The organism is Enterovibrio calviensis DSM 14347, assembly GCF_000621165.1.
Taxonomy (GTDB): Bacteria; Pseudomonadota; Gammaproteobacteria; order Enterobacterales; family Vibrionaceae; genus Enterovibrio; species Enterovibrio calviensis.
Genome location: NZ_JHZA01000021.1, coordinates 1 through 57,671, shown reverse-complemented (window position 1 = coordinate 57,671; position 57,671 = coordinate 1). Strand labels below are relative to the sequence as shown.

The window sequence follows — 57,671 nt, the reverse complement described above, 5'->3', positions numbered from 1 at the left end:
AGCGCAGAAGGGCCAAAACGAATGGATTGTGCGAGCGGCTTTGGCGCTGCCACCATGGTCACAGCTACTTTTGGTTTTGTCGCGGTATCACGCATTATTGCGAAGTTAACGGCTAACGCGTCAGCTAAGTCATAGCAGTAAGTATGATTCCAGCGAAACTATGCTGACTCGAAATCAAAAAAAAGGCCACAACGTGGCCTTTTTTGATCTGAATGGTAATGCAGAACTATGCTTCAGCTTTAGACGGTGCTTCTGATGTTTCTTCAGATTCGCTTTTAACAGCAATAGGCAGCACTTGTTTAACGTAGTCGCCAGGCGCTACCGTCAAAACAGGGAAGTTGTCAGATCCAGCTTTGTAAGGCTCAACCTTCTCTTTCGGGCTGTATGCTTCCAGCCACTTATCCCAATGTGACCACCAAGAACCTGTGTTGTGCTGAGCAGAGTCAAACCACTCATCGGCAGATTCGCTCAGTTCATCATTAACCCAGTAACCATACTTACCTTTCGCAGGGTGGTTCACAATACCAGCGATGTGGCCTGATTCACCAAGCACGAAGGTTTTATTGCCACTGACGTTGAGCGCACCACGGTAGGTGCCTTGCCATAGAGCAATATGGTCTTCTTTAGCAGAGATAAAGTAGGTAGGGATTTTGATTTTGTTCAAATCAATCCACACGCCACCCACTTTAACGCCTTTATCTTCAACCAAACGGTTCTTCAGATATAGCTCGCGTAGCATGAAGTTGTGCGTTGCCGCGGCAACGTTCGTGCTATCACTGTTCCAGTAAAGGAGGTCAAAATCGACAGGGCTGTTGCCCTTGAGGTAATTGTCGACATAGTAATTCCAGTACAGGCTGTTTTCGCGAAGTAAACTGAATGTCACGCTCAATGAGCGTCCGTCCATGTATCCGCGAGCATTGTTTTGTAGTTCAATTGCGCTAACTAGATTTTCGTTAACGTAAGCGCCTACTTCGCCCGGCTGTGCGAAATCAAGCAGGGTAGTAAAGAAAGACGCAGATTTAATACGTGCTTTCATTCGCTTAGCAGCATAGTAGGCAATGGTTGAAGCCAGCACTGTGCCGCCAATACAATAACCTGCAGCATTAATTTGTGATTGACCGGTAATGTCTTCGATGGCGCTAACGGCTTTCACCACGCCTTCAGTGACATAATCACCAAACTCGACATCACGCTGCTCAATGCCAGGATTACGCCAAGACATCATGAATACCGTGTGGCCTTGCTCGACAAGCCAGCGCATCATGGAATTCTTCTCACGAAGATCCAAAATGTAGTATTTGTTGATAAACGGCGGAACGATCAACAGTGGTGTCGCATTGACTTTTTCTGTTGTAGGACGGTACTGGATCAGTTCAAAAAGTTCATTTTTATAAACAACATCGCCAGGTGTGTTTGCCACATCCTCACCAATGCGGAACGCATTGTTGTTGGTCATTCTAACTTTGAGAATGTCTGAGCTAGATTCTAAGTCTTCTTGTAATTGTTGAAGACCTTTCACTAAGTTCTCACCATTTTGTTCCAAGGTGAGTTTTAGTAGCTCTGGGTTTGTTCCCACAAAGTTGCTAGGTGACATGGCATTGATTGCTTGGCGAGAAAAGAACGTCAAACGTTCTTTGGCTTTTTCGTCCAAGCCTTCAACGGCGTTGATGGTTTCTAAATATGTGCGGCCAAAAAGTAGGTAAGATTGTTTGATGAAGTTATAAAACATCTCATCTTGCCAGCTTTCATCTTGGAATCGTTTGTCGTCTTTTTCTGGAGCGACAACATTGGCTTTGTTAGCGGCAAGCGCCACGTTTTGCCAGATTTCCATTTGTTTTTCCCACCACTGCATTTGAATTTGCAGCATCGCGGCAGGTTGGCTTGAAGCGCCCTCAAGAAGCTTAGCGGTATCTTCCATACTCTGCTCTTGCATCGCTTTATTTAAGGGGGTGTTTGTGGCTGCCTTGCCTTGCTCGAGATCCTTCCACCATTGCTGGTTGCTATCTTGGAGTTTTTCAAGGTAGTCCGAGAAGAAGTTCTGATACATGTGTAAACCCTCTTGATCGGAAACAACCCGCCTTCAAGAGAAGAAGGCGGGTTGGTGACCTTATTTAAGCTGGAGTAACGGCTTTTACATTTTCAGCAGTTAGTTGCTCAAGGTCATCTTTGAACTCTTTAGCAAGAGATTGCAGCTTGTTGCTGTCGTCCATCATTTGCTGAGACAGTTTCGTCAGTGCAGCAACTTGCTGGCCGCCAAATGCAGTTAGAGAAGTTACATCAGTAACGCCGCTTGCTGCTTTAACTTGAGCTAGGCCCATTTCGCTGTAAGTTTTTACTGCGCTAAGTTGAAGCTCAGTGAGTGTTTCAACGTTTTTAGCAACCAGTTTGTTGAACTTAACGTAAGGTGCCATTGTTTTTTCAGTTTGCTCTGAGAATGCTTTAAACATATCTGTGTACATGGTGTTTCTCCTGAGTATATTAATTAGATCCAAGGGGGTAACTTAATCGACTTAGCTATTGGCACGCTTCACGACAACTGCCGTTCCCATGCCGCCACCGATACAGAGTGAAGCCACACCGTATGTGCCTTCGCGTTTTTCTAACTCGTGAATCAATGAAACCAAAATACGGTTACCTGATGCACCTAGCGGGTGACCCAACGCAATTGCGCCACCATTAACATTTGCCTTTTCCAAAATGGCATCAGGGCTGATGTTGTGTGTGTCAGCCAGTTGGTGAACCACACCTAGAGCCTGAGCGGCAAAGGCTTCGTTGAGTTCAAACAGATCCATATCGGAAATCGATAGCTCTGCTTTTTTCAGAGCTTCGGTTACAGCACCCACTGGGCCTAAGCCCATAATTTTTGGATCTAACCCAACTTGCGCGTAGCTGGTAATTTCTGCCAATGGCGTTAGACCATGACGTTTGACCGCAGCTTCAGAAGCGACGATAACGGCACTAGCACCATCGTTCAGACCTGACGCGTTACCTGCAGTAACAGAACCTTCACGGTTAAATGCTGGGCGCAACTTGCCCAGACCTTCTTGAGTGCAGTCTGCTTTAGGGTATTCATCAGTATCAAAAGAAACAGTTTGGCGACGTTGCTTCACTTCAACAGGAACGATTTCATCTTTGAATCGACCCGCTTCAATCGCAGCGACGGCTTTCTGTTGGCTTTGTTGAGCGTAAGCGTCTTGCTGCTCGCGGCTTAAACCGACAAGTTCAGCAACGTTTTCAGCGGTTACGCCCATGTGGAATCGGTTGTAAACATCGGTAAGACCATCGTTGATCAAAAGGTCTTTCAAACCGATATCACCCATTTTTTGGCCGCCGCGCAGAGAGCCTGATGCAGCGAATGGGATTTGAGACATGTTTTCAACACCAGCAGCAACAACAACATCTGCATCACCGCAGCGGATGTGAGCAACCGCGTCCATTACCGCTTTCATGCCACTGCCACATACCATGTTGATAGCATACGCAGGTACGGTTTCAGGTAAGCCTGCAAAGATAGCTGCTTGACGACCGATGCCCATGCCTTGGCCTGCACTAACAACATTACCAAGGATGACTTCATTGACGGCATCAGGTGCAACATTGCCAGCTTCTAGCGCGCCTTTGATAGCGACGGCTGCTAGTTGACCTGCGGCAGTATCTTTTAGTGAACCTGTGAATGCGCCAATCGCCGTGCGTTTGGCGGCAACGATATACACTTTTTCCATGTTAACTCTTTCCTTTTTTTTACACGTAGCTCGTCTTGATGAACAAGACTTAGTGCATGTACAAGCCGCCGTTGACGGACAGTGTTTCCCCAGTGATATACGCACCTGCATCACTTGCAAGATACGCGACTGCTTCCGCGATTTCTTCTGGGCGAGCCAGACGCTTCATCGGAATCTCACTTTTGATAGATTCCAGCACTTCTTCGCGCATCGCTTCTACCATTGGGGTTGCTGTGTAACCAGGAGCGACAACGTTTGCCGTTACGCCATAACGCGCACCTTCCATTGCTAACGCTTTGGTGAAACCAATCATGCCTGCTTTGGCAGCAGAGTAGTTGGTTTGACCAAATTGACCTTTCAGTCCGTTAACCGAGGAGATGTTGACGACGCGACAACCGCCTTTTTCGCACATGGCAGCAAAAAGAGGTTGAGTAACATTGAACAGGCTGTTCAGGTTAGTGTCGATAACTGACTGCCAGTTTTCCGCAGCCATTTTCTTGAAAAGACCATCACGAGTGATACCCGCGTTGTTTACAACAACATCGATAGTCCCTTCTTCTGACAAAAGGGTAGGAAGACGTTCTGCGCATTCGGCAGTGTTTGTAACGTCTAATTCGAAAAGGCGCACTTGATCAGAAGAGAATTTTTTCTCGTCAAACCATTGCTCGGCACATTGTAGATTTCCCGTGAAGTAAGTGGCAATCACACGATAACCCTCACCTACTAGTTTCTCTGTGATCGCTGAGCCGATACCACCTTTTGAACCGGTGATTAGCGCGAGTTTCTTCATTGGTGACTCCATTCTTAACAACAAGCAATTTAAATATGACCCCTGTAACTGCATTTGGAAGTCCAAAAATACAGGCACCGTTAATTTTTTAGTATTAGCGCGTAAGGGTTGAGGCTAGGGAAACTCAACTAGTCTCGGTAGAACATTAATTTATTATTATGATGGTTTTATGACCACTGGGTTCAAAGATATACAATCTTTTGAGTAAGGCAAAACGAATAGGGGGAGAATTACAAAAACAAGATCTGGATCCACAATAAAGCACCAAAAGTTAACGTTATGTTAATTTTTGGTTTGTGGTTTGATCTTGATTAAATTAAATTTGAAAAATACACTATTTTTTGGTTCGAGCGCATTGGTATTTAGCTGTTCAATTAATCGACGCTACTGTTTAAAACAAAAGCAATTCAAGTTAAGAAAGAAAGCCACTAATGCGCAAGTTAAATATCGGAATTATCGACTGAAGTCTCAGCTTTAATAAGTGTATTGTACGGTAAGGTGGTCATGTAACGTGGTGAAATGAATAAGAAATTAAGGAGTCAGAAAGGCTCTAAATGTGCTTTATTTGGTCAATAATTGCTCTAATTCCGTTATTTCGAGAGGGGCTGAGATGATCAAGTAAATACATTTCTTCGAAGTATTTTTCGAAATTAAATGCCATTAACTCTTCCTGTGTTTTTCCCTCTGAAGCGGCCAATATTAACGCTAACAATCCTTTAACAATGCGCGCATCTGAATCTGCTGCAAACTGGTAAGAGTTGTTGTCATTTTTCCAAATTAACCACACATTACTCTCGCAGCCAGAGACCGGAATACTTTTCGATTTAAGGCTCTCTTCCAGACTAGGAAGACGTTTACCTAGTTGAATAATGAGACGATATTTGTCTTCCCAGCTACGGCAGCTTTTCATGCTATCAATAATATCTGCTGTGGTAATTTCAGTGCCAAAAGGGTGTGCTGGAAAAGTAGTCATAATCTTTGTTCTTTCTCAAAGTAAGTCACAGGCTTTTTGAATGGCTGCAATGCAGCGCTCAATGTCATCGGCGGTATTATACAAAGCGATCGAGATGCGCACACAGCCATTTAGGCGGAGTGCATCCATCAGCGGATGCGCACAGTGTTGCCCTGAGCGCACAGCGATGCCTTGTTGATCAAGTAAGGTCGCAATATCGGAGTGGTGTACGCCTTCAACGTGAAATGCCACAACACTAGCGCCTTGTTGCAATCCAATGAGTGACAGATCATCGATGTCTCTGATGCCATTGATCAACTGTGACTGAAGCGAGGCTATATGCTGTTCTGCGCCTTTACGGTCAAGTTTGTTAACCCAATTGATCGCTTCGGCGAGCGCAAGAGCGCCAGCAACGTTTGGCGTACCTGCTTCAAACTTCGCTGATGACGTGACATAGGTGGTTCCGTCGAATGACACATTTTCGACCATTTTTCCGCCCCCATGCCAAGGAGGCATGGCTTCAAGCAGGGCGGGTTTGCCATATAGCGCGCCAATGCCCGCAGGAGCAAAGAGCTTGTGGCCTGAAAAGACGTAGAAATCCGCATCCAACTCGTTGATGCAAACTTGTTCATGCACCACTGCCTGCGAGCCATCAACCACCACAATAGCACCGTTAGCATGGGCTTTTTCAATGATGTTCTCGATGGGGTTACGCGTGCCGGTAACGTTGCTGACATGTGCAATGGCGATGATCTTTGTCTTTTGATTAAGCAGTGTGTCAAATGCAGATAGGTCGAGTTGGCAGGTTTCGGGGTCGACTGGCCATTTTACTACTTTTGCTCCGGTCTGCTCCGCGACCATTTGCCAAGGAACAATATTGGCGTGATGTTCCATTTCGCTGACAAGAATCTCGTCACCTTCTTGAAGCGTTTGTCTGGCATAGCTTTGGGCAATGAGGTTGAGTGCTTCCGTTGCTCCGCGTGTCCAAACGATGCCCTTCACTGATGCACCAATAAAATCTGCAACGGTTTGTCTTGCCGCTTCAAAACGTTGTGTTGCTGAAGCCGTTAACGAATGCGAGCCGCGATGAACATTTGCATTTGCGCCTGAATAATAATCATTGATGCATTGGATGACGGACAACGGTTTCTGCGAAGTGGCTGCACTGTCGAGATACACCAATGGTTGTCCATGGATGCGCTGGTCTAGCGAAGGGAAATCGCGGCGAATGGCATCAACATCAAAAGGTTGGGTCATCATTATTTAGGCGTCATGTTGTTGAGTTTGTTATCGGGTAGGAATGATCGCTTTTCTGTCACATGAACTCAAGTGAAAGTGCGTGCGCAGCAGTCCGGAACAGTCTGCGCTCGACGCAGATCTTTAGCGCAGAGACGCGCTATTGAAAGGCAGTTAGTGAACGTTTGATAACAAATGGGCAAAAAAAAGCACCGAGTGAAATGCTCAGTGCGACGATAATCTAGTTGATAGATAAAGGTAAAAATACGGCAAGATGTTATTACCGAGACTCGGCTGAGGCCGAAATATGCAAACACAACATCGCAACCATAGTATTGAACGAACGTAGGGAGCGTTAATCCTAGGGCGCGGCTGCACTATAGGTTTTATGGGGTGACAGAACAATGGACATTTTGTAATGTAGTGCATTAGAAAAACTTATCAATTTAGGGCGAGAAATGGCCAGACGTTTACCACCTTTAAACGCATTGCGTGTGTTTGAAGCAGCTGCGAGGCACTTAAGCTTCACGCGTGCTGCTGAAGAGTTGTTTGTCACGCAAGCTGCTGTTAGTCATCAGATAAAATCATTGGAAGAGTTTCTCGGCCTAAAACTTTTCAGGCGTCGTAATCGCTCTTTATTGTTGACTGAAGAAGGGCAAAGCTACTTTCTCGACATTAAAGATATTTTTGTGTCTCTGGCTGATGCGACTGATCGCGTTTTGGAGCGAGGAGCCAAAGGGGCGCTGACCATCAGCTTGCCGCCGAGCTTTGCGATTCAATGGTTAGTGCCGCGCTTATCGGATTTTAACCAAGCGCACCCTGAAATTGATGTGCGTATCAAAGCGGTCGACATGGAAGATGGTTCTCTCACTGATGATGTGGATGTCGCCATCTATTATGGACGGGGAAATTGGCCAGGATTACGTTGCGATGAACTTTACCCTGAGTTTCTTCTGCCTGTGTGCAGCCCAGCCGTCATTCATAGCGATAAACCGCTCAACACGCTCGCCGATCTTAAGCATCACACCTTGCTTCACGATCGTTCTAGGCGAGATTGGACGACGTATGCCAAACACTATCAGATTACTGATATTAATCTTAACTATGGTCCTATTTTTAGTCACTCGGCGATGGTGCTTCAAGCCGCGGCCCTTGGGCAGGGGATTGCACTAAGTAACAATGTGCTGGCTCAGCCTGAACTTGAGTCAGGGCGATTGGTGTGTCCGTTCGAGCATTTCTTAATGAGTAAAAACGCCTTTTATTTGGTGAGTCAGCAAAAGGATGCCGATTCGGGGCGCATTACCGCGTTTCGTGATTGGGTGCTCGCTAAAGCCGCCGCAGAACAGGAGCAAATTTCGGCATGAATAATGTAATCATTGATGGCCCTGAACAGGCTGAACTGACCTTTATCTTTGCACATGGCGCGGGTGCCGATATGCACCATGAATTTATGGAAGCGGTGGCTAAGCAAGTCGCTAATCAGGGCATTCGGGTCGTGAGGTTTAATTTTCCATATATGATCAAACGCGCTGAAGATGGGAAACGACGACCACCAGATCGCGCGCCGAAATTACTTGAAGCATTCACGGAAGTGGTTGAACGTTTTGGGCGTGGAAAAACGATCATCGGTGGAAAGTCTATGGGCGGGCGCATGGCAAGCCACTTAGAAACGCTCGATGTTCAAGGCATCGTGTGTCTAGGCTTTCCGTTTCATCCTCCCGGCAAACCTGAAAAAGACAAAGGTGAGCACTTGGCGTCAATGACAAAGCCAACGCTTATTTTGCAAGGGGAGCGCGATACGTTCGGCAACCGCAGTGAACTTGAGAGTTATCCGTTCTCTGATGCCGTTAGATTGACCTTTGTGCCTGATGGCGACCACAGTTTTAAGCCACGAAAAGCATCCGGTTACACAGAGGTGGGTAATCGCCAGCTTGCTGCAGAACACATTGTTAGCTTTGTGCGAGAGGTGTGCCAATGAAGGGGAATCAGCTTGCGGCTTTGGGCTGTGTGTTGGCTGGTGTCGCAGTGGCATTGGGGGCATTTGCGGCCCATGGGTTAAAGTCGCATGTCACACCTTATGCACTCTCCATTATCGAAAAGGGCGTCCAATATCAGTTTTGGCATTCACTGGCGCTCATTGCTATTGGACTTTGGCTTTATGTCGCACCTCAGCGTTCGCTGCAAATAGCGGGAGGGTTTATCGCAATTGGGATCCTTTGTTTTAGTGGCAGTTTGTATGGTCTAGCACTGACGGATTGGCGTTGGCTCTGGCCTGTTACGCCGATCGGTGGGTTGAGTTTTCTCATGGGCTGGGGAGTGGCAGCGTGGTCATTGTGGCGAAGTGCGAGTTAGGTGCGCTGAATCACGTTTTCTGAGGTATAATTGCGCGTTATTTTTACCACGGCATCTAAAGGCATCGTGTGAATCAGATTTTATTGTATTGCCGTCAAGGCTTTGAAAAAGAATGTGCGGGTGAGATTCAAGACAAAGCAACCGCTGTAGAAGTCTACGGTTTCCCTCGCGTTATCAAAAACGCTGGGTATGTATTGTTTGAATGCTACCAGCAAGGCGATGCAGAGAAACTGCTTCAAACGCTTCCTCTTAAATCGCTCATTTTTGCGCGTCAGATGGTTGCCGTTATTGAACAGCTATCCGATCTTGACCCAGGCGATCGTATTTCGCCTATTCTTGCACTCGGTGGTGAATTACCGAAGTGTGGTGATTTGCGTGTTGAAACGCCAGACACGAATGAAGGTAAAGATCTTCTTAAATTCTGTCGCAAGTTCACAGTGCCGCTTCGCCAAGCATTGCGCAAACGCGGCGTGTTGCTAGCCAAAGAAAACCCAAAACAACCTGTCTTGCACGTGTACTTCACGGCGCCAGGTTGCTGTTATGTAGGGTATTCGCTGAGCAACAATAACTCGCCACACTATATGGGTATTCACCGTCTGAAATTCCCATCAGAAGCCCCAAGTCGTTCAACACTGAAGTTGGAAGAAGCATTTCATGCGTTTATTCCGCGCGATGAGTGGGACGAACGAATTGCACCGGGAATGCGTGCAGTCGACCTTGGCGCGTGTCCGGGTGGCTGGACCTATCAGCTAGTGAAACGATCTATGTTTGTTCACGCGGTTGATAACGGCGCGATGGCTGAAAGCCTGATGGAAACGGGTCAAGTTAAGTACCACGCGGCTGACGGCTTTAAGTTTGAGCCACCACGTAAGAACATAACGTGGTTGGTCTGTGACATGATTGAGAAGCCTTACCGTGTCGCGCAGCTAATGGGTGAATGGATCATCGAACGCTGGGCGGTTGAGGCGATGTTCAATCTTAAATTGCCGATGAACCGTCGATACGAACAAGTGAAAGAAGATATCGATAACTTGAAAAAGTTCTTGATTGAAAACGGTGTGAAGTTTGAAATCCAAGCGAAGCACTTGTATCACGATCGTGAAGAAGTAACGGTACACCTTCGTCGTCTGAACTAAGGTTTCTAACGATTGTGGTCATGAGAAAACGGCAGCCCAAGGGCTGCCGTTTTTTATTGTCTGATGCTACTGCTACTGCTACTGCTACTGCTACTGCTACTGCTACTGCTGCTGCGAGCTGTCTAGGTGCAATTTGCTTGTTATGCGCTTGGCGTATAACGAATATCTTGAAGGTTGAAACCTAAAGCAATATCGGTTTTTAGCGTGGCGACTTGCTTGCAATGTTGGGCGAGTTCTTGGTTGCCTTCGAGCTTTTTCTGCCATTTGGGCTCGATATCATCAGCTGCAAAAATTTGCTCTAAGGTGTTGTAACGCTGCAACAAGGTTGCGGCCGTTTTAGGGCCAATCCCCGGTACACCCGACACGCCACTGGAGCTGATCCCTACTAGTCCCCAATAATCGACCAATTGAATCGGTAAGACCGTGAACTCTTTTTCAATGAAGGGGCTGTCTAGCCAACGCTGCTGGAAGTAATCGCGAATGCGCAGTGTCGGCTGAAGAAGCTGACAATAGCCTTTATCCGTGGAAACGATGGTGACTTGTCCGTTCTTGCTGGCGACTTTCACTGCCAGTGTTGCAATCATGTCATCAGCTTCATCGCCGGATGACAGCAGTGAATCGATACCCATGTCCCAAAACGCATCTTGAATGATGTTGAGCCCATCATGCAGGGGCTCAGGCATAGGCTTGCGGCCTTGCTTATATTCAGGGATTAATTCCGCGCGCCAACCTCTGTCTTGTTCTGTGTGATCAAAAACCGCCACCATATGAGTAGGTTCTGAAGAGCGAATGATTTTGTTCAGTGCTCGGCAACACACTTGCGCTGTTGAGGCGATATCATCAGGGTTTGGCTGGGCTGCGTGAACTCGACGAATAAGGTTCATGGCATCAATGATGACGAGATGGATAGACATGAGGTGTCCGCTAAATGAAAAATGGCCCAATAGGGCCATTCTAATTACTTGAGAGATAAATGAAAGGCTAACCGTTAGCGACCTCCATTCCCTTGAACGATTTCGTAGCAGGGCACATAGGCTGTTCCTGGTAACTTCATGCGTTGTTGTTCAACAAATCCTCGAAGCAGCTTATCCATCTTTTTCATCAAAATCGCATCGCCATTGATTTTGAATGGGCCATGGCGCTCAATCTCGCGGATCCCTTCTTCTTTCACGTTACCGGCGACAATGCCAGAGAAGGCTTGTCGAAGGGCGGACGCGAGAAGTTCAGGTCGTTGATTCAAGTGTAAGTCGAGGTTCGCCATGTTTTCGTGGTTAGGCTCGAATGGCAGTTGGAACTCAGGTGCAATTTTTAGTGACCAGTTGAACGAGTAAGCGTCTCCCGTTGACTGTCTATGCTCTTTGACCGCAGGCATACCCTGCTTGATGATGCGTGCAGCTTTCGCTGGGTCACCGACCACGATTTGATAATACTTGGTGGCCTCTTCGCCAATGACATCGCGAATAAATTCATCGATTACTCGGAAATAATCAGCGCTTTCTTTAGGGCCCGTCAGTACAACGGGCATTGGCTGACTGGCATTGTCTGGGTGCATCAGAATACCGAGTAAGTAGAGCAACTCTTCTGCCGTCCCTGCGCCACCGGGGAAAATTACGATGGCATGCCCCACACGCACAAACGCTTCGAGTCGTTTTTCAATATCCGGCATGATCACCAGTTCGTTAACGATAGGGTTGGGTGGCTCGGCGGCAATAATAGAAGGTTCGGTTAGCCCTAAGAAGCGGCTGCCAGTAACACGTTGTTTGGCGTGACCGATGGCTGCGCCTTTCATTGGGCCTTCCATGGCACCCGGTCCACAGCCGGTACAGATGTTAAGCTCGCGCAGCCCTAGTTCATGGCCGACTTCACGGGTGTATTGGTATTCAATGGAGTTGATAGAGTGACCGCCCCAACACACCACCAGATTCGGATCTTTACCCGGCACGAGGGCTTTCGCGTTACGCAAAATGTCGAAAATCAAATTGGTGATGTGGTTTGAATTCGTCAGATTGAAAATTTTGGCATGTTCGAGCTGTACGTTGACGTGGATGATGTCACGCAGCACCGAAAACATGTGTTCTTGAATGCCTCGAATGATTTTTCCATCCACAAACGCGTGGTCGGGTGGGTTGACCAATTCTAGCTTCACTCCGCGCTCACGTCGCATGACGCGAATGTTGAATGCTTTGTATTGCTCAAGAAGTTCTTTGGAACTGTCGGTATGGCTGCCGGAGTTAAGTACGGCGAGCGAGCAGTTACGATACAGGCGATATAAATCGCTCTGCGCGGTGTCTTTGAGTCTGTCGACCTCAAGCTGGGAAAGTAGATCCATTGCCCCGACTGGGCTGATATGAGTGATCATAGTCACCTCCTGTGCGAAGAAAACACACTGCCTAAAGAGAAAGGCTTTTTATAAGCATCATTTCATTCAATGAGTTATTGTTTTCAATGCTATAAAAATCAGTGTGTTAATTAACCATACACGCAGATATTTAGTTTAGCCAGTTTGGTGCAATAAAAGGGTGTGGCACAGTGAAGGGAGATTAGAGAGAACGAAGCAGGGTACTTTGAGCGGGTGGCGATGTTACTGAGTGAAACGAAGAAATAAGGAGACAGTTCAGGTGTTACATTAGGCCCATACTAGTTTGTTGCGACCATTGTGCTTGGCGTTGTAAAGCGCATTGTCTGCACGCTCGAGCACTTGGACTGTATTGTCGTTGTCTTTGAACATGCTTGCGCCGATAGAGACGGTTACAGATAGGCGTGTGTCTTTGAACTTGAAAGGGAGTCTTGCGATGGTTTCACGAACCTTGTTCAGCAATGACTTTCGTGTCTCTTCGTCGGCATCAGGTAACAATATGACAAATTCTTCACCGCCAAATCGTGCGATAAAATCGGTATCACGCAAGCATTGATGAATGGTTCTTGCGACGACTTTCAATACCTTGTCTCCGACGAGGTGACCGTATTGGTCGTTGACGCTTTTGAAGTGGTCAATGTCAATCATGGCGAGGCAGAACGGCGTTTCGTAGCGCATCCAGCAACGATATTCGTGTTCTAAGCGATCATCCAGTGCTGCGCGGTTATATACCTTGGTGAGCGGGTCGAGCAGGAGTTTGCGCTCTTGGTCACCTAAACGGCGGCGGTAGTCCATCGTTTGGCTGTAAAGCGCTTCAAGCTTTTGTTCGTTGTGCTGTAATTGTTCTAGCAGCTGTTGCTCGCGTTCTTCAAGCTCTTTGTTACGCGACACTAGTGAGGCTAGGTTCACCGATACTTGAGATAGGTTAGGACGCAGGTCTTCCAGCGACTCGGCGTCTCGAAGATGAGTTTGGATAGCTTCTATGGAAACTTCGAGCTCTTCGTTTATCGCGCTTCGTTGGGTCGAAATGGTTTGAGAGTTATCGATTGAGCGTCCGTTATGGCGCTGAACCACCGACAAATCTTCATTAAGCTGCGACAAAAAAGCCTGAGAGGCTTTGCGCTCGTGACGCGTACCGTCAAGTATGAGCTGAACCGACTCTAAGGTCAGTTCCAGTAAGGTTTGCGCTTCAGGTGCGAGCAGAAGTCGACTTCGAATGCTTAGTAAACGATCGCCTGCTTCTCCATCAAAATCCAGCTCAGTGATCAGGTGTTGCAATTCGCTGCACAATTGATTGATGCGATCGATATTGAGCAATTCTTTTGCAGATAACCCATTCGAAGGTAGCGCCAGAAGTTTGAGCGCGCGCTCATAAAGTTGAAGAAGCGCGACAATTTTATTGTTGTTGCCATGCTCTTGGGCATTGGGATTCATCAGCAGGTTGCGCAGGTCTCGTTTGAGCTGCGCAGGGAGCCCTGGTAAGCACTTTAGCGTTTCAGCACTTTGCTCAAACTGACATTCCAATGTGCCTTTGGCTTTCTCCATCGCTTGATTATGTCTGTTGACCATTCGCTCTACCAATGCAAGTTGAGGGATCAATCTGCTGACGTCGTCCTGACTGTCTAGCTCTCGTCGTATCTTTGATAACCGCTCATTGAGCAGCGGGTCTTCATGCGCCTGAGATGCGGCAATAAGGCGCGAAATCAGCCTTTTTAAGATCGTCGCTTCACGCCGCGATTTAAGAGCTAAATCACGGAATACCAGCTGAGAGTGCTGCAACTTTTCTTTCAGTGTGATGACGTCTTCATCTGACGAGAAGTTGGACATAAACTACGACTATATCTCCAAACCCCCGCCACATGCGCGTTTGCATCGACTTTGGGGCTGATAAATGAAAAACGCATGCGCGCGACCACTAGCTATAACGGTTTATTGCTTGTCTTATCAATAAATTGACGTCAGTTTTTATCAGATTCGTGAACCGTCTGCCAGTTAATCTCACCGTTTGCCGAAGTTTTGACCTTAAGCAACCCAGTACTTATGCCATCAAGACACGCTTGACGAACATTATTGTCGGCGAAACAAGCGGCAGGGGTCGAATCAATGGCGCTGATTTGGACCCATTGGCTGGTCAGCTCATTTTTACAGGCCTGGCGGGCCGCGCTGGTTGCCATCAGTAGAATGTCGATAAGTTCTTTGTCGTTGATGGAGGTAAATGCGCGAGGCAGAAAAGGGTAGTCTGCCATACCAACGCGAAGTCGATTATCCACGTCTTTAAGTCCAGCTTCTTGGACAAAATTATCAACTAATTGCTGAATTTTCGATGCGAGACGCTCTGGTGCATTGAGGGTTTCAGCATTGGGTTCAATGTAAATGAACATGGCATCAGAGAAGTGGTAAAGACGTGCGGGTTTGATGATGTGTGATTTTAAGAAATCACCCATCTGACGTTCTAATTCTAACCCTTGATGGTAGCCATGTTGGAGGTAGACAACCTTTAAGAAAGGGACTTCAAACATCGCAAAGCTGAGTTTATCGCTAAGGGGTTCATGGATCATTTCGCCCAGATACCATTGTTCGAAATGCGCGCTGGTTTTTGCCAGTGAGTTCGACAACCTATCATTGAGCATTCGCAAGTTGCGCAGACCGCTTCGAGGGTGGGTATAAAGTTCTTTTTGCAGATCTTGAAGTTGATTGAGTCGCACAGATGCAGCGCGATTTCTCAGCACTAAAACTAACAACAGGATACTTAAGCTTCCCAGTAGGAATAGGTTTATTTTCTTTTGTTCAACAATGGTTTGTGTATTCTCGGTATGCTGTTTTTGCATGTCGTCGAATTGAAGTTGTCGCTCGATAACGCGTTGGCTTTGCTTAAAGGATTCCGTTTCCTGATTACGGCGTTGGGTTTCATCACGTTGACTGATTTCGTCGTATCGGCGCTGGAAATACAAGGCATTTGGGTAGTCAGGCTTTTGTTCATAAGCGCGTGATAGCTGAGCTAGGCTGTCACGCTTGAGCGTATAGTTGTTGATGGCTGTCGCATGGTTTAAGGCCTGCTTTAATGCATCAATGGCGACATCCGTCTGCTGAGTTAATAATGCCTGCTCCCCTTTAACGATGAGGGCATGCGCCAGTACTTCCATGGCGTTGGCATTCTTAGCAAGTTTGATGGCGTCGTTGACATATTCCTTTGCTTGCGGATACCTGAGTAATTTGAGGTAAGTATTTGCTATCGCAACGTTAATGTCCGCGATTTGAACGTCGCGAGCCAACATTTTTTCTAGTTCTAGGGCGTTAAAGTAGTGAACGAGTGCAAAATTGTAGCGCCCTTGCTGGTGGTATAAACCTGCAAGTAGCGTTTGTGTTTCGGAGAGGCCGCATCTCAAATCATACTGTTCATAGAATTCAGCCGCTTGGTTGGCATGTTGAAGTGCTTTATCAAATGCCCCTTTTTGCTGATACAGCTTGGTCAATGCGATGTTGGCTTGGGCAATCTGCGCTGAAAAATCATTCTCACTGGCTTGCCAGTATGCACTGAGTAACTCGGATAAGGCACGCTCGTGAGATTGAATGCGGAGGAAGTAGTTCCCTAGCGCAATTTGGTATCGTACTTTGAGTTTTAAATCGGCATCTGCACCTAGTGCTTTTTGCGCTAATTCAAATTGAGCAAGGGTCTTTTGTTCATTTTCTTTTCCCTGCTCCTGTTCGGTCACAATAATGGCGTTCAGTAGCCTTGCTTCAAACGTTAGACGTTGAATACGGCTTGAATGCATGTCTGTGAATTCAGGGATTTTCGCAATCAGTGTCTGAAGCAGACTTTCCGCGGCTTTCGGGTCGTTGTTGAGCATCAGCAATAGCGACGTTTCGGCCAGAGTGACTTCAAGAAGCGCGCGTTTGAGGTGATGAGCCGTTGCCATCTCTTTCGCTAAAGCCAAAAACTTCCATGCTTCTTCGCGTTGCAGCAGAGTGCCATGCGCTTTGGCTGCGATTAAATAGGCATGCACAGTATTTAGGGGCGTGCGAATAGAGCGATCAGCTTCATTATTGCTATGTGGTCGGTTGGTCGTTTCCGCTAGTCGGCGCTGCATTAAGTAGCGTTCAGTGACTTGCAACGCTTGCCCTGGGGCTGTGTGCAGTAAGGCTTCTGCTTCCGTTAATATCGGCGTTGAATTAATGGTCGCGCTGGCAAAGTTGCTGATCAGCAGGGAAAGAAAAAGCAGTGCGGTTGTCAAAAATCGCATGATTAGCAGAGTCTATGATTGTGAAGAAAAAAGGCTCAGAACCCTGAGCCTGTTTCGAAATTATTGACGAGCGAGTCGGTTATTTTCGCTTGGTGTTTTACCCATGTTAGTACGATATGGGTTGATGTCCAAACCACCGCGGCGCGTGTAGCGTGCGTAAACCGTCAACAATTCAGGCTGACAGTACTTCATCAGATCCGTGAAAATACGTTCAACGCATTGCTCGTGGAACTCATTGTGGCGACGGAAAGACACCACATAACGTAGTAGTTTTTCACGGTTAATCTTAGGGCCTTTATAGGCAATGCGCACCGATCCCCAATCAGGTTGGTTAGTGATAAGGCAGTTGGACTTCAACAAATCACTATTAAGTGTTTCGCTCACCACAGGGCCTTCAGCCGCGCCTTCTAATATGCTTGGATCAAACGCATAGTCGGTGATTTCGATATCTTGGTCATCAATGTTTTCGCCACCGAACGCAATCACTGGTGTGTTGCTGAACTCTTCAAGGGGCAAGATAGTTACATCGACATCCTCGCCAGCGCAGGCTGACAAGTCTTTCGCCAAGGTATCGACCACTTCCTGCCAGCTATCAAAACGTGTTTGATTGAAGCTGTTGAGGTAGAGTTTGAACGACTTGGATTCGATCAAGTTCGGGCTGGTGGCGGGTAGGCGAACTTCACCAATAGCCACTTGTGGCAACCCTTTGCCATTGAGCCATGACAATTCGTAAAGTGTCCAAATGTCGTAACCGGTAAAAGGCAGTGAGTCCCCTAAATCTAGGTCATCACGATTAAGGCTACGCGGTACAGGTTGCAGCAGCTCAGGAGCATAGTGCTCTTGATAGTCCGTTTTCTGACCTAGCGACAGGCCAGCAAGTTCTTTTGCATCTTGATATTTGCTCATACGGTTTTGCCACGGATCGATTAGAATGCGCAAAGTTTACTGAATCTTGAGGAATCTTGCTAATGAATCACTCTGTCACTCATGCGCTTTGGTCGTTCAGCGAGCGTTTTGTCGATGCTTGGAATACACAACATGGTTCAAAACCTCAAAGCGACGCCTATTTCGGCCTAGCCTCTCCATGCGTGTTGCAAGAAACCGATGACACGGTGATTTGGCAGCCAGTGATGCGAGACGAGCCTGCTGACTTCAGCAATGTTGAAGACGGTATTGGTATTAGTCTACATGAAGACATCAAGGCGTTTTATGCGGGTCTTTACTGTGGCGATATGACCGCATCATTCAATGGTCACTCTCTAGAACTTATTCAGGTATGGAGTGATGAGGATTTACCCCGCCTGCAAGAGAATATGCTGGGTCATTTGCTCATGCAAAAGCGATTAAAGCAGAACCCAACCGTTTTCATCGCCTCAACGGATGATGAATTCGATGTGGTGTCGATTTGTAGCGTGACAGGTGAAGTCATTAAAGAGCGTATCGGGACGAAAGAGCGCAATGTACTCGCTCCCAACGTCGTGACGTTTCTCGGTATGTTGACGCCGGAGGCCTAGTTGTATGTATGTGGTTGAACTGACCTTTGAGTGCTTTGATGACACGACGATCTCTGCCGTGGATCGCTCAGTTAATGGGTTGATGGATGCCTTACGCTATAACGGACAGGTGTTAGGTCGAGAGTTTCCAATGGTCATGGGGGAGGGGGTGTTTCATGTGCGTGCCGTGTGCCCAGAAAAAGATAGCCTAAATCCTAAATACCATAGTCCTCAGGTCGCGTTGAAAATACGCCAATTGTCTGATGCGTGTTTGTTATCGCCGAAGTTAAAAGTGCTGGGGCGTGATATTAACTCGGAAGAAAGTGCCCAAGTTGAAGATCGCTCATGGCAAGTGATGTACACCACGTATGTGCATACCTGCTCGCCGTTACGCTGCGGTGAAACGTTATTGCCAATTCCGTTGTATCGCTTTCCTGCCACCTTCAATGGTGACCACAAAGCGGAAATTAAATGGCAAACCGAATGGCAAGCGTGCGACGAGATCCAAATGGCAGGCTCGTTCAAAGCAGAACATGCAGCTTTGGCTGAAATTCAGGATGTGGACAGCCTTCTGTTTCGAAAAGGCTGGGACATTCGTGGCCGGATTGAGTACATCACCAAAGTCCCCACTTACTATTACCAATACCGTGTAGGCGGGAATGATGCTGAATCTGAACTGGCGAGAAAATGCCCCAAATGTGGCGGTGATTGGTCGTTAGAAACCCCGCTTCATGACGTATTCCATTTTAAATGCGATAGCTGTCGTATCGTGTCTAACTTGTCGTGGGACTTTCAGTAACTAGTTTTTGTTGCTTGTAATTAGGCGTTGCTCTAAGGCTTCAAGCCTTGCGGTTAACGCCTTGACTTGGCCTTCCAACGCTTCAATTTTCTCCTCAGCGCTTTTTTCACTGGTGACCACCTCGATCTTCGGCACCTTGCCACTTTTTTTCCAGCGTTGTAGTGCACTGATGATCAATGGCATTGGCACCGGCTGGCTTAGCCTGCTTTTAACGAGTGCGATACTCGGATCTTTGCCCTCTCGTAGAAGAGATTGAATGGCTTGCTCTAAAATTGGGGTAAAGTCAGTGCTCATGGTGCTATCCCTTATTCATCATCATGTTGCGGCATGAACAATGTTATCCGCTAATGGGTACCGATGAATACAGGAAGTTTATGCCTTGCGCAACAGAGTATCTAGGATATCGATTTGCTCGACCCAATCTGCATCTTGTGATTTTGCCTCTTCTAAAAATTGACGTTGGCTCGTCGTCCAAAATGTTGCCGTCAATAAATTCTCTTCGTCCGACAAACTATGTTCCTCAATAAACGAACGAATATCCGCGGCGTCTGATGGTAGACCTAATTGCTGAAACAGGTGTTCAAGATCGTGCGTGAATACTTCCATTGGCGATGCTCTTTTGGATGATTTTAGAAAGTATAGAAGCTGGATGAGTAAGCTGTCCCAACCGCTTGTGAGAGATCTCTTACAAGCAAGTAGGAATATCCTGTTTTTTGCAGGGTGATATTCTCTCTAACGTTTTTAAATATCAATATTTTCAGTTGGTTATGTTTTCCTGATTAGTGTTTAACGTAAAGTGAGAGATCGATCATTCATTCATGGCTTGTGCATAAATGTGGTTCGCGTAATCTTTGCGGTGTCGGAAGGATACTGACATACGGAACAGGAACTAACACCACGGACTTGGTTAGCTCAGGATGAGCAGGTAGCGCACGGATTGTGTTACTAGCAAGGAATGCGGCATTAGGGACACGGATGGAACGTAGCAGTAAATAGGATATTTACTGGTCAGGAAGACACTTAGGACAACCCAGGATGGGGGCTTAAGGAACCACTTCAGGATGAAGTAAAGGACACCCTCAGGACGAGGACGAGAATCGAGACAGGATGACTCGACGGGTCAAGGTAAGACCGAAGGACACCTCCAGGACGGAGAGATAAGGATAAAGCTGAAGGATTCAGCCACTGATCATGGAATGATGCAGGGAGCACATTCGTAGCAGGATAGCTGCAAGTAAGACCTCAGGGCGCGACGAAAGTCGCGCCCGTTCTTTTTTCTGCGTTTAAAAATATTGCCGTTTAAACACAGTGTGAAAAATAGGCGTGATCGGGAGACAATATCCTGTATCGCCCGCACTCACCTCAATACGCCCTCATTCCTCTTGAATCGGATATGCTGGCATATACACATCTTGTAAGCGCATTCCTCGCATCGTCGCATAGCCTTGATAGCAATCGATGCCATTCACAGAAAACTCAAAGTAATAGCGCGTTTGGATATTGAGCGGGCCCTTTGGCCAGCCAAAACTGTGGCTACCACGAGCAATGGAGATCAATTGCACTTCCATTTGCTGACAGCGGCGCTGAATGAACTGTTTCGCCAACTCACTTTGACGTCGTTGCTGCCAGAATATGCTGGCAGCAATAGCAATCACAATTATCCAGAATAAATCCGTGATCATGATGAAGCCTTAATGCGTTCTTGTAACTGCTGAACTGCGCGCATCAATGCGTCTGATGCGCTGCCGTGTAGTAAGGACAACACGTGCGGGCGAAGAGCGGGGATCATCACCAGATCGGCAACCATTTGTTGGAAGAAGGCATGATCGTCTTGATCGGCGACGGCAATAAGAAATGTGTCCAAAAGACGCTCATCAGTGAGTGATTGCCAACATCGCCCAGCTATGGCTATCAACATTTCGCGGTGCCTAAGAGCCGGTATCGCGAGTAGTTTTTCAAGCAGTACATGTTGTGTTTCTGGCGATGCGCCAGCTAAAGCACGAACGTGAGCGGCGAGTAAAAACAGATCGGCCTCTTCGGCGTGCAGCATTTCATTAATATGTTCTTCGATTCGCGATGCCAGTGCATCTGGGATCTCGCAGTGTTCCAAGCAACCTAACAATGCGTACTTGGGCGTGGTTGGCATGTTACCAACCGCTTTGCGAATTCTCGTGGCGTTGTTATGGCGATCCATTCTTGCGCACAGATCAGCAAGACCTTGCAGACCAACACCTTGCCATTTATCCCAACCGAGTTCGCCGGACGTGTAGTGCTGCGCATGGTCGTAATATTGGCTGGCAGGCTGCTGCAATCTATCCGTCAAGAAAGCATGGAACATGGCTTTCTTGTCATCTTGCGGCTTAAACGTGTATGGATTAGCGGCCAGTTTTTCTTGTTCTTCTTCTGTTGGATTTTTGTCGAGACGTGATCCCATGGCTGAAGCAACGTATTGAATGAAATCACCAAGCGCCGCTTGTTTAAGTAGCCCTCGCTCATCGAGTGGCATCTTCAAAAACCAAACCCAAGGGGGTTGATTAGGTTGCCAGAAGGCGATGCCCATTTGCGCGTTTTGCTGTGCTGGATAGGGGTATGCCACGCGGTTTTCTTCGATGGCGACAAAGTCCTTATTACTGATTTCAGTGACACGTCGGCTTAAATCAAAAGCGACAAATTCACAATTCGCCTGAGTAAAAATGGCGTTGAGAGAAAGCGTATTTTCCATGATAACTTCTAAATTTGCTTGCCATCGTTGGCGGAGAGCGAGAGGCGAACAGTATACCAATCATCCCTAATGAACGCGGGCTTGAAAGGTAACAGGCCTTTTCACTGCGTGTTATGAATGATGATATGCTAGCGTCATATCGAAATTTCAACCCATGCGGCGAAAGAAGAGAATGATTCTATGAGCAAACACCAAGAAGTTGAGGCGCTACTCGCACAGTTGCAGCAAGCGCTCGAGCACCATGGGCATTGGCAAGAAACGTCTCCGTCAACTGAAGCTTTGGGGAGCAAAGAACCTTTTGCTATTGATACCCTGACATGTGCGGAATGGTTGCAATGGATCTTTATCCCGAAAATGTGGTTCCTAACGGCGCATATGCACCCACTTCCGATTTCGTTTTCCATTTCTCCCTATGTAGAAGAGGCGCTTCAAGGTGCTCAGGGACACGCTGACATTACGCGTGTATCTCAAGACATTGACGCCCTTTTTCAAACTCCTTCTCAGTGATACCGAAGTAAGATGCAAATTGAATTAGAAGTACTTTATCGCGATGAATGGCTGATTGCCGTCAACAAACCCTCTGGCATGCTTGTGCATCGCTCTTGGTTGGACAAAGGGGAAACCCGTTTTGTCATGCAAACGCTACGTGATCAAATAGGGCAGCACGTCTATCCGTTGCATCGCTTAGATAGACCGACATCTGGCGTTTTGTTGTTTGCCTTGTCTTCAGAGATGGCATCACAAATGATGCCTAAATTTGCAGGGCGAGACATTCAAAAGACGTATCACGCGATTGTTAGAGGTTGGATTCAGGAAGGGGCAACGCTCGATTATCCTTTGAAGGAAGAGCTAGATAAGATCGCCGATAAAAAAGCCACAAAAGAACCCGAAGCGAAAGAAGCGATCACAGAATATGAACCGCTAGCGCATGCTGAGTTAGCGATCCCGATGGGACGTTACCAGAGCTGCAGATACACGCTGGTGGAAATGAAACCGCATACCGGACGAAAGCACCAGTTGCGTCGCCATATGCACCACTTGAGCCATCACATTGTGGGGGATGTAAACCATGGTGATGGTCGGCATAACCGATTATTCCGAGATGAGTTTGAGTGTCATCAGCTTCTTCTTCATGCATCAAGCACGCAGTTTTCTCACCCAGTAACAGAAGAATTGATAACCATTGAAGCTAAGGTGGATTCGGTTTGGCGTCGAGTGCTGGATGGGCTTGGATTAAGCGAGAAACTTTAAAGTAGGCAGCCGTATCGGTTTAATACTGGGTTAACACACCTAAACAAAAAACCGCCCTGTATAAGGCGGTTTTTTTATCAAAGTTCGGCGCTAACGCTTTAAGCTATAGCTTTTCGAGATCCGATTCGATCTCGGCGATCTTGCTGGCAACGACCTTTTCTAGATGGCGAAGGTCACGCAAGATTTTCTTCTTAGTATCTTGCTCGCCTTGTTCTTTTCTCACGATCTTGTCGAGCTCATCGACGACCAGAGAAAGGCTGCGATTGATCTCAGTGACTTCGCGGAAGCGACCACTGCCACTGTCGACGACAACGTTTTTGCGTTGGCGCGGATATTTGAACTTCACGCTCTTAGCAAACAACTCGCCTTTCGCTTTGTGAAAGTAAATCTTCAGTGTGTCAGAGTTCGCCTCTTGACGCAGGGTATAGCGCTCTATGTTCTCTGGTTTTTCGATACCGATATTCTGTAGATTCTGATACATAACTGCCTCTTTGCATACACACTGAATATGAGTTTATCTGTTCATTACGTACACTTTAGCAGCACCTTTTATTCACACCCAATAGCATGACTGATCAATGTCTGAGACTTGTGGTGGAGATCGCCTAAAATGCTGAATATGGGAGAAAACCCAGTTTCTTTCACCGTCAACTCGCATCATTAATCGCATCAAACAATGCTTCTCGCAATGCTTGCTGCGCGTCTTCCTTCAGGCACTGTCTCTCGCCATCGGTGACAATAAAGAAGTCTTCTGCGCGTTCGCCTATGGTCGTGATTTTGGCCGCTTGTAGCGAGACTTTTTGACGAGCAAGTACAGCGCCCACACGCGCCAGAAGCCCTGGTGTATCTAAGGCGACGAGTTCTAGTAAGGTGCGTCGGCCTGTTCGCGTTGGTAAAAACGTGACTTGGGTTTTTACATTGAAAGCCATGAGTTTTCGTGGCGCACGACGGACAGGAATCGTAATCGCGCCATCTTGCATTAAGGCAAGAGTTACGCCTTCACGGATCTTCTCATGGCGATCGACAGAAATGGCATCGTTGTTGGCATCAAGCACCATGAAGGTGTCTAGCGCAAAGCCATCTTTGCTCGTCATGATCTGGGCGTCTTGAACGCTGAGGTTTTTCTTGTCTAAGGACGCAACCACGCGGGCAAACAGGCTGGCCTTGTCTTGGCTATAAACGAAGATTTCCGTTCCGCCACGGGTGGCATTCTTACTCACCAGCACCAAAGGTTCGTCAGTGTGATGATTCAATATGTGCTCACTATGCCACGCAATTTGTTTGTGTGTGTGGCGTAAGAAATAATCGGCTTTGAATCGCTGCCAAAGCAGTTCAATGTCACGCGGGGTATGACCGTGCTTGCGTAGTAACGCAGAGGCAAGATGTTGATTGTGGCGAATACGTTCACGCATATCCGGTGGGTTTTCAAGTCCACGACGCAGTGCTTTCTGCGTTGAGTAATATAGCTCTGCAAGCAGTGTACGTTTCCAGCTATTCCACAATTCGGGGTTGGTGGCATTGATGTCTGCGACAGTGAGACAGATAAGGTAATCGAGTCGTTCTTCGTCTCGTACCTTCTGTGCAAATTCGGTAATAACTTCTGGGTCGTAGATGTCGCGGCGTTGCGCGGTGACGGACATGAGCAGGTGGTTACCCACTAACCAGCTGACCAAATTGGCTTCTGGGCGAGAAAAGTCGTGCTCAATGCAAAAGGCATAGGCTTCTTCAGCGCCAATCACTGAATGGTCGCCGCCGCGTCCTTTGCCGATGTCATGGAACATGGCGGCAAGAAGAAGCAACTCAGGTTTGGCGAGACGCGGGTAAACGTCGCAACAAATGGGGTGCTTGTCGCGATTCTCTTCTTGAGAATAACTGTTGATGTGTTTTAACAGGCGCACCGTGTGCTCATCAACAGTATATGCATGGAAGAGGTCAAACTGCATTTGGCCAACAATTTGGCTCCACTGCGGCAAGTAGGCAGACAGCACACCGTGTTTGTGCATAAGAGAAAAGGCTTTGTGTAACGCGTTAGGGTGGCGCGTTAGCTCGATGAATTTCTCTTTGGCTTCTGGGATATCACACAAGAAGCGATTTAGACGACGACGGGCTGTGCGTAATTGACGAAGGGTAGGTGCGGAAATGGACTCAATCGATTTGTCATTGGCAATGTGCAAGAACATATCAATGATGGTATCAGGGCGCGCTTGAAAGAGGGCGGGCTTACGCGCTTCAATTTGACGTCCACGTCTTTGAAAGTCATCACTGAGTTTTTCGATTTTCTTGCTGCTAGGTTCATCTTGGATCGCGATTTCGAACAAACGGATCAGCATTTTGTTCAGTTCAGACACCCTGCCCAGCGTGCGATAGAAGTCTTTCATCATGAGCTCAATGCCACGATTGCCTTCACCTTTGTAGCTCAGTGTTTCTGCTACCGATGGTTGATGTGAGAAGGTAAGGCGGTTGTCATAGCGTCGCAACTCAAGATGTAGGGCAAATCGAATGCGCCACAGCATGGTCTGGCATTCATCCAGCTCTCGAAATTCAGCGTCTGTTAGGAAGCCATACTTGCTCATCTCACGCAGGCTTGTCGCACCAAAGTGTCGGCGAGCAATCCAACTGAGCGTGTGGATGTCGCGAAGCCCACCAGGGCTTGATTTGATGTCTGGTTCTAGGTTGTAAGCGGTGTCGTGATAACGCGCATGACGCTCTTTTTGTTCTTTGACTTTTGCATCGAAAAACTTTGCGCTAGGCCAAAACTGCTCAGAGTGGATTTGTGTTTTGAGCTCATGATAAATGCGTTCACCGCCGCACAACAGTCGAGCTTCTTGTAGGTTTGTGGCAACGGTGAGGTCGTCTAACCCTACGTCGATACACTCTTTCAGTGTTCGTACCGCATGCCCCACTTCGAGCTTAAGATCCCAAAGCAAGGTGACAAACTCACTGATACGAACTTGATAATCTTTATCGAGCCCGCCTTCACTGAGTATTAATAGATCGATATCAGAAAGGGGGTGCAGCTCTCGGCGACCGTATCCACCGACTGCGACCAGTGCAAGGTTAGGATGTTGATGAAAATTGAAGTGCTTCCATAGCCGAGCGAGTAGGTCGTCAAAATAATCTGAGCGTTGGTAGACCAGATCATTGACCGACACGTTATTCAAAAAAGCGGTTTTTTGATTATCACCAAAAAGCACGAGCTGGTTTTTAAGCTCTGCAAGGTTGATTTGCTCATCGGTAAGCTCGGTTGGGGCGCACAAAACGTCGTTCATTTTCTTCCTTGAATCTTGCCAATATAAAAAAGTCGGCACGAAGGCCGACGTTTTTAAAGCTTATGCGTTATTTAATATGCGAGGCAGTTTTTCGTCGCTTCGCAAAGTCAGTATTTCGCATCCGGTGTCGGTGACCAAAATGGTGTGTTCCCACTGTGCCGATTTTTTCTTATCAGCGGTGTAAACCGTCCAGCCATCGTTGTCATCCAATTCCGTGTTGAATTTACCGGCGTTAATCATTGGCTCGATGGTGAAACACATACCCGCTTTGATTTGTGTGCGATCACTGTTTTTGTAGTGAACCACTTGTGGTTCTTCATGAAATTCAGCGCCAATGCCATGGCCACAGTAATCTTTAACGATTGAGTAACGCTTAGGACGATTTTTGATGAATTTCTGGATTTCAGTGCCCAAATCACCAATACGTGCACCGGGTTTTACTTTTTTCAGCGCTTGGTAAAGGCTTTCTTGCGCAACATGACAAAGTGCTTTGTCTTCTGCTGACACTTCACCCACAAGGAACATTTTCGATGTGTCACCGTGGTAACCATCTTTGATTACTGTGATATCGATATTGATGATGTCGCCATCTTTCAACACATCGCTTTCGCTTGGAATGCCGTGACAAACAACGTGGTTGATAGAGGTACAAATTGACTTAGGAAAGCCGTGATAATTGAGCGGTGCAGGGATCGCGCTTTGCGTCTCAGTGATGTACTTATGGCAAATGTCATCCAACTCTTTTGTGGAAACGCCGGCTTGTACATGTGGCTCGATCATCTCTAGCACGTCAGCAGCAAGGCGACCAGCCTCGCGCATTCTTTCGATTTCTTCAGCTGATTTTATCGTGGCGCTCATTGCTTTCTCTCAGTTGGCTCCCTTCGAAAACAGGAGGGAGGAATGGAATGCTATCGCTACATATTATCAATCGCATCGCCTTGTGGAAACCTTACTCTCCAGCAGAGATGCTTTTTTATGCTGGATTATGGGGTGCTTTTCATGGTATAAAGCGCGCCGAAATACGCCATCTTGGTTAATCTGAATTTCAGGTTCTATGCTGGTGGTTTCACTAAATACAATTTAACTAACTCACACACATATCGACACATGCTCCGGGGTGCCCTTTACGGGTCGGTGGTATGGGATATGTGGAGGCCTAACCCCGAGAGGAATTATAATGGCTACTGTTTCAATGCGCGACATGCTTAAAGCTGGTGTTCACTTTGGTCACCAAACCCGTTACTGGAACCCTAAGATGAAGCCATTCATCTTTGGTGCACGTAACAAGGTTCATATCATTAACCTAGAAAAAACTGTACCAATGTTCAACAAAGTACTTGGCGAACTGACTAAAGTTGGTGAGCGTAAAGGTAAAGTACTTTTCGTTGGTACTAAGCGTGCCGCTAGCGAATCTGTTAAAGCAGCAGCTGAAAGCTGTGATCAGTACTACGTGAACAACCGTTGGTTGGGCGGTATGCTGACTAACTGGAAAACTGTTCGCCAGTCAATCAAACGTCTTAAAGAGCTTGAAGTTCAGTCTACTGACGGTACTTTCGAGAAGCTGACTAAGAAAGAAGCTCTGATGCGCACCCGTGAGATGGAAAAACTTGAAAAATCTCTGGGCGGTATCAAGAACATGGCTGGTCTTCCAGACGCTCTGTTCGTAATCGATGCTGATCACGAGCACATTGCTATTAAAGAAGCAAACAACCTGGGTATCCCAGTGTACGCGGTAGTTGATACCAACTCTGACCCAGATGGCGTTGATTTCGTTATCCCAGGTAACGACGATGCAATCCGCGCAGTTCAACTGTACCTGAACGCTGCAGCTCAGTCTTACACTGAAGGCCGTAGCCAGGACATCGTAGCTCAAGCTGAAGACGAGCTAGTTGAAGTCGCTGAGTAATACAATTGCTCCTTGTGAGCGTTCTTAGCCATCAGGCTGTCATGAACGGCACTGTAAGCTAAGTAGGTTAGCAGGGGCCCATATTAGGCCCCTGATTTTTACCCAAAAGTTTCGAATCGAGGAATGAACAATGGCAACTGTTACCGCTGCCCTGGTTAAAGAACTGCGTGAGCGTACTGGCGCAGGTATGATGGAATGTAAAAAGGCGCTTGTAGAAGCAAACGCTGACATCGAACTAGCAATCGAAAACATGCGCAAAAGTGGCGCTGCGAAAGCTGCTAAGAAAGCAGGTAACATCGCAGCCGAAGGCGCTATCATCATCAAAGATGCTGACGGCGTTGCAGTACTGGTAGAAGTTAACTGCCAAACTGACTTCGTTGCTAAAGATGGCAACTTCACTGTATTCGCAAACGAAGTTGCTGATGCAGCTCTAGCGTCTAAAGCGACTGTTGAAGAATTGCAAGCGCAATTCGAAGAAGCACGTATCGCTCTAGTGACTAAGATCGGTGAGAACATCTCTATTCGTCGCGTTCAATACGTTCAAGGCGCATCTATTGCTTCTTACCGTCACGGCGAGCGCATTGGTGTTGTTGTTGCTGGTGAAGGCGACGCAGAAGTTCTTAAGCACGTAGCTATGCACGTTGCTGCTTCTAAGCCAGAGTTCGTTACTCCAGAAGACGTACCAGCTGACGTTGTTGCTAAAGAGCAACAAATCCAAGTTGAAATCGCGATGAACGAGGGTAAGCCTCAAGAAATCGCTGAGAAAATGGTTGTTGGCCGCATGAAGAAATTCACCGGCGAAGTTTCTCTAACTGGTCAACCATTCATCATGGAACCTAAGAAATCTGTTGGCGAATTCTTGAAAGAGAAAGGCGCGTCAGTTTCTAGCTTTGTTCGCCTAGAAGTAGGTGAAGGTATCGAAAAAGCTTCTGGCATGAGCTTCGCTGAAGAAGTTGCTGCTGCTCAGAAAGGTTAATCCTTTCCAGAGAACCCAAAAGACCGCAGAATCCTGCGGTCTTTTTACAATCCCATCCGTATAAGTAAGTGCCTAAAGGTCGTGAGCATGACTACAAACCCAAAACCAGCTTATCAACGAATTTTGCTTAAATTGAGCGGCGAAGCGCTGCAAGGAAAAGAGGGCTTCGGTATTGACCCAGCCGTTCTAGACCGCATGGCGCAAGAAATTAAAGAACTTGTTGAGCTTGGCGTGCAAGTTGGCTTGGTTATCGGTGGTGGTAACCTATTCCGTGGTGCAGGTCTTGCCGAAGCGGGTATGAACAGGGTTGTGGGCGACCACATGGGTATGCTAGCAACCGTAATGAACGGTCTGGCGATGCGTGATGCATTGCACCGTGCCTATGTGAACGCGCGGGTAATGTCTGCGATTCCACTCAATGGTGTGTGTGACAGCTACAACTGGGCTGAAGCTATTAGCCAGCTTCGTAATGGCCGCGTTGTCATTTTCTCTGCAGGTACTGGTAACCCATTCTTCACGACTGACTCTGCGGCGTGTTTGCGCGGTATTGAAATCGAGTCAGACATCGTGATTAAAGCCACCAAAGTTGATGGTGTATTTACCGATGACCCAGCGAAAAACCCTGATGCTGAGCTTTACAGCCACCTCACTTACCAAGACGTGCTAGAAAAAGAATTGAAAGTGATGGACTTAGCTGCCTTCACTTTGGCACGTGATCACAAGATGCCGATGCGTGTATTTAACATGAATAAGCCAGGTGCTTTGCGCCGAGTTGTGATGGGTGAGCAAGAAGGCACACTAATTAATAACGGTTAATCTAATTTAGTGGCATAATCCGCGAATTAGAAAAAAGAATTTTCAAGGATACTCTCGTGATCAATGAAATTAACGCAGATGCGAAAGAACGCATGCAGAAAAGCGTTGAAGCGCTGAAGAATACTCTGTCTAAAATCCGTACTGGCCGTGCACACCCTGCATTGCTAGATGGCCTGTCTGTAGAATACTACGGTGCGCCGACTCCCCTGAAGCAATTGGCTTCTATCGTTGCTGAAGACTCACGCACACTGGCTATTACAGTTTTCGATCGTTCAATATCGCAAGCGGTAGAGAAAGCGATCATGAGCTCAAGCTTGGGTCTGAACCCTATGTCTGCGGGTGCAGTCATTCGTGTTCCATTGCCACCATTGACTGAAGAGCGTCGTCGTGACCTCGTTAAGATCGTTCGTGGTGAAGCAGAAGGCGGTCGTGTTGCTGTACGTAACATTCGTCGTGATGCAAACAGCGATTTGAAAGGTCTTCTGAAAGAGAAAGACATTTCTGAAGATGACGAGCGTCGTGGTCAAGACGATATCCAAAAGCTGACTGATGCAGCAGTAAAAGATATTGACGCGATTCTTGAAGCGAAAGAAAAAGAGTTGATGGAAGTCTAATTCCGGCTACACTCTGATTCCATTGCCAAAGCGCTGTGCTAGCAGTACAGCGCTTTTTATTTGCGAAGGATAATGATGAGCTCCCAATCCTCCTGTCTAGAGATAGACCCTAGCCTGCTTCCCAAACACATTGCCGTCATTATGGACGGAAATGGCCGTTGGGCAAAAGCACGCGGTAAAGCCCGAATGTTTGGGCACAAAGCCGGTGTTGATGCTGTTCGAAAAACGGTTTCTACTGCTAACCGCCTCGGCATACAAGTACTCACCCTGTTTGCGTTCAGCAGTGAGAACTGGCGCCGTCCGGAAGAAGAAGTCAGCCTATTGATGGAGCTTTTTGTCACGGTTTTAGGACGTGAAGTAAAACGCCTTCATAAAAATGGTGTTCGGCTCAAGGTAATCGGCGATAAGTCGCGATTTAGTCAGTCATTACAAGATAAGATTGCGTCGGCAGAAGCGCTGACTGCGAACAACCGTGGACTCACTTTAAACGTGGCCGCTAATTACGGCGGACAATGGGATATATTACAAGCAGTTCAAAAATTGGCGGGTCAAGTTGAACGTGGAGAAATTCCACCGCAACAGTTGACCGAAGCCGATATTCAAGCACATCTAACAACAGCGTTTATGCCTGATGTTGATTTGATGATTCGAACCAGTGGAGAGTGCCGCATCAGCAACTTTATGTTGTGGCAGGCAGCTTATGCAGAGCTGTATTTTACTGAACAGTTTTGGCCCGACTTCGATGAGACCAGTCTTACCGAAGCCATCGCTTGGTTTATCAACCGTGAGCGCCGTTTTGGCTGCACCGGTGAACAAATTAAGGCCATGTTACAAGTAGAAAAATAGAGGGTTTCGTTTGCTGAAACAACGTGTCTTAACGGCTTCTGTGTTAGCGCCATTAGTTATCGCAGGTATCTTCTTTTTGCCGTTCCAACTTTTTATTATTGCCGTGGCTGGTGTTACCCTGCTTGGTCACTGGGAATGGACAAAATTTGTCGTAACGTCTTCTCGTCTGGGGGCTTTTTTCGTGCCCGCAGCGGTACTTCTTAGCTCGGCGTTTTTACTGCCACTGTCAGAATTAGGGATGAATTTATCCACATTCAATGCAGGCGCGATTGCGTTAATCGGTGCACTGTGGTGGTTAGTGGCAACGGGTATGGTTTTGAAGTACCCCAAAGCAACAGGGTGGTGGGCTAACAGTGCTCCGTTGCAACAAGTCTTCGGCGTATTAACATTGGTTCCATTTCTATGGAGTGTTCTGTTACTTCGTGCTTATCACTATGAACTTGACCCTTTTCTCGGCGCTAAATTGGTATTGACGGTTTGTCTGCTGGTTTGGGCTGCTGACACAGGGGCGTACTTTTCAGGTAAGCGCTTCGGTAAACGCAAAATGGCACCTTCTGTTAGCCCAAATAAGACGGTTGAAGGTCTTATTGGTGGTTTGATTGCATCGGTTGCTGTCACTCTTGCTGCGGCGAATTACTTTTCGATTCCGTTTTCTTCACTCCCGATGCTTGGCGTTGTTGCTTTGGTGACATCATTTGCCTCCGTACTGGGCGACCTTGCTGAAAGCATGTTTAAGCGAGTAGCTGGTGTGAAAGACAGTGGCAGTATTCTTCCTGGTCATGGCGGAATACTGGATAGAATCGACAGCCTAACTGCTGCCTTTCCTGTTTTCACCGTATTGTATTTCTGGTTGGCATAAATCATTCACCGGCATTTTGCCGGTGAGTTGTCTTTTGACCAGACGAAACAATGATTAGAGTTTTCTATGCGTAATTTAACGATTCTTGGTGCAACAGGCTCAATTGGGACAAGCACGCTAGCAGTCGTCGAAAAAAATCCTTCGGCGTACCGTGTCTTTGCCATTGCCGCGAATGCTAACGTCAATGAAATGCTGCTTCTGTGTTTGAAGTGGAGCCCCAAGTTTGCAGCAATGGCTGATGATACGGCTGCAAAATCTTTGCGTTTGGCTCTGGCCAACCAAGGTTCGAAAACAGAAGTGCTCAGTGGCATTGACGGCCTATGTGCGATTGCTTGCCATGATGACGTCGATACCGTGATGGCGGCAGTGGTGGGGGCGGCAGGTTTAATGCCCACCATGGCAGCGGTAAAAGCGGGTAAGCGTATCCTGTTAGCGAATAAAGAAGCCCTCGTCATGTCTGGGCAGTTCTTTATTGATGCCGTGCATCAGTATGGCGCAGAGTTGCTTCCTGTCGACAGTGAACACAACGCGATATTCCAATGTCTCCCTGCGTCTATTCAATCCAATCCCGGTATTTGCGATCTCGCCTCTGAAGGTGTCAGTAAGATTTTGCTGACAGGCTCTGGTGGGCCGTTTCGTTATACCGATATTGATGTTTTGGCATCGGTTACGCCAGCTCAAGCTATCGCCCATCCAAATTGGTCGATGGGTCCTAAAATCTCGGTAGATTCCGCCACCATGATGAATAAGGGGTTGGAATATATCGAAGCGCGTTGGCTATTTAATGCTAAACGAGATCAGCTTGATGTGATCATTCATCCACAGTCTGTTATCCATTCTATGGTTCAGTATCGCGACGGCTCAGTGTTAGCACAAATGGGTCATCCTGATATGTGTACGCCGATCGCGTATGCCATGTCTTATCCTAATCGCATTGACGCAGGTGTGAAGCCACTCGACTTTAGTGAAGTCGGTGATTTTACCTTCTTGAAACCCGATTTTGATCGCTACCCTTGCCTGAAACTTGCCATCGAAGCGTGTTACGTTGGCCAAGCAGCTACCACCACACTAAACGCTGCGAACGAAGTCGCCGTTGAGGCATTTCTGGCTGGCAATATTGGATTTATGCAGATTGCCGAGATCAATGATGCTGTGCTACAACGGGCTGAGTTAATGGAGCCATCAAGCATGGAATGTTTACTTGAAATTGATACTAAGGCGCGTGAAATGGCAAAAGACTGCATGAAAGGATTGACGCGATGAGCGGCATTCTTTGGAATTTACTTTTCTTCATCGTTGCGCTCGGTATTTTGGTAGCCGTGCATGAGTATGGGCATTTTTGGGTTGCTCGCCGATGTGGTGTGAAAGTCGAGCGCTTCTCTATTGGTTTTGGTAAGGCGATTTGGCAACGCGTCGGCAAAGACGGTACCGAATACACGATTGCTATGATACCGCTTGGTGGTTATGTCAAAATGCTCGACGAGCGTGTTGACGATGTGCCTCCTGAACAAAAAGACATGGCATTCAACAATCGTCCATTGTGGCAACGCAGTGCTATTGTCGCAGCAGGTCCTCTTGCCAATTTCCTGTTTGCCATCGTGGCTTACTGGCTAGTGATGGTGATGGGTACACCTGCGATAAAGCCAGTGATTGGTGAGGTAGCTCCCCAATCTATTGCTGCGCAGGCCGGATTAGAGAGTGGCATGGAACTTACTGCCGTATCTGGTATCCAAACGCCTGATTGGGAATCTGTTAACTTGCAGCTTATTTCGCATATTGGTGATGACGAAATGACGTTATCGGTGATGCCGAACGAGAGTGCAGGTTATACGGTCGATAAATCGTTGGATTTGACTACCTGGTCTTTTGATCCTGAGTATCAATCAGCGTTACGTACATTAGGATTAACACCTTATTCGCCGGAGATCACTAACGTGATCGCGCAGGTTATTGAGGGGAGCGCAGCAGAACAGGCTGGTTTGCAAGTTGGTGACAAATTGGTCTCAGTTGACGGTCAAACCGTTGATGATTGGAGTTTGATTGTCAATGTTGTTCGAGCTCACCCAGAAATGATGCTGCCAATCGTTGTGAATCGAGATGGACGTGACATGACGTTCTCGCTGACTCCGAATAGCCGCGAGCAAGGGAATAAGCAAGTTGGTTACGCTGGGTTCGCCCCACAAGTTGGGGAATGGCCAGAAACGTACCGCTTTACACTGCAGTATGGCCCGTTAGAAGCCATTCCTGCCGCTATGGACAAAACGTGGCAGGTGGTGGTGCTGACTGCACAAATGATCAAAAAGTTATTCACGGGCGATGTCGCCGTGAAAAACTTGAGTGGCCCAATTTCAATTGCCAAAGGTGCAGGGATGACCGCGGACTTCGGTCTGGTATACTTTCTTGGTTTTCTCGCGCTGATTAGCGTGAATTTAGGCATTATTAACCTGTTACCGTTACCGGTTCTTGATGGCGGACACCTGTTATTTTTTGGTGTTGAAGCCGTGACACGCCGCCCCGTTTCTGAACGTGTGCAGGATATAGGATATCGGGTTGGTTCAGCCATTATCGTAGTACTGATGGCCGTGGCGTTATTTAACGATTTTGCCCGACTATAAAATCAGCGTTTAGCAAGGACACTCAGAGCAGCAATGGCGATGAAAAAACTTTTACTGGCCTCTCTTCTTCTTTCAAGTTCTGTTACGGCCGATGAGTTCGTAGTAGAAGACATTCGATTTGAGGGGCTCCAGCGAGTCAGTCTCGGTGCGGCGTTGCTTTCGATGCCCGTGCGAGTTGGCGACAATATTGATGAAGGCGATGTATCAGGGATCATCAAATCCTTGTTCTCATCAGGGAACTTCGAAAACGTTCGAGTCTTTAGGGATGGTGATGACCTTCTCGTTAAGGTGATTGAGCGACCAACGGTGGCGAGTATTTCGTTTTCAGGAAATTCTGCCATCGAAGATGAGCAGCTTTCTGAGAATCTCGCCGCGTCAGGTTTACGCGTTGGTGAAGCGCTTGATCGCACCACGCTCTCAAATATCGAAAAGGGACTGGAAGATTTCTATTACAGCGTGGGTAAGTATAACGCGCTGGTCAACGCCGTTATCACCCCACTTCCGCGTAATCGCGCCGACATTAAGTTTGTATTCACTGAAGGTGTTTCTGCGACCATCCAGCAGATCAATTTCATTGGCAACACGGTGTTTAGCGACGAAGAACTTAAAAATAATTTTAAGCTACGTGCAAATGTGCCTTGGTGGAATTTTCTCGCCAATGAACAGTATCAAAAACAAGTGCTGGCCGGCGATTTAGAGAGCCTTCGCTCATTCTATCTCAACCGTGGCTATTTGAAATTCCGTGTTGACGCGACAAACGTCTCCATTTCGCCTGACAAAAAGGGCGTGTATATCACCCTTAACATCGATGAAGGGCAACCGTATACGGTTTCTGACGTCAATGTGCGTGGCGGAAAGGACAGTGCTGCATTTGCTTCGCTTGTGCCATTTGAGGACGGCGAAGTCTACAGCGGCGAGAAAGTGACGCGCTTAGAAGATGAAGTTAAGCGAGCGCTGGGCGAACAAGGTTATGCCTACCCGCAAGTTGCTACCATTCCTGAATTTAACGACGATGCAAACACCGTTGCCTTAAACGTGAATGTCGATCCGGGCAAGCGTGTTTATGTTCGCAACATTAAGTTCTCTGGTAACCAGATCACTCGTGATGAGGTATTACGCCGAGAAATGCGTCAGATGGAAGGTTCATGGCTTAATGCTAAGTCAGTAGAAACCAGTAAAGAGCGCCTTAATCGACTCGGCTTTTTCGAAACTGTTGATGTTCGCACAACCCGTGTTCCAGGTACTGATGATCAGGTCGATGTAGAGTATTTCGTCAAAGAAACCAACTCCGGCAGTGTGAACTTTGGTATTGGTTACGGTACTGAGTCGGGCATTAGTTTCCAAGCAGGCTTACAGCAAGACAACTTTGCGGGTTCGGGTAATCGTTTTGGTATCAATGCCATGATTAACGATTATCAAAAAAACCTGACATTGGATTATCGCGACCCATACTGGACACTTGATGGCATCAGTTTGGGCGGAAAGATTTTTTATAATGAGTTTGAAGCGTCAGACGCAAACATCGTTGATTATACCGACAAAAGCTATGGCACTAGCCTAACGTGGGGTTTCCCATTTGATGAGCTGAACTACTTCGATTTCTCGCTGGGGTATACCCATCGCCAAATTGAAAATCTGGGCGGCTATTATCAGATCCAGAAATTCCTCGATTCAATGGGAGACAACGTGACTGATGACAGCGGGCTAGAAGTCGATGACTTTGATTGGTCTGTTAGTTGGAGTCGCAACAACCTTAACCGAGGTTTCTTCCCAACTGCTGGTAATTATCAACGTGCATCATTCCGCATGACGGTTCCGGGTTCTGATGCCCAGTACTTTAAAGCGCAATATGATGTAAGACAGTACGTACCATTGACTGAATCACACAGCTTCTCGCTGCTCATGCGCGGCCGTCTGGGATACGGTAATGGCTATGGCAAGAACGACGAGAATGAGTACTTACTGCCGTTCTATGAAAACTTCTATGCTGGTGGTTACTCAACACTGCGTGGCTTCCGCTCGAACACTGCTGGCCCTAAAGCGGTGTATGACCAAGGCGCAGGCAATAATCCAGCGTTGGTGGGTAGCAACGACTCTGTAGGTGGTAACGCCATTGCATTGGCAAGTGTCGAGTTAATCGTGCCAACGCCGTTTGTTTCTGTCGAAATGAAAAACTCGATTCGTACGAGTGTGTTTGTTGATGCCGCCTCGGTATGGGATACCGAGTATGACTTAGATAATGCTCGCGTTATCAGCGGACAAGAATACATTTACGACTATAGCGACCCAAGCAATTATCGTGCGTCTTATGGGGCGGCTATTCAGTGGCGCTCTCCGATGGGGCCGCTGGTGTTCTCGTTGTCGAAGCCTATCAAGAGTTACGAAGGCGATGATGAAGAATTCTTTACCTTCACAATTGGCCAAACGTTCTGATTTTCAATATTAGGAGAATAGATTGAAACCTACTATCAAAGCGGCAGGCCTTTGCCTAGCCATGTTCAGTGCTTCTGTATTTGCATCTGCGGCTGAAGCGGCTCAAAAAGTTGGCTACGTTGCGACGGGTCCTGTGCTGGCTCAAATGGCCAAGCAAAGCAATGTGAGCGAAAATCTGCGCAAAGAGTTTAAAGACCGCATTGCCGAAGTTGAGCGTTTGGAAAGCAAGTTGCAAAAAGGCGTTGAAAAACTGAAGCGTAATGGCGAGCTGATGAGTGATAGCGAGCGCACTAAGCTTCAACGCGAACTACAATCTTATGATGCAGACTACAAGCTTAAAGTCGGCAATCTGAAAGAAGATGAGCGTAAACGTAGTGCTGAAGAACAACGTAAATTAGTAGAAAAACTGCAAAAGGCCATCACACGTCTTGCGAAAAAAGAAGGCTATGACATGGTGTTAGATCGTCAAGCCGTTTTGTATGCAAGCCCGAAAGATGACCTATCAGAGAAAGTACTGAAAGCAGTCAAATAAGTAAGGTAAAAAATGGCTTCTATTACGCTCGCTGAATTAGCGGAAAAACTGGGTGCTGAATTGCATGGCGACGGTACAGTTGTCATCTCTTCAATTGCGGGTATGGATAAGGCTGCTGATGGGCAGATTACATTTTTGTCGAGCAGCAAGTACCGTAAACACCTCGCACAATGTCAAGCCAGCGCGGTGATGGTCAAGGAAGCCGACCTCGCATACTGCAGTGGCAATGCGCTTGTGGTTAAAGACCCGTATTTAGGTTATGCATTGACAGCTCAGCTGTTAGATTCGACGCCGCGTTGCGCGACCGATATTGCGCCTAGTGCATATGTGTCACCGTCCGCAATACTTGGAGAGGGCGTCTCTATTGGTCACAATGCCGTGATCGAAGAGGGTGCTGAGCTTGGTGACCATGTTCAAGTCGGCGCAGGTTCTTTTGTCGGTAAAAATGCAAAACTTGGCGCGAATACCAAGCTCTGGGCAAACGTGAGTGTCTATCATGGTGTTCAAATTGGTGCGTCTTGCTTAGTGCAGTCAGGCACTGTGATCGGTTCTGATGGTTTTGGTTATGCGAATGACAAAGGTCGCTGGGTTAAGATCCCTCAAGTCGGTACTGTGGTGATTGGCGATCGTGTCGAGATAGGCGCGTGTACGACGATCGACCGCGGTGCGCTTGATGACACCATTATTAGTGATGGTGTCATCATCGACAATCTTTGTCAGATCGCGCATAATGTTCAGATCGGCGAAAATACCGCCATTGCTGGTGCCACCGTCATGGCGGGAAGTACCAAAATAGGCAAACACTGCATTATTGGCGGTGCCTGTGTATTGAATGGCCACATTGAAATTACCGACGGTGTCACTATCACCGGTATGGGGATGGTGATGAGACCTATCACTGAGCCTGGTATGTATTCTTCGGGTATTCCACTTCAAGCGAATCGTGATTGGCGGAAAACTGCCGCACGTGTTATGAAGATCGAAGACATGCATAAACGATTAAAAGCCGTTGAAAAACAGCTAGAAGATAGCGAATAACTGCTGTCTTTAGATGGCCTGCGCTTGTAGATTCCGGAACATTGAGATACGTCTTAATCTACCGAATTCTCCAGAGTAGGCCATTTTGCGTTATCAACGACGAATAATAAGCTTTCATACGGGAATATTACTTTGAGTCGCGAAAACAACGTATTGACCATTAACGAAATTAAAGAATTGCTGCCACACCGTTATCCGTTTCTGCTTATCGACCGCGTTATTGATTTTGAAGAAGGTAAATATCTTCATGCCATCAAGAACGTGTCGGTTAATGAACCGCAATTTACGGGGCATTTCCCGCAGCTTCCTATTTTCCCAGGTGTTTTGATCCTTGAAGCCATGGCGCAAGCTACTGGCCTATTGGCATTCAAAACCTTTGGTAGTCCAAAAGAGAATGAACTTTACTACTTTGCGAGTATCGACAACGCCAAGTTCCGTGCGCCGGTGACGCCGGGCGATCAAATGGTGCTGGAAGTAGAGTTCCTTAAAGAAAGACGTGGCATTGCAGCCTTTACAGGTATTGCAAAAGTTGATGGTAAGGTTGTGTGTTCTGCCGACCTGAAGTGTGCCAGAAGAGAGTTTTAATTGTGATCCATGAATCTGCCCAAATTCACCCAACCGCAGTGGTTGAAGAGGGGGTAACCCTCGGCGCTAACGTTAAGATTGGCGCATTCAGCTTTGTAGGCACAGGGGTGGAGATCGGTGAAGGCACCGAAGTAAAAACGCATGTGGTTATTAAAGGCCCAACAAAAATTGGACGAGACAACAAGATCTTCCAATTTGCTTCAATTGGCGAAGAGTGCCAAGACCTGAAGTATGCTGGTGAACCCACCACGTTGGAAATTGGCGATCGCAATACGATTCGTGAAAGTGTCACCATGCATCGTGGCACGGTTCAAGATGGTGGTCATACCCAAGTTGGTAGCGATAATCTGTTCATGATTAACGCCCATGTTGCTCATGACTGCGTGATTGGTGATCGCTGTATTTTTGCCAATAACGCAACCCTTGCAGGCCACGTGACGGTAGGTGACTTTGCTATTGTTGGCGGCATGACGGCAATCCATCAGTTCTGTACGATTGGTAGTCATTGCATGCTCGGTGGCGGTTCAATCGTTGTAAAAGACGTACCTCCATACGTAATGGCACAAGGTAACCACTGCGAGCCGTTCGGTATCAATGTGGAAGGCCTTAAGCGTCGAGGCTTTGAAAAGAGCGCCATTAAAGCGATTCGTGCGGTTTATAAAGAAGTATACCGTTCAGGCAAAACGCTTGAAGAAGCGAAAAAGTCTGTCGCTGACATGGCGAAAGACGAAGAAGCGCTCCAGCTTTTTGTTGAATTCTTCGAAAAATCGAGCCGAGGTATTATTCGATAATGGCTGTTGTTGCTAAGCCGCTTCGAATTGGAATAGTCGCCGGAGAAATCTCCGGCGATATTTTAGGTGCAGGCTTTATAAAAGCGGTCAAAGCGCAATATCCTGATGCTGAATTTGTTGGGATTGCAGGCCCCAAAATGAAAGCTCTAGGGTGTGAAACCTTGTTCGATATGGAAGAGCTTTCCGTGATGGGCTTGGTGGAGGTGCTTGGTCGTCTGTCTCGTCTTTTAACGGTAAAGAGAGAACTCGTTGAGCATTTTGTCGCAAATCCGCCTGACGTATTTGTCGGTATTGATGCGCCAGATTTCAATTTGCGGCTTGAAAAGTCGCTGAAAGATGCGGGTATCAAGACCGTCCATTATGTCAGCCCAAGTGTATGGGCGTGGCGGCAAAAACGTATCTTTAAGATAGCCGCAGCCACAGATTTGGTACTGGCGCTCTTGCCTTTTGAAAAAGCGTTTTACGACAGGTTTAATGTGCCCTGTGACTTTGTTGGCCACACCATGGCTGACGATATCCCCTTAGAAAGTGATAAATCTGTTGCTCGTGAACTGTTAGGTTTAGCGCAAAACACTCGTTATCTCGCTGTGCTTCCAGGCAGTCGCGGTGGCGAGATGAAAATTCTCGCCCCAATATTTATCCAAACCTGTAAGTTACTCAAAGCGCGTTATCCTGACCTTGGCTTCGTCGTGGCTGTTGTGAATGAAAAGCGAAGAGAGCAGTTTGAGCTAGCGTGGAAAGACATCGCACCTGAGCTTGAGTTTACGTTGGTGGATGATACCGCTCGTAATGTGATTGCTGCATCAGACATGGTGCTTCTCGCGTCAGGTACCGTTGCGCTTGAGTGCATGCTAGTTAAGCGGCCAATGGTGGTAGGGTACAAAGTCAATGCCATTACTGCTTGGATTGCTCGTCGCCTAGTCAAAACAGAGTTTGTGTCTTTGCCAAATATTCTTGCTGGGCGAGAGTTAGTGCCAGAAAGAATACAAGAAGCATGCACACCAGAAGAATTGGTGACAGAGGTTTCGCGTTTTCTAGATAGTGACAATGCTGACTTAATGGCTGAATTCACGCGTTTACATGATGTTATTCGTTGTGATGCCGATAAAGCATCTGCGAAAGCTGTACTCAATTTAATAGGGCGATGAACCATGGATTTTGAACCTTTTGTTTATCCAAACGCCCAGCGTATTGCTGGTGTTGATGAAGTAGGCCGTGGTCCATTAGTCGGTGCTGTTGTCACCGCAGCCGTCATTTTGGATCCCAATAACCCGATTGAAGGGCTGACGGATTCAAAAAAACTGACTGAAAAAAAACGTGAAGCGCTCTTTGAAGTCATCAAAGAAAAAGCATTGGCGTGGTCACTTGGACGAGCAGAGCCCGAAGAAATTGATGACATTAATATTCTAGCGGCAACTATGCTTGCGATGGAACGTGCGGTGGCAGGCCTGCCGATTCAACCTGACTTTGTGCTTATTGATGGAAATCGCGTTCCTGCAGGGCTACCTATGCCAGGTGCTGCGGTGGTGAAAGGCGATTTGCGTGTCGCAGAAATCAGCGCAGCCTCTATCCTTGCTAAAGTTGTGCGTGACCGAGAAATGGAAGTGCTGGATGCTGAATTTCCTCAATATGGTTTTGCAAAGCACAAAGGTTATCCAACTAAGGCGCATTTTGAAGCACTTGAAGCGCATGGTGCAATCTCTCAGCACCGCAAGAGCTTTAAACCTGTAAAGAAAGCGCTAGGCATTGCATAATGCAGAGAGGGGAGTTTAGCTCCCCTTTTTTTCTCTATCAAATCATGAATCAGTAACGTACGAGTACTATGTCAGACCCACGCTTTATCCATCTACGTGTTCACAGTGACTATTCCATGGTCGACGGCCTTGGCAAGGTGCCGCCTTTAGTTAAAAAAGTGGGCGAACTTGGCATGCCTGCAATGGCGTTGACCGACTTTACGAACTTGTGTGGTTTGGTGAAGTTTTACAACACGGCGCAAACTTGCGGTGTGAAGCCCATCATCGGTGCTGACTTTAAAGTTCAATCACCGGCGTTTGGTGACGATCTATGTCAACTGACCGTGCTGGCAGCGAACAATGCGGGATACAAAAACCTGACGCTGCTGATCTCCAAAGCCTATCTTCGTGGCCATGTTCAACACCAACCCGTTATTGACCTCGAATGGCTTGGCGAACTGAGTGAAGGGTTAATTATCCTGTCAGGTGGGCGAAGAGGTGATCTTGGTAAAGCACTGCTGAAAGGTAATATGACACTCGCCAAGCAATGTGCGGCGTTTTACCAGACTCACTTTCCTGATGCGTATTACATCGAATTGATCCGCACAGGGCGTCCCGATGAGGACGCATATCTGCACTTTGCGTTAGATTTTGCTGCGGACAACGATTTGCCCGTAGTGGCGACGAACGAAGTGTGTTTCTTGTCGTCTGATCTTTTCGATGCTCATGAAATTCGCGTCGCCATTCACGATGGATTCACGCTTGAAGATCCGCGTCGTCCGAAAAACTACAGCCCGCAACAATATCTTCGCACCGCCGAGGAAATGTGTGAGCTATTTGAAGATATTCCCGAAGCACTCGCGAACTCAGTAGAGATTGCAAAGCGCTGTAATGTGACAGTGCGTTTGAATGAATACTTCTTGCCGAATTTTCCTACGGAAGGTTTAGAGATCGGAGAATTCTTAGTTAAGAAATCTCAAGAAGGTCTCGAAGAGCGCCTTGAATTCTTATTTCCCGATCCGGCAGATCGCGCTAATCGTCGTCCAGAGTATGACGATCGCCTAGATATAGAACTAAAAGTTATCAACCAAATGGGCTTCCCGGGTTACTTCCTCATCGTGATGGAGTTTATCCAGTGGTCGAAAGATAACGATATCCCTGTTGGCCCAGGGCGAGGGTCTGGTGCGGGTTCACTTGTTGCTTATGCACTGAAGATCACGGATCTCGATCCATTGGAGTTTGACCTCCTGTTCGAACGTTTTCTTAACCCAGAACGTGTTTCCATGCCCGACTTCGACGTCGACTTCTGTATGGATAAACGCGATAAGGTGATTGATCACGTAGCGGAAATGTATGGTCGTGATGCGGTATCACAGATCATTACCTTCGGTACCATGGCAGCGAAGGCGGTTATTCGAGACGTTGGCCGAGTGTTGGGGCACCCTTACGGTTTTGTTGATCGTATTTCTAAGATGGTACCACCCGATCCGGGTATGACACTGGCGAAAGCCTTTGATGCCGAGCCTCAGTTGGGTGAAGTTTATGAAGCTGATGAAGAAGTTCGTGAGCTAATAGATACTTGCCGAATCCTCGAAGGTTGTACGCGAAATGCGGGTAAACACGCGGGTGGCGTGGTTATCTCACCAACCACTATCACTGACTTTGCCCCCCTCTATTGTGACAGTGAAGGTCATTTCCCCGTCACCCAATTTGATAAGAATGACGTTGAAACCGCCGGCCTAGTTAAGTTCGACTTCTTAGGCTTGCGTACGCTCACCATCATTGATTGGGCGCTTAAGATGATTAACCCTCGTCTTCAAGCTGAGGGTCAGGAAGCGATACGCATTGAAGCTATTCCGATGGATGACATTGCGTCATTTAAGCTTCTGCAAAACTCAGAAACTACTGCCGTCTTCCAGTTGGAATCACGCGGTATGAAAGATCTTATCAAGCGTCTTCAACCAGACTGCTTTGAAGATATGATCGCACTGGTTGCATTGTTCCGTCCTGGTCCATTGCAATCAGGCATGGTTGACAACTTTATCGACCGTAAACGCGGCCGTGAAGTGGTGTCATACCCAGATGAAAAGTGGCAGCACGATTCGTTAAAAGAAATCCTTGAACCCACGTATGGCATCATTCTCTACCAAGAGCAGGTCATGCAGATCGCTCAGGTATTGTCTGGTTACACCCTAGGTGGTGCAGACATGTTGCGTCGCGCAATGGGTAAGAAGAAGCCCGAAGAAATGGCTAAACAGCGCGCCACGTTCGAAAGTGGCGCGGTGAATAACGGCGTGGACGGCGAGTTGGCGATGAAAATCTTCGACTTGGTTGAAAAGTTCGCGGGTTACGGCTTTAACAAATCGCACTCAGCAGCTTATGCCTTGGTGTCATACCAAACCCTTTGGCTAAAAACGCACTACCCCGCTGAATTCATGGCTGCGGTAATGACTGCAGATATGGATAACACAGACAAGATCGTTGGCCTTGTCGAAGAGTGTCGTCGCATGAAGTTGACGATGTTGCCTCCTGATGTGAATGCGGGTCTTTATCGCTTTAACGTGAATGACAAAGGCGAAATCGTCTACGGCATTGGTGCGATTAAAGGTGCAGGCGAAACACCGATTGAGAACATCATTGAGGCGCGAGAGAAAGGTGGATATTTCCGTGATCTTTTCGATTTCTGCGCGCGCGTCGATACCAAAAAAGTTAACAAGCGTGTCATTGAAAAATTGATTCAGGCTGGGGCGCTTGATCGCTTAGGTCCTCACCGTGCCGCCATGATGGCATCGTTGGATGATGCGATTAAAGCCGCCAGCCAACATCGTCAAGCTGAGGCGTTTGGTCAAGCGGATATGTTTGGCGTATTGACAGACGCACCTGAAGAGGTTGAACACAAATATGCCAATGTTCCGCATTGGCCTGAAAAAGTGTGGCTGGAAGGTGAGCGTGAAACGCTGGGTTTGTACCTAACAGGTCACCCAATTAATAGTTATGTGAAAGAACTTAAGCATTACATCACTTGGCGCTTAGAAGATGCACACGCAACAAAGCGCGACGTGGTGTCGACCGTTGCAGGTCTAGTGATTGCAGCTCGTGTGATGACGACCAAGCGTGGAACGCGTATTGGTATTCTAACGCTTGACGATCGATCAGGTCGCATGGAAGTGATGCTGTTCTCAGATGCATTAGAAAAGTACCTAGATCTTATTGAAAAAGACCGAATTTTAGTCGTTTCCGGACAGGTCAGCTTTGATGACTTCAATGGTGGCCTTAAAATGTCGGCACGAGAAGTGCTTGATCTCTCTCAAGCGCGTGAAAAGTACCTGCGTAGTCTTGCTATATCCGTGACTGACAGGCAAATTGATAACAAATTTTTTGAACGATTTAGTGAAATCCTAGAGCCTTATCGCGCAGGGACCGTTCCTGTTAATCTTTATTATCAGCGTGACGACGCTCGTGCGAAGTTGGTCTTAGGTACAGAATGGCGTATTACGCCCGATGATAAGCTCATCGATGATTTAAAAACGTTGCTCGGCGACAAACAGGTCGAGTTGGAATTTGACTGATACGTTTGCCCTGTTTGACATAACAGGGCAACTTAATTACCTGAACAGGATTCTTTCTCTATGAGTCTTAATTTCCTTGAATTTGAACAGCCGATTGCTGAATTGGAAGCAAAAATTGAAGCCCTGCGTGTAGTGTCCAAACGCGGTGACGATCCGGAGGCTGTCAATCTTGATAAAGAAATCGAGCAATTGGAGACAAAAAGCGCTGAATTGACGAAAAAAATCTTCAGTGACTTAGGCGCCTGGCAAGTGGCGCAATTGGCGCGTCACCCACGTCGTCCTTATACCTTGGATTATGCCGATCTTATTTTCACCGAGTTCGAAGAACTGGCGGGTGATAGAGCCTATGCGGATGACAAAGCGATTGTTGGCGGTATGGCGCGTATTGACGGCCGTCCGGTGATGATCATCGGTCACCAGAAAGGTCGCGAAACCCGTGAGAAAGTCATTCGTAACTTTGGCATGCCGAAGCCAGAAGGTTACCGTAAGGCATTGCGCCTGATGAAAATGGCAGAGCGCTTCAAAATGCCGATCATCACATTCATCGACACCGCGGGCGCATACCCAGGGGTTGGTGCAGAAGAGCGCGGTCAGTCAGAGGCGATTGCTCGCAACCTAAAAGAAATGGCAGGTTTGAAGGTGCCAGTTATCTGTAACGTTGTTGGCGAAGGTGGCTCTGGCGGTGCTTTGGCTATCGGTGTGGGTGATTTCGTTAATATGCTTCAGTATTCGACGTACTCAGTCATCTCTCCGGAAGGTTGTGCATCGATTTTGTGGCGTGATTCGAATAAAGCCCCTCAAGCGGCAGATGCCATGGGAATGACTGCGCCGCGTTTGAAAGAGTTGGGTCTTATCGACAATATCATCGAAGAGCCAATGGGTGGTGCGCATAGAAATATGACGCTGACTGCATCCAACATCAAAGCGTTGCTGTTGGCCCAACTTGAAGAGCTTGAGCAACTTGACGAAGAAGCACTTCGTGAAAGACGCTACCAGCGCCTGTTGAGTTACGGTTATTGCTAAATTGCGTTGATTCGGTTCTCAACTAAGAATCGACACTGACGTTGGAAAAGGGCCTTATGGCCCTTTTTTTGTTTGTGGTGCTATCATATCGAGAATGCACTATCTAAGAGGCACTTATGCTGTTCTCCGTGTTTGAAAATGTCCTTAATGCTCATGCTGTGACACCGCGTCAGATTGTTTTAGCATTCAGTGGTGGCGTGGATTCGCGTGTAATGCTGGATTTGCTCTCTACCTACCGAGATATTCATCCTCAGCATCGTTACCTGATCCTTCATGTGCATCACGGACTCAGCGAAAACGCTGACGAATGGATGGAGAAATGCCATCAATGGTCGACTGATGCTGGCTTTGATTTCAGGGGATTAAAAGTTCAATTCGAAAAGCAGGGTGAAAGCCTTGAAAAGCAAGCCAGAGAGGCTCGCTATAGTGCGATTTCGTTGAACGTCGAGCCCGAAGCATTGGTGCTGACAGCACAACATTCAGACGACCAAGCTGAAACGTTTCTTTTGGCGCTAAAACGTGGCAGTGGACCCGCGGGGCTCGCTGCAATGCCTCAAATTAGGGGACTTGCTCAGGCGCAGTTGCTACGCCCTTTACTCGCGGTGTCACGACAGGACATTGAAATTTATGCCAATGATCAAGGCTTAGCTTGGGTAGAAGATGAAAGTAATCTGGACTGCCGTTTTGATCGTAACTTTATCAGGCAAGTATGGCTGCCAAAAGTTAGAGAGCGTTGGCCTGGATTTGTGAAAGCGGTTAATCGCACATCGATGCTGTGTGCGGAACAAGAAGCCTTAATAGACGAATTGTTGGAAGAACACGACGCTCGTATTGAATTGCCTGATGGCGGCTTATCGATCTCAGCATTACAAACGTATTCGTCACGTATGCAAGTTGCTTTACTTCGTCGTTGGCTGAAGAAGGTGATGGGACAAAGCGTCTCACAGGTTCAGCTTAAGGAAATATTGCATTCAGTTGTTGATGCGGCGTGCGATGCCAACCCGGAAATGAGGCTTGGCGAGTGGATGTTGAGACGTTTTCAAAACGCGCTCTATTGCTTGAGTAAGATGAATGATGTGACGGATGAGCAGCGAGTTCTGGCATTAAATTGTGTGACTGATTTACCTGATAACCTCGGCACCTTGTTGATGACAGAAAGTCGGACTGTACACGGCCTCAGCCTGCGAGCACCTCGTAGCGAAGAAAGTGTAACGGTGAAATTTAATCCTGAGGGCGTGTACGCTCATCCTTTGGGGCGGCAAGGAAAACGCAAGCTTAAAAAGTTGTTTCAGGAATATGGTGTACCAAGCTGGATGCGAAGAAGAACCCCACTGATCTATTTCGGTGACCAGCTTGCTGGGGTTGCCGATTTATTTGTGTGTGTGGGGTTTGAAGGGCAGGAGTGTGAACTTGTCTGGCACAAAACTCATTGATTAAGTGCGCAAGTGTTATTCACGTGTAAAGATTGATTGGTACGACATAACTATAAGTGAGGAAGCAATGAAATATATTATCTCTTTGGGGCTGGTTGCCATGATGGCGGCTGCTCCCTCATTTGCCGCTGGAGATGCGGAAGCTGGAAAAGCGAAAGCGGCAATCTGTGCTGCATGCCATGGTGCAAATGGTATCGCTGCCATTCCGGGGTACCCAAACCTAGCAGGTCAAAATCCGCAGTACATTGTTTCTGCGCTTAAAGCATATAAAAATGGAGAGCGCACTAGTGCGCAAGCTGCAATCATGAAGCCTCAAGCAACGATGCTTAGCGATGCAGACATGGAAAATCTCGCCGCTTATTACGCGCAAATGAAATAATTGCTCCGCAGGTTCTGCTAATTGAAGCCACAACGCCAGTTGTGGCTTTTTTATTGGTTTTGGATTAACTCGCAGATTTATATGTTGCTTGGTCGTTTTTTATCCATTCAAATTCACTACTATTGCTATTAACACTAGATTTTACTAATGTACTAGCTCACTGATACGCCGTTTGAGGTAGATACAATGGCAGAAGGACGCGAGCACTTTAGCTCTAGAGTTGGGTTTGTACTTGCCGCTGCGGGTGCGGCTGTAGGTCTTGGTAACATTTGGGGTTTTCCGACGCAAGCTGCGAGCAATGGCGGCGGTGCATTTCTGCTGGTATATCTTTTGATGATCCTAGTGGTGGCTTACCCAATGCTGGTGGTAGAAATGGCAATTGGTCGTCATGGTCAGGCTAACCCTATCGATAGTATGCGAAAGCTAGGACGCTCTCCTGTGTCTAAGCGACTTGGAGGTAGCGTTGGCTTTATTGGGCTACTCGTTCCCTGTCTTGTGTTAGCGTTTTATAGCATTGTTGGCGGATGGTTAGTCTCGTTTATGTTGGCTGCTGCGGCTGACATTATCGGTTTGACCGATGTATCTAACTGGCTTAAAGGGTTCTCAGTTGAAAGAAACCTGTTTGGTGCGGCGATTTTTTACCTTCTTACCATTTTGATTGTTCAGGCTGGTGTTAAAGAGGGGATTGAAAAGTGGTCTACCCGATTAATGCCTGCTTTGTTTGTTCTGTTCGGCGTATTGTTTGTATATGTCATGACATTACCAGGCGCGACACAAGGATTGGCGCACTACCTTATTCCTGATTTTTCTAAAGTCATGGACCGCGATTTGATTTTAGCAGCGATGGGCCAAGGGTTCTTCTCTCTTACCATCGGCGGCTGCTCGATGTTGATCTATGGGTCTTACCTAAGTCGCAAAGAAAATTTGCCGAAAATGGCGCTCAATGTCACCTTGGTTGATACGGCTGTTGCGGTTATTGCGGGACTTGTGATTTTGCCTGCTATGTTTGCAGCCATGCAGCAAGGCGTGGAAATTTACGACGAGAGTGGTGCCTTGTTGAGCTCATCAACGTTGGTGTTTGATGTGTTGCCAATGTTGTTTGCTGGGCTGGGTGCAGCCGGCCCATTCATCGCACTGATTTTCTTTGGGTTAATGACCATCGCTGCACTCACTTCATCCATCTCAATGTTGGAATGTCCCGTTTCTTTAATGAGTGAACGTTTAGGGACTAAACGTCCAATTGCGAGCTGGTTATTGGGTGGTGCCATCGCACTCTTTAGTGGTGTGATAGTGTTTAACTTCGGCAGTATGTTTGGCTTAGTTGCGACAATCGCAACACAATATGTTCAGCCAATCGCAGCTCTGCTTTTCTGCCTCTATGGTGGTTGGGTTTGGACGCGTAGTGAAAAACTCAAAGAGCTCCGCCAAGGATATGACAATGTTGAAGAAGGACTGTTCTGGAAAATCTGGCCAGCGTATGTAAAGTTTGTTTGTCCTGCACTGGTTATTGCCGTGATCTGGATGTCACTGGCTTAGCGGTTTGAATCAATCAATAATGTGAGCAATGAATAGAATGAAAAACGGAAGCTGCCGCTTCCGTTTTTTTGTTTCAAAAGAGTGATTATCGAAACTGGTTTTGTTCTGGCTGGTATTCAAAACCACCGCCAGCAAGTTTTGATGCTAGCGCTGATTCATCAATTTCAAAGTACTTTGCGAGTTCAGTCAATGACGGGAACTCGTCTCGTAGTTTCATGTTCACAATGCTCAATAGCATCACAGTGTCCATAGATTCAAATCGCTTCAGATCCATTAAGCATCCTCATGGTCACTGATCAGTAGGTTTGCCGCGGCAAATGCAGCTTGCTCTCTTTTATCTTTAGGGAGAGATTCATCCGATGCGATGTCATTCAATGCTTTAACCGCACAAGCTATCGCGTTGGGAATGTAGCCTTGCTCTCCACTACCAATTTCCGCATAACGTTGACGGATCAGATCACAACAACCGTAGACTTTCATTGCTACTCCTTGGATATAATTTGAGTGAAATATACCTCAAAAAGCCTTTTTGATGGAGGTTTTATCATGCAACGTGAATGCGGTTTATCGGCGGTGATTAGCTTTGTTGCGGTACATGCTTCGGTCAGCACGTTCAAACATAGAAGTGATGTTGTCGCCCTTTCGGTATGCTGAACAACCCACGGAACTAGAAATGTTGTGTGCGGTTAATAGTGAATCTTGGGCTAGCAGAGTTTTTAAGCGGTCATTAACTAACTGTGCTGATTCTTTAGTTGCAGGGGTCAGTAGGACGGCAAACTCATCACCTCCCAAGCGGTAGCAACGATCAGATGCACGAATGGCTTCATTGAGAAGCAGTGAGAATCGACGAAGCACTTTATCACCATCAAGGTGGCCATAGGTGTCATTGACCTGTTTGAAGTTGTCCATGTCAAAAATCATCAAAATTAAGCCATGATTTTTCCGCTCTGTGAGCGCGACAGATTGACGTAGGTCTTGCTCGAAGCTGATGCGATTGTTTAGGCCAGTTAGGCCGTCCAACATAGCAAGGTTACGAACGCGATTGTATTCGATAGCGTTGCTTAAAGGACCAGCAAGAAGGCGATGGTAGGTATGAATCAGACTGATTTCATCGGCATCGAGCTGGTAGGGCGTGCTGTATTGCAGCATACCAAGTGGAGACTGAGCATATTTTACTGAGAACGTTTGTCGGAAACCCGAGGTGCCACCACGCCTAACGATATGGGATATATCATTGTGTTCCCATATCAGACGATTGATGTCGATTTGCTTTTCCAATTCTCTGGTGAAAACTTCAAATAACTGGTCGATTTCAAGTCGACCTTGAAGCTTTTGCAGCACCATTAGACGCTGATCCGCACCAAGAGGAACTCGGCGTGATTGAATCGCCGCTTTTTTTAGTTGTTCCAGTTGAGTACTCATCGAAATTGCCTCAGAAACCAATAACTATGACTGTCGTGCTTTTACAAACATAAGCAAAAAGCGTTCCAGATCATTGGTGCGCAACTGCTATCCTCGATTTTTTCATGCCTCCTCAGAGAGGAAGCTCTCTAAATCGGATCGACGATTTTGCGCATCCTGATACCCCATGTCAATTAAGTGGTTGATATATTTCGGTTCAAATAACAGATAGCTCGTGATGGCAGCGTCCTCAGAAGGGCTTATTCCAAGGATTCGCATCAAGCTACGAACCGCAATTGGCATGTGGCAATAGTATCGTTCAACGAGAGGTTCAAAGGGAGATGATGGTGAGAGGTGGAAGGCATCAACTTGCCGCAGTGCCAAATTATCGGCTTTGGTTTTGTCGACGGTTGATACCAGGTTATTCATTCTGTCGAGGTGCTCCAAATCGGCGGACAATGTGTCGGCAAAGATCGCATCCATGAGGTGTCCGCCGAGCATCGCTAGGCCTGGTGCGGGCGCGGTGTGGTTTGGTGTAGGGTGAGATTTTGGTGCTAAGTCAATGATAAGGACTTTCTCAGCCCCCATTTTTAGGGCTGGGCGAAGGGGGGCGATTTGGTGGACTGAGCCATCACCATAGAAACCGTGACCAATTTTTGAAGCAGGAAAAACAATTGGGATTGCTGATGACGCCAGTAAATGCTCAGTGGTAATTTGGCTTTTTATACCAATGGCGCGAGAGCGAGTCCATGTCGGAATATCTTTGTGCCCTTGATAGAAGGTAACGGACTTACTGGTTTGGTAGTTTGAAGCAGTGACAGCCAGCCCGTGTAAGTTTCCTTTCATTATTTGGTGTTCTATCTTGCTGAAATTAAGTACTTTATTTAGAAGATTTCGAAGTGGGCGATTATCCAAAAGGCCAAAAGGCGGTGCGCAATGATAACGGGCTTGCGCGCGAGCAAAGGCTTGTCTTCCCAGATGATGAATCATGCCATGATATGAACTTTCGAAGACATGTTTGGTGTGAAGATTGGACCATAGCCATGACAGTTTTTTGACGCCGAGTCGAAAACATGACGTATGGCAGGCAAGCGAGGTCGCGTTTAACGCGCCAGCCGATGTCCCACAGTAGATGTTGAATGGACTTGCGTGGACTCGAGGATACCATTCAGATATTGCTTTCATTACCCCCACTTGATACGCGGCGCGAGCACCACCCCCACTCAATAGTAGTGCTATCTTTTTTGGGTGTGGATTGGTTTGTCTATTTGATGCCATCGCGTCAGCACTCAGTTTTTCTGGTCAATATTGAGTATGACTCAGAATATAAGTGTTTGAGTCATGCGCCATTTCTCTATGGCGTTTTTGATAAACTTTATAAATTGATTGTGATCAAGCGCTAAAAGCTAGGGTGCCGCTGTTTAACTGCAATAAGAAAGTAGAACGGCAAATGATATATTCTTGTTCACATTTCTCCCAGTTTGGCTAATTCATGGTTCCTTCTATAACGGCGTTAGTCGCCGATGACGACAAGGCAACGGCAAAGCTGGTTGAAGTACTGCTGAACAAATGGGGCATTAAAACCGTTGTTGCGCATGATGGACTGGAAGCATTAGAAGTGATGATGCAACCTAAGCCGCCATCTCTTCTGCTGTTTGATTGGGAAATGCCCGGTTACAGTGGTATCGAGCTTTGCGAAAAGATCCGGCAAATTGACACTACGAACCCGCCCTACATCATTATCTGTACAGCCAGAGACGCGACAGAATCCATAGTCCACGGTTTAAACAAAGGCGCGAATGACTATGTATCTAAACCATTCAATACGCAGGTGCTCAAAGCGAGGGTTGAAGTCGGCACACGTACCTTAGAGCTACAATCCCGTTTGGTGGATGCGATGGTGCGTTTGGATCACTTTGCGAGCTTTGATGAACTCACAGGCTTACTTAATCGACGAGCATTGTTCGAGCGCATTCATGAAGATTTTTCGCGTGCGCACCGAGCGAAAGACAACCTTTGTTTTGTCGTTTGCGACATAGATTGGTTTAAGCGAATCAATGATAAGTACGGACATCCCGCCGGTGATGCTGTCTTGCGTCAGTTGGGGGATTTGTTAACGCAGCAATTGCGGCCCTATGATCGGTTAGGACGAATTGGTGGAGAGGAGTTTTTGCTTCTTTTTTCCGTAACGACAATCGATAGCGCAGTGAAAGTGCTAGAACGAATAAAACTGGCGATTGAGAAACATGATTTTGTCTATGAAGACACGCATATTGCCGCCACTATGAGCTTCGGTGCGACGTTTATTGAAGCAGGGGAGCAGATCGCGAGAGTTGAGTCCTATTTCAAAAGAGCTGATGAAGCGCTCTATCGCTCAAAGGAGCTAGGCAGGAACTGTGTGACGTTTTCTGAGAATCTAGTTTAATGCAGATAAAAAAACGCCTCCAAGTTAGGAGGCGTTTTTCATGATAAGTAATTAAGCTAGCTTAGCTTTGATGAACTCAACCATGTTTTCAATTTCAACTGGCAATTTGTCACCACCGTCACGGCGGTTTTTATATTCAAATACACCGTTGTCCATGCTGCGCTCGCCAATGATCACGGTATGAGGAACACCCATCAATTCCATATCAGAGAACATAACGCCTGGACGCTCTTTACGGTCGTCAAAGATAACTTCAATACCGGCAGCAGTAAGATCAGCATACAGTTTTTCTGCCGCTTCTTTCACGCGCTCAGATTTGTGCATGTTCATTGGTACGATAGCCACGGTGAAAGGTGCTAGCGCATCTGGCCAGATTATACCGTTGTCGTCGTAGTTTTGCTCAATGGCAGCCGCAACAACACGAGATACACCGATACCGTAACAGCCCATTTCTAGGATTGTGTTTTTGCCATCAGGACCGAGAACACCTGCATTCATTTTCTCTGAGTAGTTAGTACCCAACTGGAAAATATGGCCAACTTCGATACCGCGTTTAAGTTGAAGCGTGCCTTGGCCACAAGGGCTTGGATCGCCGTCAACAACCGTACGGATATCTGCAACATCACCCAACTCAACGTCACGACCCCAGTTAATACCGAAGTAGTGTTTGTCATCGATGTTTGCACCAGCGCCGAAATCACTCATTGCTGCAACGCTGCGGTCTGCAATGAAGGTCAGTGATAGGTTTACTGGGCCAAGAGAACCTGGACCTGCACCGACAGCAGCGCGAATTTCTTCTTCAGTTGCGAATTCAAAAGGCACAGCGACTTGTGGAAGTTTCTCTGCCTTGATTTCGTTAAGCTCATGGTCACCACGAACAAGCAATGCAACCAACTCACCATCAAACTCTTCCGATGCTTTAACAAACAGCGTTTTAACGGTCTTTTCAATTGGAAGGTTGAATTGTTCAACAAGCTCCGCGATGGTTTTTGCGTTAGGCGTATCAACCATCGTCATTTCTTGTGTTGCCGCTTCACGTTCACCTGCTGGTGCTAGCGCTTCAGCCATCTCAACGTTTGCTGCGTAATCAGATTCTGTTGAGAATGCGATAACGTCTTCACCACTGTTCGCAAGAACGTGGAATTCGTGAGAAGCAGAACCACCAATCGCACCGGTGTCAGCAAGCACTGGACGGTAATCCAGACCCATACGATCGAATGCAGCACAATATGCAACGTGCATTGCTTCGTATGATGCTTGAAGACCTTCTTTGTCCAAATCGAAACTGTATGCATCCATCATCGAAAATTCACGTGCACGCATTACGCCAAAACGAGGGCGTCTTTCGTCACGGAATTTGGTTTGAATTTGGTACAAGTTCAATGGAAGCTGTTTGTACGAGTTGATTTCATTGCGAACCAAGCTCGTAACCACTTCTTCCGCGGTCGGGCTTAGAACAAACGGACGCATGTGACGGTCAGTAAAGCGCAAAAGCTCAGGACCCATCTTTTCAGAGCGACCCGTTTCTTCCCACAGTTCAAAAGGTTGAACCACGGGCATTAGAATTTCAATAGCGCCAGCATTATTGATTTCTTCGCGAACGATTTTTTCAACCTTTTGAAGAACACGCAAACCACTTGGCAACCAAGTGTATAGGCCTGAGGCCAGTTTGCGGATCATGCCAGCACGCAACATTAGCTGGTGGCTAATGATTTCTGCGTCGTTTGGAGTTTCCTTCAGAGTACTAAGAAGGTATTTACTGGTACGCATCTATGCTATCCGTTTATCAAGTTACATTATGGAAGGTAATAAGTGAGTCATACTACCAGTGACAACTCTAATCGCAAAAGGCTTCTATGGCTGTCACTGTGATTAAAGGTTCCTCGACGATAAATTTCACATTTAAGTCGAAAAGATGGACGGCATATTCTTTGGTGTCCATTTTCCCCTTTTTGTAAGCCGGACGGGGATCTTGAGCCAATACTTCACGAATCACCTGCTCTTTGTGTTCGCTGTCTTTCTGGCTTTTGATTTTGTGTGTCGCGTTATCACTAAAGATAACCTCGAGTGTCTTTGGCGCCTCACCCGCGTAGCCACCTTCTGCACTTTCAATCGCATCAGAGTATGGAATATAGGGCTTGATATCGATAATGGGTGTGCCATCAACAAGATCACAACTACCGATATCGACGATGACTTGGTGCCCGATCTTTCTTACGCCCTTCACAGAAACAACCGACATACCAATGCCGTTGGGTCTGAACGTCGCGCGGCTAGCAAAGACACCTATACGTTCATTGCCGCCTAAACGTGGAGGTCGAACAGTTGGCGTCCAGCCTTGTTCTAGATTTTGGTCGAAAAGGAAAAGCACCCATATATGTGAAAATTGCTCAATCCCTCGAATGGCATCTTCTTGATTCGCTTCTCCGCAGAGAAGTATCGATGCCGTTGCGCTCGGTGCTAGACCCGGTTGACGAGGTACGGCGAATTTTTCTTTAAATGGAGACTGAATGCAACCCACAGGCGTTAGTGAGTATTTCATAGCGTTGCCTTGTGATTCTTGTTGAGCGGATTTTAACATAGTTGATTAAGACTGCGGTTAGACAATAGATGATGAGGGGATTGCATGTCATAATCGCGGACTAAGCATATATAGAGGGCAGAGCATTGGCCAAACCAGCGGTATTTATTGATAGAGACGGCGTTATTAATGTCGATCATGGTTACATCAGCAAAGTCGATGACTTTGAATATATCGAAGGCGTTTTTGATGCGTGCCGCGCGTTCAAAGATATGGGCTATTTACTTGTGCTGGTAACAAACCAGTCAGGGATTGCTCGTGGCTACTACAGTGAAGATGACTTTTTATCTCTTACTGAGTGGATGGATTGGAACTTTGCCGACAAAGGTGTTGAGTTTGACGGCATCTATTATTGCCCTCATCACCCAGAACACGGTGACGAAAAATACAAGATTGATTGCGAATGCAGAAAGCCTAAACCTGGTATGTTTTTGTCTGCACGTGACTATCTAGGTATAGATATGTCCCAATCCGTAATGATTGGTGATAAAGCTGATGATATGAGAGCGGCTGGTGATGCTGGCGTGAATACCAAGATCCTTGTGCGTACTGGAAAGCAGGTAACGCAAGATGCTGAAACACTCGCTAGCGTTGTTTTGGATAGCATCGCTGATGTTCCTGCGTATTTGAAAGCACCGTAAAAGAGAGTTTATTGTTACTTTCAATAAACCTTCTGTCCAAAACACAGCCCGAAAGGGCTGTTTTTTCATCACAATGGTTGGTTTTTGAACGCTTGAGCATTTTTTTAGAGAAAAAGCGCTTTTTTCACTAAAAAGGTATTGCCAATATCAATTTGCTCCCTATAATGCGCTCCCTGTTGGCACGGCAAAGTTTGCAGCTAACACGAGGAAAGCAAAAGTGCTTGACTCGAAAATGGAGTTGAGTTTAAATCTCTCTCCGCTCAGCGAGTCTGAGCAAGCTCTTTAACAATTTGACCTATACAATCTGTGTGGGCACTCGTACTTGATAGACATAAGATTTATCAATGAACTGAGTGACCCAAGATGGTTGAGCTTTTCGAAGTGACACTGTCAACACAGTCAATGCAGTTTTGCCTTAGGGTAAAAAAGTAATTCAGTATTCATTGAGCGTTAGAACTTCTTCTTCGGGAGAGGGGATAACAACAAAATTCTAATTGAAGAGTTTGATCATGGCTCAGATTGAACGCTGGCGGCAGGCCTAACACATGCAAGTCGAGCGGTAACATTTCAAAAGCTTGCTTTTGAAGATGACGAGCGGCGGACGGGTGAGTAATGGCTGG

The 57,671-nt window shown here is 47.1% G+C and carries 55 protein-coding genes and 1 rRNA gene (1 of these 56 running past the window's edge); 32 read left to right on the top strand and 24 right to left on the bottom strand.

The genetic code is table 11. From position 1 onward, the window contains the following. Positions 1-135: the end of a tRNA cyclic N6-threonylcarbamoyladenosine(37) synthase TcdA gene (gene tcdA / locus Q365_RS0116415; RefSeq protein WP_028024375.1), read on the top strand. Its footprint begins 678 nt before the window's first position; only the last 135 of its 813 coding nucleotides appear in the window; the start codon falls outside the window, past its left edge; the stop codon is at positions 133-135. Positions 136-226: 91 nt separating this feature from the next. Here the strand turns inward: tcdA and phaC are convergent, their stop codons facing one another. The 6 genes from phaC to Q365_RS0116385 all read right to left on the bottom strand — a co-directional run bounded on the left by phaC (position 227) and on the right by Q365_RS0116385 (position 6,724). Continuing rightward, a complete protein-coding gene (gene phaC, locus Q365_RS0116410) occupies positions 227-2,047 on the bottom strand; it encodes a class I poly(R)-hydroxyalkanoic acid synthase (RefSeq protein WP_028024374.1) in 1,821 nt (606 codons plus the stop codon). Positions 2,048-2,111: 64 nt separating this feature from the next. Next, positions 2,112-2,459, bottom strand: coding sequence for a phasin family protein (locus tag Q365_RS0116405; protein WP_028024373.1), 348 nt, complete (start codon positions 2,457-2,459; stop codon positions 2,112-2,114). A gap of 51 nt (positions 2,460-2,510) precedes the next feature. After that, positions 2,511-3,722, bottom strand: a complete 1,212-nt coding sequence (locus Q365_RS0116400; protein ID WP_028024372.1) for an acetyl-CoA C-acetyltransferase — start codon at positions 3,720-3,722, stop codon at positions 2,511-2,513. Positions 3,723-3,771: 49 nt separating this feature from the next. After that, entirely contained in the window at positions 3,772-4,512 is a 741-nt protein-coding gene (locus Q365_RS0116395) for an SDR family oxidoreductase (RefSeq protein WP_028024371.1), read from the bottom strand. Between the two features lie 550 nt (positions 4,513-5,062). Continuing rightward, a complete protein-coding gene (gene csdE, locus Q365_RS0116390; protein ID WP_028024370.1) occupies positions 5,063-5,485 on the bottom strand; it encodes a cysteine desulfurase sulfur acceptor subunit CsdE in 423 nt (140 codons plus the stop codon). A 15-nt stretch (positions 5,486-5,500) separates the two neighbouring features. Beyond that, complete coding sequence (locus Q365_RS0116385) at positions 5,501-6,724, bottom strand: aminotransferase class V-fold PLP-dependent enzyme (protein WP_028024369.1); 1,224 nt, start codon at positions 6,722-6,724, stop codon at positions 5,501-5,503. A 434-nt stretch (positions 6,725-7,158) separates the two neighbouring features. On the opposite strand from Q365_RS0116385, the gene Q365_RS0116380 reads away from it, so the two are divergent. The 4 genes from Q365_RS0116380 (at position 7,159) to rlmM (ending at position 10,188) form a co-directional block, all read left to right on the top strand. After that, positions 7,159-8,064, top strand: a complete 906-nt coding sequence (locus Q365_RS0116380) for a transcriptional regulator GcvA (RefSeq protein ID WP_028024368.1) — start codon at positions 7,159-7,161, stop codon at positions 8,062-8,064. After that, a complete protein-coding gene (locus Q365_RS0116375; RefSeq protein WP_028024367.1) occupies positions 8,061-8,678 on the top strand; it encodes an alpha/beta family hydrolase in 618 nt (205 codons plus the stop codon). The genes Q365_RS0116380 and Q365_RS0116375 overlap by 4 nt, the downstream gene beginning before the upstream one ends. Beyond that, entirely contained in the window at positions 8,675-9,052 is a 378-nt protein-coding gene (locus tag Q365_RS0116370; protein WP_028024366.1) for a DUF423 domain-containing protein, read from the top strand. The genes Q365_RS0116375 and Q365_RS0116370 overlap by 4 nt, the downstream gene beginning before the upstream one ends. A 68-nt stretch (positions 9,053-9,120) precedes the next feature. Next, positions 9,121-10,188, top strand: coding sequence for a 23S rRNA (cytidine(2498)-2'-O)-methyltransferase RlmM (rlmM, locus tag Q365_RS0116365; RefSeq protein ID WP_028024365.1), 1,068 nt, complete (start codon positions 9,121-9,123; stop codon positions 10,186-10,188). A gap of 140 nt (positions 10,189-10,328) precedes the next feature. On the opposite strand, the gene xni is transcribed toward rlmM, so the two are convergent. The 5 genes from xni to queF all read right to left on the bottom strand — a co-directional run bounded on the left by xni (position 10,329) and on the right by queF (position 17,691). Continuing rightward, positions 10,329-11,102 (bottom strand): flap endonuclease Xni, encoded by a 774-nt coding sequence (gene xni, locus Q365_RS0116360; protein WP_028024364.1) that lies wholly within the window; start codon positions 11,100-11,102, stop codon positions 10,329-10,331. Between the two features lie 74 nt (positions 11,103-11,176). Beyond that, positions 11,177-12,547: a nucleotide 5'-monophosphate nucleosidase PpnN gene (gene ppnN / locus Q365_RS0116355; protein WP_028024363.1), complete on the bottom strand. Its 1,371-nt coding sequence runs from the start codon at positions 12,545-12,547 to the stop codon at positions 11,177-11,179. A gap of 267 nt (positions 12,548-12,814) precedes the next feature. Further along, a complete protein-coding gene (locus tag Q365_RS0116350) occupies positions 12,815-14,371 on the bottom strand; it encodes a GGDEF domain-containing protein (RefSeq protein WP_028024362.1) in 1,557 nt (518 codons plus the stop codon). A gap of 131 nt (positions 14,372-14,502) precedes the next feature. Next, the gene (locus tag Q365_RS0116345) at positions 14,503-16,785 is read right to left on the bottom strand and encodes a tetratricopeptide repeat protein (RefSeq protein WP_028024361.1); all 2,283 of its coding nucleotides are present in this window, start codon (positions 16,783-16,785) and stop codon (positions 14,503-14,505) included. 60 nt (positions 16,786-16,845) lie between these two features. Then, on the bottom strand, positions 16,846-17,691 hold the full coding sequence (gene queF, locus Q365_RS0116340) for an NADPH-dependent 7-cyano-7-deazaguanine reductase QueF (protein WP_028024360.1): 846 nt from the start codon (positions 17,689-17,691) through the stop codon (positions 16,846-16,848). 62 nt (positions 17,692-17,753) lie between these two features. On the opposite strand from queF, the gene syd reads away from it, so the two are divergent. Together syd and Q365_RS0116330 are read left to right on the top strand one after the other, a co-directional pair. Then, positions 17,754-18,299, top strand: a complete 546-nt coding sequence (gene syd / locus Q365_RS0116335) for a SecY-interacting protein (protein ID WP_028024359.1) — start codon at positions 17,754-17,756, stop codon at positions 18,297-18,299. Between the two features lie 4 nt (positions 18,300-18,303). After that, positions 18,304-19,077: a Zn-ribbon-containing protein gene (locus Q365_RS0116330; protein ID WP_028024358.1), complete on the top strand. Its 774-nt coding sequence runs from the start codon at positions 18,304-18,306 to the stop codon at positions 19,075-19,077. On the opposite strand, the gene Q365_RS0116325 is transcribed toward Q365_RS0116330, so the two are convergent. The 4 genes from Q365_RS0116325 to Q365_RS0116310 all read right to left on the bottom strand — a co-directional run bounded on the left by Q365_RS0116325 (position 19,078) and on the right by Q365_RS0116310 (position 21,799). After that, positions 19,078-19,371, bottom strand: a complete 294-nt coding sequence (locus tag Q365_RS0116325) for a DUF5320 domain-containing protein (protein WP_028024357.1) — start codon at positions 19,369-19,371, stop codon at positions 19,078-19,080. It lies immediately after the preceding gene. Positions 19,372-19,449: 78 nt separating this feature from the next. Further along, positions 19,450-19,683 (bottom strand): DUF2789 family protein, encoded by a 234-nt coding sequence (locus Q365_RS0116320; protein ID WP_028024356.1) that lies wholly within the window; start codon positions 19,681-19,683, stop codon positions 19,450-19,452. A 767-nt stretch (positions 19,684-20,450) separates the two neighbouring features. Next, positions 20,451-20,759 (bottom strand): DUF3301 domain-containing protein, encoded by a 309-nt coding sequence (locus Q365_RS0116315; RefSeq protein WP_028024355.1) that lies wholly within the window; start codon positions 20,757-20,759, stop codon positions 20,451-20,453. Continuing rightward, positions 20,756-21,799, bottom strand: a complete 1,044-nt coding sequence (locus tag Q365_RS0116310; protein ID WP_028024354.1) for a DUF3549 family protein — start codon at positions 21,797-21,799, stop codon at positions 20,756-20,758. Before Q365_RS0116310 ends, Q365_RS0116315 begins: the two co-directional genes overlap by 4 nt. A gap of 180 nt (positions 21,800-21,979) precedes the next feature. Between Q365_RS0116310 and Q365_RS0116305 the strand changes: the two genes are divergently transcribed. Next, a complete protein-coding gene (locus Q365_RS0116305; protein WP_028024353.1) occupies positions 21,980-22,306 on the top strand; it encodes a YqcC family protein in 327 nt (108 codons plus the stop codon). Between the two features lie 12 nt (positions 22,307-22,318). Next, on the top strand, positions 22,319-23,050 hold the full coding sequence (truC, locus tag Q365_RS0116300; protein ID WP_028024352.1) for a tRNA pseudouridine(65) synthase TruC: 732 nt from the start codon (positions 22,319-22,321) through the stop codon (positions 23,048-23,050). Between the two features lie 103 nt (positions 23,051-23,153). Here truC and Q365_RS0116295 read toward each other — a convergent pair whose 3' ends face one another. From Q365_RS0116295 to map, 3 genes are all read right to left on the bottom strand, one after another. Next, positions 23,154-23,531 (bottom strand): DUF3461 family protein, encoded by a 378-nt coding sequence (locus Q365_RS0116295; protein WP_028024351.1) that lies wholly within the window; start codon positions 23,529-23,531, stop codon positions 23,154-23,156. Between the two features lie 166 nt (positions 23,532-23,697). Continuing rightward, the gene (gene glnD, locus Q365_RS0116290) at positions 23,698-26,319 is read right to left on the bottom strand and encodes a bifunctional uridylyltransferase/uridylyl-removing protein GlnD (RefSeq protein WP_035025199.1); all 2,622 of its coding nucleotides are present in this window, start codon (positions 26,317-26,319) and stop codon (positions 23,698-23,700) included. A 60-nt stretch (positions 26,320-26,379) separates the two neighbouring features. Further along, positions 26,380-27,177 (bottom strand): type I methionyl aminopeptidase, encoded by a 798-nt coding sequence (gene map, locus Q365_RS0116285; RefSeq protein ID WP_028024349.1) that lies wholly within the window; start codon positions 27,175-27,177, stop codon positions 26,380-26,382. 319 nt (positions 27,178-27,496) lie between these two features. Here map and rpsB point away from each other — a divergent pair, with 319 nt between their 5' ends. The 20 genes from rpsB to Q365_RS0116180 all read left to right on the top strand — a co-directional run bounded on the left by rpsB (position 27,497) and on the right by Q365_RS0116180 (position 50,003). Continuing rightward, positions 27,497-28,225, top strand: a complete 729-nt coding sequence (gene rpsB, locus Q365_RS0116275; RefSeq protein WP_028024348.1) for a 30S ribosomal protein S2 — start codon at positions 27,497-27,499, stop codon at positions 28,223-28,225. Between the two features lie 130 nt (positions 28,226-28,355). Continuing rightward, entirely contained in the window at positions 28,356-29,201 is an 846-nt protein-coding gene (gene tsf, locus Q365_RS0116270) for a translation elongation factor Ts (RefSeq protein WP_028024347.1), read from the top strand. A gap of 87 nt (positions 29,202-29,288) precedes the next feature. Beyond that, entirely contained in the window at positions 29,289-30,017 is a 729-nt protein-coding gene (gene pyrH, locus Q365_RS0116265; RefSeq protein WP_028024346.1) for a UMP kinase, read from the top strand. 56 nt (positions 30,018-30,073) lie between these two features. Beyond that, the gene (gene frr / locus Q365_RS0116260) at positions 30,074-30,631 is read left to right on the top strand and encodes a ribosome recycling factor (RefSeq protein WP_028024345.1); all 558 of its coding nucleotides are present in this window, start codon (positions 30,074-30,076) and stop codon (positions 30,629-30,631) included. 75 nt (positions 30,632-30,706) lie between these two features. After that, positions 30,707-31,477, top strand: coding sequence for an isoprenyl transferase (locus tag Q365_RS0116255; RefSeq protein WP_035025196.1), 771 nt, complete (start codon positions 30,707-30,709; stop codon positions 31,475-31,477). Between the two features lie 10 nt (positions 31,478-31,487). Beyond that, the gene (locus Q365_RS0116250) at positions 31,488-32,336 is read left to right on the top strand and encodes a phosphatidate cytidylyltransferase (RefSeq protein WP_028024343.1); all 849 of its coding nucleotides are present in this window, start codon (positions 31,488-31,490) and stop codon (positions 32,334-32,336) included. Between the two features lie 66 nt (positions 32,337-32,402). Next, entirely contained in the window at positions 32,403-33,599 is a 1,197-nt protein-coding gene (gene ispC, locus Q365_RS0116245) for a 1-deoxy-D-xylulose-5-phosphate reductoisomerase (protein ID WP_028024342.1), read from the top strand. Beyond that, positions 33,596-34,951 (top strand): sigma E protease regulator RseP, encoded by a 1,356-nt coding sequence (gene rseP, locus Q365_RS0116240; RefSeq protein ID WP_028024341.1) that lies wholly within the window; start codon positions 33,596-33,598, stop codon positions 34,949-34,951. Before ispC ends, rseP begins: the two co-directional genes overlap by 4 nt. Before the next feature lie 33 nt (positions 34,952-34,984). Further along, the gene (gene bamA, locus Q365_RS0116235; RefSeq protein WP_028024340.1) at positions 34,985-37,384 is read left to right on the top strand and encodes an outer membrane protein assembly factor BamA; all 2,400 of its coding nucleotides are present in this window, start codon (positions 34,985-34,987) and stop codon (positions 37,382-37,384) included. A 22-nt stretch (positions 37,385-37,406) separates the two neighbouring features. Then, positions 37,407-37,916, top strand: a complete 510-nt coding sequence (locus Q365_RS0116230) for an OmpH family outer membrane protein (protein WP_028024339.1) — start codon at positions 37,407-37,409, stop codon at positions 37,914-37,916. A 12-nt stretch (positions 37,917-37,928) separates the two neighbouring features. Next, positions 37,929-38,954: a UDP-3-O-(3-hydroxymyristoyl)glucosamine N-acyltransferase gene (gene lpxD / locus Q365_RS0116225; protein WP_028024338.1), complete on the top strand. Its 1,026-nt coding sequence runs from the start codon at positions 37,929-37,931 to the stop codon at positions 38,952-38,954. A 132-nt stretch (positions 38,955-39,086) separates the two neighbouring features. Beyond that, complete coding sequence (fabZ, locus tag Q365_RS0116220) at positions 39,087-39,539, top strand: 3-hydroxyacyl-ACP dehydratase FabZ (RefSeq protein ID WP_028024337.1); 453 nt, start codon at positions 39,087-39,089, stop codon at positions 39,537-39,539. A gap of 2 nt (positions 39,540-39,541) precedes the next feature. Continuing rightward, positions 39,542-40,330 (top strand): acyl-ACP--UDP-N-acetylglucosamine O-acyltransferase, encoded by a 789-nt coding sequence (lpxA, locus tag Q365_RS0116215; RefSeq protein ID WP_028024336.1) that lies wholly within the window; start codon positions 39,542-39,544, stop codon positions 40,328-40,330. Then, complete coding sequence (lpxB, locus tag Q365_RS0116210; RefSeq protein WP_028024335.1) at positions 40,330-41,478, top strand: lipid-A-disaccharide synthase; 1,149 nt, start codon at positions 40,330-40,332, stop codon at positions 41,476-41,478. Before lpxA ends, lpxB begins: the two co-directional genes overlap by 1 nt. A gap of 3 nt (positions 41,479-41,481) precedes the next feature. Beyond that, positions 41,482-42,084, top strand: a complete 603-nt coding sequence (gene rnhB / locus Q365_RS26750; protein WP_028024334.1) for a ribonuclease HII — start codon at positions 41,482-41,484, stop codon at positions 42,082-42,084. A 68-nt stretch (positions 42,085-42,152) separates the two neighbouring features. Continuing rightward, positions 42,153-45,632 carry a DNA polymerase III subunit alpha gene (dnaE, locus tag Q365_RS0116200; RefSeq protein WP_028024333.1) on the top strand — a complete coding sequence of 1,160 codons (3,480 nt, stop codon included), beginning with the start codon at positions 42,153-42,155 and terminating at the stop codon, positions 45,630-45,632. 60 nt (positions 45,633-45,692) lie between these two features. Beyond that, positions 45,693-46,655, top strand: coding sequence for an acetyl-CoA carboxylase carboxyl transferase subunit alpha (gene accA, locus Q365_RS0116195; RefSeq protein ID WP_028024332.1), 963 nt, complete (start codon positions 45,693-45,695; stop codon positions 46,653-46,655). A 116-nt stretch (positions 46,656-46,771) separates the two neighbouring features. Then, positions 46,772-48,088, top strand: a complete 1,317-nt coding sequence (gene tilS / locus Q365_RS0116190) for a tRNA lysidine(34) synthetase TilS (protein ID WP_028024331.1) — start codon at positions 46,772-46,774, stop codon at positions 48,086-48,088. A gap of 67 nt (positions 48,089-48,155) precedes the next feature. Further along, a complete protein-coding gene (locus Q365_RS0116185) occupies positions 48,156-48,467 on the top strand; it encodes a c-type cytochrome (RefSeq protein WP_028024330.1) in 312 nt (103 codons plus the stop codon). Positions 48,468-48,653: 186 nt separating this feature from the next. After that, positions 48,654-50,003, top strand: coding sequence for a sodium-dependent transporter (locus tag Q365_RS0116180; protein WP_028024329.1), 1,350 nt, complete (start codon positions 48,654-48,656; stop codon positions 50,001-50,003). Between the two features lie 85 nt (positions 50,004-50,088). Here the strand turns inward: Q365_RS0116180 and Q365_RS0116175 are convergent, their stop codons facing one another. The 4 genes from Q365_RS0116175 to Q365_RS0116160 form a co-directional block, all read right to left on the bottom strand. Then, positions 50,089-50,277 (bottom strand): DUF4250 domain-containing protein, encoded by a 189-nt coding sequence (locus tag Q365_RS0116175; protein ID WP_028024328.1) that lies wholly within the window; start codon positions 50,275-50,277, stop codon positions 50,089-50,091. Continuing rightward, on the bottom strand, positions 50,277-50,483 hold the full coding sequence (locus Q365_RS0116170) for a YaeP family protein (protein ID WP_028024327.1): 207 nt from the start codon (positions 50,481-50,483) through the stop codon (positions 50,277-50,279). Before Q365_RS0116170 ends, Q365_RS0116175 begins: the two co-directional genes overlap by 1 nt. Positions 50,484-50,567: 84 nt before the next feature. Continuing rightward, on the bottom strand, positions 50,568-51,425 hold the full coding sequence (locus Q365_RS0116165; protein WP_028024326.1) for a GGDEF domain-containing protein: 858 nt from the start codon (positions 51,423-51,425) through the stop codon (positions 50,568-50,570). A gap of 102 nt (positions 51,426-51,527) precedes the next feature. Then, entirely contained in the window at positions 51,528-52,682 is a 1,155-nt protein-coding gene (locus Q365_RS0116160) for a patatin-like phospholipase family protein (protein WP_028024325.1), read from the bottom strand. Positions 52,683-52,896: 214 nt separating this feature from the next. Here Q365_RS0116160 and Q365_RS0116150 point away from each other — a divergent pair, with 214 nt between their 5' ends. Next, entirely contained in the window at positions 52,897-53,829 is a 933-nt protein-coding gene (locus tag Q365_RS0116150; RefSeq protein ID WP_028024324.1) for a GGDEF domain-containing response regulator, read from the top strand. 51 nt (positions 53,830-53,880) lie between these two features. On the opposite strand, the gene Q365_RS0116145 is transcribed toward Q365_RS0116150, so the two are convergent. Further along, on the bottom strand, positions 53,881-55,599 hold the full coding sequence (locus tag Q365_RS0116145; RefSeq protein ID WP_028024323.1) for a proline--tRNA ligase: 1,719 nt from the start codon (positions 55,597-55,599) through the stop codon (positions 53,881-53,883). A gap of 67 nt (positions 55,600-55,666) precedes the next feature. Further along, the gene (tsaA, locus tag Q365_RS0116140) at positions 55,667-56,371 is read right to left on the bottom strand and encodes a tRNA (N6-threonylcarbamoyladenosine(37)-N6)-methyltransferase TrmO (RefSeq protein WP_028024322.1); all 705 of its coding nucleotides are present in this window, start codon (positions 56,369-56,371) and stop codon (positions 55,667-55,669) included. Between the two features lie 125 nt (positions 56,372-56,496). On the opposite strand from tsaA, the gene gmhB reads away from it, so the two are divergent. Further along, complete coding sequence (gmhB, locus tag Q365_RS0116135; RefSeq protein WP_028024321.1) at positions 56,497-57,051, top strand: D-glycero-beta-D-manno-heptose 1,7-bisphosphate 7-phosphatase; 555 nt, start codon at positions 56,497-56,499, stop codon at positions 57,049-57,051. Positions 57,052-57,542: 491 nt separating this feature from the next. Next, a 16S ribosomal RNA gene (locus Q365_RS0116130) occupies positions 57,543-57,671 on the top strand; the annotation flags it as partial.

What these genes read in the sequence shown, in the direction of transcription:
- phaC (WP_028024374.1), bottom strand. Translation starts at nt 2,047, where the DNA reads ATGTATCAGAACTTCTTCTCGGACTACCTTGAAAAACTCCAAGATAGC.
- Q365_RS0116405 (WP_028024373.1), bottom strand. Translation starts at nt 2,459, where the DNA reads ATGTACACAGATATGTTTAAAGCATTCTCAGAGCAAACTGAAAAAACA.
- Q365_RS0116400 (WP_028024372.1), bottom strand. Translation starts at nt 3,722, where the DNA reads ATGGAAAAAGTGTATATCGTTGCCGCCAAACGCACGGCGATTGGCGCA.
- Q365_RS0116395 (WP_028024371.1), bottom strand. Translation starts at nt 4,512, where the DNA reads ATGAAGAAACTCGCGCTAATCACCGGTTCAAAAGGTGGTATCGGCTCA.
- csdE (WP_028024370.1), bottom strand. Translation starts at nt 5,485, where the DNA reads ATGACTACTTTTCCAGCACACCCTTTTGGCACTGAAATTACCACAGCA.
- Q365_RS0116385 (WP_028024369.1), bottom strand. Translation starts at nt 6,724, where the DNA reads ATGATGACCCAACCTTTTGATGTTGATGCCATTCGCCGCGATTTCCCT.
- Q365_RS0116380 (WP_028024368.1), top strand. Translation starts at nt 7,159, where the DNA reads ATGGCCAGACGTTTACCACCTTTAAACGCATTGCGTGTGTTTGAAGCA.
- Q365_RS0116375 (WP_028024367.1), top strand. Translation starts at nt 8,061, where the DNA reads ATGAATAATGTAATCATTGATGGCCCTGAACAGGCTGAACTGACCTTT.
- Q365_RS0116370 (WP_028024366.1), top strand. Translation starts at nt 8,675, where the DNA reads ATGAAGGGGAATCAGCTTGCGGCTTTGGGCTGTGTGTTGGCTGGTGTC.
- xni (WP_028024364.1), bottom strand. Translation starts at nt 11,102, where the DNA reads ATGTCTATCCATCTCGTCATCATTGATGCCATGAACCTTATTCGTCGA.
- ppnN (WP_028024363.1), bottom strand. Translation starts at nt 12,547, where the DNA reads ATGATCACTCATATCAGCCCAGTCGGGGCAATGGATCTACTTTCCCAG.
- Q365_RS0116350 (WP_028024362.1), bottom strand. Translation starts at nt 14,371, where the DNA reads ATGTCCAACTTCTCGTCAGATGAAGACGTCATCACACTGAAAGAAAAG.
- Q365_RS0116345 (WP_028024361.1), bottom strand. Translation starts at nt 16,785, where the DNA reads ATGCGATTTTTGACAACCGCACTGCTTTTTCTTTCCCTGCTGATCAGC.
- queF (WP_028024360.1), bottom strand. Translation starts at nt 17,691, where the DNA reads ATGAGCAAATATCAAGATGCAAAAGAACTTGCTGGCCTGTCGCTAGGT.
- syd (WP_028024359.1), top strand. Translation starts at nt 17,754, where the DNA reads ATGAATCACTCTGTCACTCATGCGCTTTGGTCGTTCAGCGAGCGTTTT.
- Q365_RS0116330 (WP_028024358.1), top strand. Translation starts at nt 18,304, where the DNA reads ATGTATGTGGTTGAACTGACCTTTGAGTGCTTTGATGACACGACGATC.
- Q365_RS0116325 (WP_028024357.1), bottom strand. Translation starts at nt 19,371, where the DNA reads ATGAGCACTGACTTTACCCCAATTTTAGAGCAAGCCATTCAATCTCTT.
- Q365_RS0116320 (WP_028024356.1), bottom strand. Translation starts at nt 19,683, where the DNA reads ATGGAAGTATTCACGCACGATCTTGAACACCTGTTTCAGCAATTAGGT.
- Q365_RS0116315 (WP_028024355.1), bottom strand. Translation starts at nt 20,759, where the DNA reads ATGATCACGGATTTATTCTGGATAATTGTGATTGCTATTGCTGCCAGC.
- Q365_RS0116310 (WP_028024354.1), bottom strand. Translation starts at nt 21,799, where the DNA reads ATGGAAAATACGCTTTCTCTCAACGCCATTTTTACTCAGGCGAATTGT.
- Q365_RS0116305 (WP_028024353.1), top strand. Translation starts at nt 21,980, where the DNA reads ATGAGCAAACACCAAGAAGTTGAGGCGCTACTCGCACAGTTGCAGCAA.
- truC (WP_028024352.1), top strand. Translation starts at nt 22,319, where the DNA reads ATGCAAATTGAATTAGAAGTACTTTATCGCGATGAATGGCTGATTGCC.
- Q365_RS0116295 (WP_028024351.1), bottom strand. Translation starts at nt 23,531, where the DNA reads ATGTATCAGAATCTACAGAATATCGGTATCGAAAAACCAGAGAACATA.
- glnD (WP_035025199.1), bottom strand. Translation starts at nt 26,319, where the DNA reads ATGAACGACGTTTTGTGCGCCCCAACCGAGCTTACCGATGAGCAAATC.
- map (WP_028024349.1), bottom strand. Translation starts at nt 27,177, where the DNA reads ATGAGCGCCACGATAAAATCAGCTGAAGAAATCGAAAGAATGCGCGAG.
- rpsB (WP_028024348.1), top strand. Translation starts at nt 27,497, where the DNA reads ATGGCTACTGTTTCAATGCGCGACATGCTTAAAGCTGGTGTTCACTTT.
- tsf (WP_028024347.1), top strand. Translation starts at nt 28,356, where the DNA reads ATGGCAACTGTTACCGCTGCCCTGGTTAAAGAACTGCGTGAGCGTACT.
- pyrH (WP_028024346.1), top strand. Translation starts at nt 29,289, where the DNA reads ATGACTACAAACCCAAAACCAGCTTATCAACGAATTTTGCTTAAATTG.
- Q365_RS0116255 (WP_035025196.1), top strand. Translation starts at nt 30,707, where the DNA reads ATGAGCTCCCAATCCTCCTGTCTAGAGATAGACCCTAGCCTGCTTCCC.
- ispC (WP_028024342.1), top strand. Translation starts at nt 32,403, where the DNA reads ATGCGTAATTTAACGATTCTTGGTGCAACAGGCTCAATTGGGACAAGC.
- rseP (WP_028024341.1), top strand. Translation starts at nt 33,596, where the DNA reads ATGAGCGGCATTCTTTGGAATTTACTTTTCTTCATCGTTGCGCTCGGT.
- bamA (WP_028024340.1), top strand. Translation starts at nt 34,985, where the DNA reads ATGGCGATGAAAAAACTTTTACTGGCCTCTCTTCTTCTTTCAAGTTCT.
- lpxD (WP_028024338.1), top strand. Translation starts at nt 37,929, where the DNA reads ATGGCTTCTATTACGCTCGCTGAATTAGCGGAAAAACTGGGTGCTGAA.
- lpxB (WP_028024335.1), top strand. Translation starts at nt 40,330, where the DNA reads ATGGCTGTTGTTGCTAAGCCGCTTCGAATTGGAATAGTCGCCGGAGAA.
- rnhB (WP_028024334.1), top strand. Translation starts at nt 41,482, where the DNA reads ATGGATTTTGAACCTTTTGTTTATCCAAACGCCCAGCGTATTGCTGGT.
- dnaE (WP_028024333.1), top strand. Translation starts at nt 42,153, where the DNA reads ATGTCAGACCCACGCTTTATCCATCTACGTGTTCACAGTGACTATTCC.
- accA (WP_028024332.1), top strand. Translation starts at nt 45,693, where the DNA reads ATGAGTCTTAATTTCCTTGAATTTGAACAGCCGATTGCTGAATTGGAA.
- tilS (WP_028024331.1), top strand. Translation starts at nt 46,772, where the DNA reads ATGCTGTTCTCCGTGTTTGAAAATGTCCTTAATGCTCATGCTGTGACA.
- Q365_RS0116185 (WP_028024330.1), top strand. Translation starts at nt 48,156, where the DNA reads ATGAAATATATTATCTCTTTGGGGCTGGTTGCCATGATGGCGGCTGCT.
- Q365_RS0116180 (WP_028024329.1), top strand. Translation starts at nt 48,654, where the DNA reads ATGGCAGAAGGACGCGAGCACTTTAGCTCTAGAGTTGGGTTTGTACTT.
- Q365_RS0116175 (WP_028024328.1), bottom strand. Translation starts at nt 50,277, where the DNA reads ATGGATCTGAAGCGATTTGAATCTATGGACACTGTGATGCTATTGAGC.
- Q365_RS0116170 (WP_028024327.1), bottom strand. Translation starts at nt 50,483, where the DNA reads ATGAAAGTCTACGGTTGTTGTGATCTGATCCGTCAACGTTATGCGGAA.
- Q365_RS0116165 (WP_028024326.1), bottom strand. Translation starts at nt 51,425, where the DNA reads ATGAGTACTCAACTGGAACAACTAAAAAAAGCGGCGATTCAATCACGC.
- Q365_RS0116160 (WP_028024325.1), bottom strand. Translation starts at nt 52,682, where the DNA reads ATGGCATCAAATAGACAAACCAATCCACACCCAAAAAAGATAGCACTA.
- Q365_RS0116150 (WP_028024324.1), top strand. Translation starts at nt 52,897, where the DNA reads ATGGTTCCTTCTATAACGGCGTTAGTCGCCGATGACGACAAGGCAACG.
- Q365_RS0116145 (WP_028024323.1), bottom strand. Translation starts at nt 55,599, where the DNA reads ATGCGTACCAGTAAATACCTTCTTAGTACTCTGAAGGAAACTCCAAAC.
- tsaA (WP_028024322.1), bottom strand. Translation starts at nt 56,371, where the DNA reads ATGAAATACTCACTAACGCCTGTGGGTTGCATTCAGTCTCCATTTAAA.